This window comes from Psychrobacter sp. PL15 (genome assembly GCF_035984995.1).
GTDB lineage: Bacteria > Pseudomonadota > Gammaproteobacteria > Pseudomonadales > Moraxellaceae > Psychrobacter.
Genome location: NZ_JAXCIB010000014.1, coordinates 1 through 52,305, shown reverse-complemented (window position 1 = coordinate 52,305; position 52,305 = coordinate 1). Strand labels below are relative to the sequence as shown.

Sequence of the window (52,305 nt, the reverse complement as noted above, 5' to 3'; positions counted from 1 at the left end):
AAATAGCAGACCAAGAAAACGATTGGGATTCAAAACACCAAATCAGGTATTCTATAACATCATTTAGCGTTGCACTTGGTGTGTTAATCTAGGATAGGAAATACAGCAAACGTTACTAATTTAAAATAAACAATCGAAATGATCAGAATTTTTTAGTTCTGATATTATCTACACCGTACATTCTTCAACTATCTCATTATGTACTTCAAGTGCTTTATAAAGAATTTTCAGGTCTGTTGTGACAGGCACATCAACATCTGATATCAGCCATAGCGACAATAATTTTTATAACAGAGTTGTATTTTTCTGCCATCAACATAAAGGCAGCGATCATAACTGAACCGCTGCAACAATCAATGATACAACCACTATCACAGTGACATACTGTCTGACTTTAAAATAATCATAGCTAATAATTTGTGCCTGATGAAGACCATAGTCAATCACTACCATAGCGATGAAACCAGCGACCAATAGCCAGATAAAACTAACGGTTGATAAGCTCAAAAACCCTAACCATAAGCTAAGCGCAATAATATTACTAAATATAGGCAATTTGACCGCCCAGCTATTGTCATCAGCCAAGCCAAGATGATTACCCCAATGCGCGCCTGCCATAAATGAGGCTATTACTAGGCCATAAACGGAAAGAACGCCCTCAGTCCTCCCCAAAATTCGTATGGCCTCAACACCTATAGTGATAAAAATGGCGCAAATAACGAACGGAATAGCACCCGCAAAGGTTAAATAAGGGCTTGGCTTTTTCATAGCGTCACATTTATCTCGTGTTTATAAGTTTGATTTAAGGTTCACTGGCCGTATTAACTCGTTTTATGACCCTGCCATTTCTTGATAAAATCACCATTGGGATCATGTTGCTGGGTTTGTTTTTTGAGATTAAACTGTCGACAGCCTCTTGGATCTGCACCCACTCCCGCAAGATACTGCCAGTTACCCCAATTACTACCAACATCATAATCGATAAGGTGTTGCTCAAAATAGCTAGCACCATAACGCCAGTCCAAACCCAGCTCATGAATAAAACAGCTGGCAACTATTTGCCTACCCCGATTCGACATGTAACCAGTACTTTTTAGCTGATGCATACAGGCATTGACGATAGGATACAGTGTTGTGCCGTTTTGCCATTGCTGTAGACGTGTTTGATCCAAACGTGTCGTTGGTGCATGTTGGGCAATCCCTTCGAACCAAAATAACTTTTGTTGATGGACAAGTGCGTACCAATAAAAATACTCGCGCCAGAGCAGCTCAAACCATATCCAATAAGTTGAGTCGTTAGCGATAACATCACGTTCATGATGGCGTAAACGATTCAGCAGCACCTTAACCGATAATGAGCCGTTAGCCAACCAAGCTGAGAATTTAGTGGAATGCGTCCAGTTATCCAGTGCATTACGGGTGGTTTTGTAAGTGCTGGGAGCATCGGAATTGAAGTAGTCATTTAAATGACTGATGGCGTTTGTTTCGCCGCCTTTAAAATTAGGCTCTGGCTGTATTTGCTCACTAAAATCTTGGTGGGTAAAAAAGTAGTTACTATTATTCGCTGTGCTATTTGTCATGCTGTCAGGCATAGGTGGCAGCGTTTTTGGCGTTTGGCAAGTAAACAGGTCGTTTTCGGCAGTTAGTAAATCGTGGTTGGCTTCTACTTTTTTGCGAAATTGAGTAAAGCTTTTGGGCAAATCATGCGTTGGTAAAGTAATAAATAAAGTGTTGACCGACTGACTATGCCAGTCTATAAACGGGTATGTCGCTTGTAAAGCATCATAAGCTTGGTTTTGGTTATAGTCTGCCGTTTGACTGACACAAATATCAGTGATGTGCTCTTGTTCGATCAGCTGGCATAGCTGCGCGAAGGCGTCTAATTCTAATGCTGATTCTGAACGTCCTTGTGATAAAGACTTTGGTGGTAAAGTTGCAGCTTGTAAGTCTTCTTCTGACTGACTTTCTGGTGCTACTTTTAAATTTGGTAGGCACAGCAATCTATTGCCAAGACGCTGTAATGATTCATCTAAATCAGCTAAGCTCTCAGATAAAAACTGCTGACGGGCAGCGCCCATTTCATCAAAAGCATAATACTTACTGTCCTGACTGCCCTTTTTGTCAGCAAGTCTGGCCGCGAAAGTTGATGCATAGACGAGTAGCAACCGTCCATCATCACTGGCTAGTGCTGCCGATTTGAGTAAAGTGGCATTGTCATCTACCCGCAAATCGTTGTGAAATAAAACCAACACGACTTTTTTATCCAACGCGGTATCCACTGGGTTAGGTTGTGAACTATCTAGTGCCTGATTTGACATAGGAGCAATTCCAAAATAATTAAACGCAATCGATGAATACTTAAGGTCAAACTATAGTATTTTAAAATATCATATACCGTATAGCAGGTGTTAAACATTCAACCACAGTATTCGTCATAGTTGTTATTATAGTCATGAGCATTTTTATTGTGGCCATGAATGTTGACTCTCGTTAAGCTGACTGGTTAAATGGTTTAAACCTAGGAGAATACTATGACTGAAGAAAATGATCCAAATAAAAAATATGATATCGTCAATAGATTTTTGACAAAGCTCACTAAAGAACAGCCACAAATGTATTATGCTACTACCTCTGAAGTCGCTCGCAGTATTCATACTATGATCAAAGAGCATACTAACCGCTTATCGGTAGAAGAACAGGCACTAGTCAGACGCATGACTATAGAGGAAATTCAGGGTATGTTAGGCTTTCACCTTAAGTAACAAGCTTAAGTGACGAGCTTAAGTAACAAGCTTCTGGATAGACAGCAAAATATAAGTACTTTTTCCATAAAAAAAGACCGCCCTATGGCAGTCTTTTTTTATGGAAAAAGTTTGAGTTAAGCCTATTTGAGTTGAGCCCACCGGAACAGCTGAAATATACGCTTAAAAAGGATAGTCACGCGGGGTATGCTGTACTGAAACCCAATGCAATGTCGTAAATTCTTCGAGTACCCATTCGCCATTAAAACGGCCAATACCTGAGTTTTTCTCGCCACCAAATGGGGCGTTACTTTCATCATTCACGGTAATGTCATTAATATGAGTCATGCCCGCTTTAATACCGCGAGCAAAACGCAAACCTTTTGCCATATCTGTCGTGAATACTGAGCTTGAGAGACCATACATAGTATCATTGGCGATTGTTAGGGCTTCATCTTCATCTTTAGCACGGATAATACCAACTAAAGGACCGAACACTTCATTACGTGCTAAGTCCATATCGCTGGTGACATCGATAAAAATATGCGGCGGTACCATTTGACCTTTAATCTCACCACTTAAAATCATTTTTGCGCCTTCATCCTCGGCTTTAGCGATTTTGTCTTTAAGTGATTTAAGCTGCTTGTCATTAATGATGGGACCGATAGCTGTGTCTTGGTGGTTAGGGTCGCCGACTTTTAAAGTTTTTACGTGGGCAAGGAAACCCTCTACAAAGTCATCGTAAATCTCATCTTCGACAATAATACGGTTAATCGCAATGCAGATTTGCCCTTGATGTAAGAATTTACCAAAAGCGGCAGCTTTTACTGCATTTTCGATATTGGCATCTTTTAGTACTACGAACGGATTGTTACCGCCCAATTCGAGTGCCAGCTTTTTAATGTAGTCGCTGCTATTGGCAAGCTCGCCGATATGTTTGCCAACAGCGGTTGAACCGGTGAAAGACACCAGTCTTGGTGCATCATGGGTAACCATGGCATCGCCTATCTCACTACCAGCGCCCACCACCACATTTAGCAGGCCTTTTGGCAAACCAGCTTCTTCAAATATTTTAGCCAGTAGCAAACCACCAGTAATCGGTGTGTCACTGGCAGGTTTTAGCACGACCGCATTACCGAGTGCTAAGGCGGGAGCGATAGAGCGCTGAGTTAAATGAAAAGGGAAGTTCCAGGGGCTAATAACGGCAATCACACCGATAGGTTCCCGATAGACAAAGTTCTCTTTACCTGGAATTTTGGAAGAACGAATCTCGCCGTGTACACGGTTTGGAAAGCCTGCTGACTCAAGGGTAATTGCTCGTGCACTACTAAATTCTACCATGGCTTTGATACGGGTACTGCCCGACTCTTTTACTAGCCAATCGATAATCTCATCTTGACGCTGATCTAAAACCTCAACCATTTTATACATAAGGCCGGCGCGTTCTGCTGGGGTTTTTTGTGCCCATTCAGCCTGCGCCGTTACTGCTGCTTTATAAGCCTCGTCCAGCTGGTCTTTAGTGGCTTGTTTGATCTCTACTATGGGATCACCGTTATAGGGATTAGTATTAGTATTGATGCTATCATCTTTACCGCTTTGCCACTCGCCGGCAATATATTGTAGGTGAAAATCGCTGTAGGCATCAGAGGTGCTGGCTTTGGCGTTAGTATTATCAGTAGTCATGATTGTCCTTATTTATGGTTATAGCAATTATATTATTGCTTATAGAATGTGATTTTATTACTGCTCCGCTGGGAAGCAAAAGACCCCTATTTAAAGTTATATTTTAGAGACGCTATTTATTAAACAATTAGCGTCTTAAAGATGATGAAATAAAAGAAGATATAAAAACGTAACTTGATAGACGACTGGTCTAATGCTACCATAGTGGCATAAGGAATAAGATTACTTTGTCATTATATATTGTTGAAAAAACGTAACACTCGTGAATTAGTGACGTTCTAAAAAATACTTAAAGACTAACATTTAAAAGACTGATAACCCTCTATTAACAACCCTAATTTAATAAAAAGCTAAGGAGGACATGACCTTTATGTCTGCTACCACCACATCCATTTCATCAGATACACTGCCTTTAGAAACGCCACCTTTAGATAATACGTCTTTAGATACAACCCCTTCAAATACTAAGAACCACCTGTTGGCAACCGGTTATTGCTTGATCGCAAAAAAAGGCTTTACCGCGGTCGGTATCAAGCAAATATTGGATCAAGCTGGTGTTCCTAAAGGCTCGTTCTATCATTACTTTGCCTCAAAAGAAGCCTTTGGCGAAGCCATTATCAATGACTACTTCGCCGAATATAAACAGCGGCTGGCGCTTATTGACACCCTAGACGTTACTGCCCAGCAAAAACTCTATAACTACTTTCAAAACTGGTACGACACCCAGCAAAATGGCAGTGGTCATGAAAAATGCTTGGTGGTCAAATTGAGTGCAGAAGTCGCAGACATGTCAGAGCCCATGCGTAAAGCAATTCATACCGGTTACCAACAAACCATTACTTGGCTCGCTGAGCAAATTAAAGCGGGCTGGAAAGATCACTCAATCCCTCATCCCGATAATATAGCGGCAGAAAGCATGGCGAAACGTTGGTATTTTGCCTGGCTTGGCGCCAGTTTAGTCTCTAAAATCAGTCAGACCAATACGCCGCTAGCAGAGGTCTGGCAGATGACTACAACCCAAATGGGCCGCTAAATGGGCCAATAACTAATAGTAGTTAATAATAAGGTCTGATTTTTCACCCTGCATCACTTTTTTTAGCAGCACTTCTTCAACCAAACCGCACTTTATATCGATGTTATTAACATCACACCTTGTTGTCTGCTGTATAAATATTTTGTAAGTACTACTAGACGACCGGTCTAATTAATGTACAATGCTGACAAATACAAAGAACAAGCGCAATTCATATTCAAGATTTAAAATTGATATTGTTTAATTTTAAACCCCCATTAGACTCCCAGGAGCACTATGAAAAACTTCCAGTATTACAACCCCGTACGTATCGTTTTTGGTGAAGATCAAATCAAACAACTGTCAAACCTAGTCCCTACTGAGGCTCGCGTACTAATTACCTACGGTGGTGGCTCTGCTCAGCGCACAGGTACTTTAGACGAAGTCAAAGCCGCATTAGCAGACAATGGCAGCCGTCAAGTATTTGAGTTTGGTGGTATTGAAGCCAATCCAGAATTCACCACCTTGCTAAAAGCCGCTGATAAGGTCAACGAACATGATATCGACTTCATATTAGCTGTCGGTGGTGGTTCAGTGATTGACGGCAGTAAGTTTGTAGCATTGGTCTCTTCACTTACCGAAGAAGACGGCACCACGGTATCACGTGAACAAGCATGGGATGCCCTAACCAGCGGTTGCAAAAAAATTGACTCGGCTATCGACTTCGGTACTGTGTTGACTATTCCAGCGACAGGTTCTGAGATGAACTCAGGCGGCGTTATCAATCATAGTGAACGTAAAGCAAAACTACCTTTTGGTAGTGCGCTGGTTTATCCTAAATTTTCAATTCTAGATCCTACTAAGACTTTGACCTTGCCAGAACGTCAAGTGACCAATGGTGTTGCTGATGCCTTCGTCCATGTGATGGAACAGTATCTGACTTATCCAGTCAATGCCAAGGTTCAAGACGGCTTCGCTGAGAGTTTATTAAAAATTCTAATTGAAGACGGCCCAGTAGTCAGAAAAGAGCCAGAAAATTTAGACATTCGTAAAAACCTCATGTGGACAGCAACCATGGCACTTAATGGCCTGATTGGTAGCGGTGTACCACAAGATTGGACGACTCATATGGTCGGCCATGAGCTGACGTCATTGCATAGCATTGACCATGCACGTACGCTCACTATCTTATTGCCTTCGGTCATGCGTGAGCTAAAAGAAAGCAAAAGAGACAAGCTACTTCAATATGCCCGTAATGTCTGGAACATCACTGATACCGATCAGAGCGATGACGCTATTATTGATATGGCAATTGACAATACTGAGAACTTCTTCCGCGAGCTTGGCCTACCGGTCAGTCTAGAAGATGCAGATTTAGATGAGTCAGCCATTGAGCCCATCATTAAGCAGCTTGAAGCACACAAGATGGTCAAATTAGGCGAGTATGGTACGAATGACCTAGACGTGTCACGCCGTATATTGCACCGGGCAATAAGCAACAAAGCCTCGTAACGGTGGTCAATACTAATAGTAGTGATAAATAACATCTAAAATTTCTAGCAAGTAATAGCAGCTGTTCATTAATGAATGGCTGTTATCTTTAAAGTTAATAAGTGAAACGATAACATTAGACTGACATAAGTAAAGTAGAACAACATAAGTAAAATGGCATAATTAGAACGACATAAGTAAACCAATATAATTACAACGATATAATTACAACGATGTAATTAAAACGATATAATTAAAATAAGGAGCTTTAACATGAGCTTTGACATTCAACAACAAAACCAACAACAGAATCGCCAAATTAAACTTGCCAGCCGCCCCCATGGCGCGCCAACCAGCGATAACTTTGAGCTGACCTCCAGTGACCTACCCACTGCAAATAACAACGAAATGCTACTACGCACCGTTTACCTATCACTCGATCCCTACATGCGCGGACGTATGAGCGATGCTAAAAGCTACGCTGACCCTTTAGAAGTTGGCGATGTGATGCTAGGCGGTACCGTCGCTCAGGTAGTTGAATCCAATCTTGATAAATTTGCCATCGGTGACCTAGTAGTTTCCAATTCAGGCTGGCAGGATTATAGTGTCAGTGATGGTGAAGGCGTACTAAAGCTTGATAAGAACATGGCGAACCCGTCTTATGGCTTGGGTGTCCTTGGTATGCCAGGCTTCACCGGTTATATGGGCTTGACTGATATTGGTAAACCCAAAAAGGGCGAAACCTTAGTGGTTGCCGCTGCAACAGGCCCGGTCGGTGCGACAGTCGGACAGGTTGGTAAGCATCTTGGGGTACGTACTGTCGGAGTGGCAGGTGGTGCTGAAAAATGTGCCTACGCGGTCGACGAATTAGGTTTTGATACTTGTATTGATCACACAGCCGACGACTTTGCACAGCAGCTTGAAGACGCCTGTCCTGATGGCATCGATATCTATTATGAAAACGTCGGTGGTAAAGTGTTTGACGCGGTAATGCCACTATTAAATGCCCACGCGCGCATCCCAGTATGTGGCTTAGTATCCCAATACAACGCGACTGAACTACCTGACGGTAAAGACCGCTTGAGTGTCCTAATGGGAAATGTTCTAAGTCGACGTCTGACCATCAAGGGTTTTATCATCTTTGAAGAGTATGGCGATCATTTCCCAGAATTCTTAAAAACTATGAGCAAATGGGTTGAATCTGGCGAAGTCAAAACCAAAGAACATCAGATCGATGGGTTGGCACAAGCGCCACAAGCCTTTTTTGATATGCTAGAAGGCAACAATTTTGGCAAAACCGTCATAAAAGTTGCTGATGTTAAATAGTAGATAGCCTTGATAAAGGCTGGCTGCAATAAGTACTGATAACTACTTTATCTGATACTTTAGCAAGCACCACTTGATAGATACTATTTTCAAATAAATAAGGATAATTATGAATATTTTAATGGTTTTAACATCACACGATCGTTTAGGTGATACTGGTAAAAAAACTGGTTTTTGGCTAGAAGAATTTGCCGCTCCTTACTATGCGTTTTTGGATGCTGGCGCAAATGTTACACTTGCCTCTCCTGCTGGCGGTCAACCACCACTTGATCCTGGTAGCGACACCCCAGATGCACAAACAAAAGATACCACACGTTTTAAAGAAGACTCTGATGCGCAAAAGCATCTTGCCGACACTAAGAAACTCGCTGATATGAAAGCTGAAGACTTTGATTCAGTGTTTTATCCTGGTGGTCACGGCCCATTATGGGATTTGGCAGTGGATAAAAACTCTATCAATCTGATCGAGACTTTCGTTAAACAAGACAAACCTGTAGCCTTCGTTTGCCATTCTCCAGCAGCCCTTAAAAACGTTAAAGTCGATGGCGAATACCTAGTAAAAGGTAAAAAAGTCACTGGCTTTACCAACTCAGAAGAAGAGGCAGTTGGCCTTACAGATGTGGTGCCTTTCTTAGTAGAAGATGCGCTTAAAGCCAATGGCGGTAATTACCAAAAAGCGGCTGATTGGGAATCGTTTGTGGTAGAAGATGGCTTGTTAATCACAGGGCAAAACCCAGCATCATCAGAAGAAGCGGCCAAACGCTTACTGACTAAGCTCAAAGGCTAATAGCTTAGAGATCCATACTACAGGCTAACTACTATGATTCGCTTACACCACCTTAATCAATCACGTTCGCTACGCATTTTATGGCTCTTAGAAGAATTAGGTGAGCCGTACGAAATTACTAGTCATCAGCGAGATGCTAACACTTATCTGGCACCAGCCAGCTTAAAAGCCGTTCATCCTCTTGGGAAGTCGCCGGTCATCGAAATGGATGGTCAGTTATACTCAGAATCGGGTGCAATCACTGAATTATTGATTGAACGCTTTGCGCCAGATCGCTTGCGACCTGCTCCTGATAGCACAGATTATGGTCATTATCTACAGTGGATTGACTTTGCTGAAAGCTCGCTAATGTTGCCATTGATGCTTGAATTGTTCACCAAAAAAGCAGGCATTCATGATAATGAGTTTTTGAATGGTTATATCGATAAAGAAAAGACCAGATTGTTCAAGTATTTGGATGCAGCGGTCGAGGGTAAGTCTTTCATTGTAGGCAATCAACTTAGCGGTGCTGACTTTATGCTGTCGTTTGACTTGATGATGCTGGCTAAGCGTAAAGAGTTGGCCAATTATCCTCATATCGAGCACTATGCATTGCAGTTGGCTAGCCTTGATAGTTATCAACGCGCTATGCGTTTGGAAGCTGATTATGATGAGACTAACCGTACTTAAACGCTGTTAGCAACGAGCGATAACTAAAGTTATGATAAAATAGCCCAAGCAAGCCTTGGGCTATTTTTTGGTTTTATCATACTGCTAATAGCATTAGAGTGTGCCAGCAATCAGCTTGTGCAGGAGCTGTAATATGTTCCTATCCTCTCCATTGCTACAGACTATCGTTCGCTCATGACTACCGAATATCGATTTAAACCCCATGAACAGCCGTTTATGTTGGGTCCACCTGCCACTCCCGACCATCCCGTACCCCGTAAAAAGCCACTCTTGACGTCATTATAAATATGACCTCTGAAGTGGCTTTTTTGTACAAATCACTAACTAGATTTTTATGCTTATGCTCATACTTATATTAGTGCTTAAACAAGCATCAGTGTCTGTAATCGTTTATGGCAGTAGGCGTTTGGTGTTCCAACTTACGGCACTGTCATTACTGTCATCACTGCCACTATCGTCACGGCTATAGACGATACGGTCATGCATACGATTGGCCCGACCTTGCCAAAATTCAATTTCATTAACCGTAATCTCATAGCCGCCCCAAAACTCTGGGGTTGGCACTGAAGTATTTTCTGGGTAATCAGCTTGCAGCTGGTCGAAAGTCTGCTCCATTGCCTCACGACTGGCAACTTTGCCACTTTGTGGTTGACTGACCCACGCGCCGACTTGGCTGTCATGCGGACGTTTTTGGAAGTAGGCGGATGATTTGTCCGCATCTATTTTAGCAATGCTACCACTGATACGAATTTGGCGCTCCAGCTCGTGCCAAAAGAACAACACTTCCGCATTAGGGTTTTCAGCGATATCTTGCGCTTTAGCACTTTCATAATTGGTATAAAATACCACGCCAGTTTCAGTAACTTCACGCATCAGTACAATACGCACACTGGGTTTATTATCAGCGCCGCAAGTGGCAAGACTCATCGCATAGGGCTCTTGTACTTGCTGCTCAGTCGCCTCCCCAATCCAGCCTTTCAATAGCTCAAACGGTGATGCGGGTACTAATTGTTGATCAAGGCTGCCTTTATCATAAGATAGACGCTGATCAGTAAAATCCATGCTCATAACTGTTCCTTATTATTCATACTTTTGTTGGTGGCTATGGTTAATTTTGATGGCAATCAGCCCAATACCGCTTTAATATGATTGGCCAAGCCGTTGGCAATCATATCACATTCTATCTCATCATCTGACTCAACCATAACACGAATCATGGGCTCGGTACCCGACTGTCGAATCAGCAAGCGGCCACGTCCTTCTAGGGTGATACTCGCTTTTTCAAAGGCGACAATCAACTCTTCATACGCATAAGGATCCTGCATCTGAGATAAGCGTATATTAACCAATTTTTGTGGCAACACGTCAAAGCCTTCAGTAAGGTAGCTGAGCGCTTTATTTTGCTCTTGCATGATTGCCAGCACTTGTAGGCCTGCAATAATAGCGTCCCCAGTTCGGCTCTTGTCTAAACACAGAATATGCCCGGACGGTTCACCACCTAGTATCCAACCCTTGGCTTCTAGCTCTTGCATCACGTAGCGATCACCGACTTTTGCACGAACGAAACCAATGCCTTTTGCCTGTAGTGCCAGCTCTAGACCCATGTTGCTCATTAACGTACCCGCCACGCCAGCGACTCGCGTTTGACCTTGCGTGGCGAGCACATATAAAATACCGTCACCATCGACTAGCTTACCAGCTTCATCCACTAGCACGATGCGATCACCATCACCATCAAGACCAATGCCAATATCAGCATCATGGTCTAAAACGGCCTGTTGCAGCCCTTCAGGATGAGTGGAGCCACAATCAGCATTAATGTTTAAACCATCCGGCGTATTATTAATAGCAATTACGGTAGCGCCAAGTTCACGCATTACCCTAGGTGCCACACTGTAGCCGGCACCATTAGCACAATCTACCACTATTTTTAGTTGGCTTAAATCATGTTGATAAGGGAAACTGCCTTTACAGAACTCAATATAGCGACCTTTAGCATCGCCAATCCGATAATTTTTACCCAACTCTGCCGGATCGAGGATCGGCATCGATAAATGATTGCCTTCACCGTCAGTTGCACTCATGACAACTTTTAATTTATCGTTAATTGCATTTTGCATCTCATCAGTAAGCTTTTTACCATCTGCTGCAAAGAATTTGATGCCATTATCATAATAGGGGTTGTGCGACGCTGAGATTACCACGCCAGCATCTGCATGAAAGCTACGAGTTAAATGAGCAATGGCAGGTGTTGGCAAAGGTCCTAACAAATGGACATCTACCCCTGCCGCATTAAAGCCTGCTTGCAACGCGCCTTCAATCACGTAGCCTGAAAGCCGAGTATCTTTACCGATGACCACACTGGGTTTACGCTCAGGATTATCGTTATTTGCTATTAGCACCTGTCCAGTCGCATAGCCTAATTTTAAAATGAAATCAGGCGTAATAGGCATTTTGCCAAACTTGCCGCGAATACCATCGGTGCCGAAGTAACTCATTATTAATAATCCCTATGTTAAAAGTGAAAGGCCAAACGTGCTCGCAGGCTAGAGTGTCTACTACTGTCTTATTTTACAAAAAAAACAGCCAACAATGAACGAGCATTGTGGGCTGTTTGTATCTTAAAATCTCTGACGTATAAATATTCACGCTTTTACCGCTGTCATTTAGTCGACTCGGTAGTTTGGTGCTTCTTTGGTAATCTGCACATCATGAACATGCGACTCTTTCATACCAGCAGATGTGACTTTGATAAACTGGGGTTTGCTACGCATCTCTTCAATAGTCGCACAGCCAGTATAGCCCATCGATGAGCGCAAGCCACCAACCAATTGGTTAACGATACCCGCTACTGGACCTTTATAAGGAACGCGACCTTCAATGCCTTCTGGAACCAGCTTTTCGACCCCATCTTTGGCATCTTGGAAGTAGCGATCTGATGAACCGTTCTGACCTGACATGGCACCTAGGCTACCCATACCGCGATAGGCTTTGTAATAGCGGCCTTGGAACAGCTCAACTTCACCTGGCGCTTCTTCGGTACCTGCCATTAGTGAACCGACCATGATGCACGAAGCGCCAGCAGCGATAGCTTTTGCCATATCTCCTGAATAGCGAATGCCGCCATCAGCAATCAGCGGAATGCTATCTTGTAATGCACTAGCTACGCTATCGATAGCTGATATTTGTGGCACACCAATACCAGCGATAATACGGGTAGTACAAATAGATCCTGGACCGATACCCACTTTAACGGCATCAGCACCAGCGTCACGTAGGGCTTTTGCCGCATCACCCGTTGCGATATTGCCACCGATAACTTGAACATGTGGAAAGTTCTTTTTGATCCAAGATACTTTATCAATCACGCCTTTTGAATGTCCGTGCGCTGTATCAACAACAATAACATCTACGTCAGCAGCGATTAAAGCTTCAACGCGCGCTTGAGTGTCTGCGCCAGTACCGACGGCCGCGCCAACACGCAAGCGACCATGATCATCTTTACAAGCATTTGGGTTGTTTTCAGCTTTAGCAAAGTCATTAACGGTAATCAGACCGCGCAGACGAAAGTCATCATCAATAACAATGACTTTTTCGATACGGTGTTCATGCAGTAGTTTCTTAATATTCTCGTTGCTTTCACCTTCATGAACGGTGACCAGCTGTTCTTTTGGGGTCATGATATGACTGACCGGTAATGATAAATTGGTTTCAAAGCGCCAGTCACGATGGGTAACGATACCGACAACTTTATCAGTACCCTTCTCTACTACAGGCACACCTGAAATATTATTATCTTGGGTCAATCTTAATAGTTCACCAATAGTCATCTCTGGATGGACAGTAATAGGATCAACTACTGTACCCGCTTCGAATTTTTTGACGCGGCGCACTTGAGTGGCCTGCTTATCAATATCCATACTTTTATGCAAGATACCTAACCCACCTAACTGTGCCATAGTAATGGCCATTTCAGACTCAGTAACCGTATCCATAGCAGCAGAAATTAACGGTAAATTTAAGGTAATACTTTTGGTCAGGCGAGTAGACAGATCGGCAGTTTTTGGCAGGACTTCAGAATAGGCTGGTAACAATAAAACGTCATCAAAGGTGAAGGCTTCATGGACAATACGTAACATACATACCCCTAGCGGTGGTTATTTTGATGGGTGGGAGCTCAGTATTAAGGATCTCAATTAACAGTATGGCAGCCAGCAAACGCTAAATACAGATTCTAGGTTACAGATTCTAGATATAGGCGCTTACTAGAGTCAAAGGCTGTTTCAATGAGTGATCAATAATGCGGTAATACAAATGTAGCATCGACCGCTGCTTAATGACTCAGTTATCCCTTAAAAATAACGCCACATTATAACAAATAAGCCCGCCTCTCGCATAATAGTTTTGTCATCTCACTTTACAGCGGCGTATCTGTATTCCAATATTGTATACTCAACTGACACTCAAATAAGTAAAGTTTATAATTTATGCCACTAAAGCAGCTTTTGGGGTAATGACCATCAAAAATATGTCTATTGATGGCTGTCTTTAAAGGTAAAACGCTCTGTTGGTAGATACTCTTTTTGTTCCTGATTAATATAGCTGAGCATTTCCTCACGCACACTGCTTGCTAATATCCAAGCATTGTAAGGACTATTTGCGGCCTGACTGCCCCTTATTTTGATACTATTTTCACTGACTGATACTACAAATAGCTCAGGCTCCGACTTCCCATCCCATAACTCATTCGCCTTGACCACTTCAATATATTTTTGGCGTATAGTGTCGATATCAGCACCATAATCAAGATGTAAATACACCACACCAGTTTGGTGCGATTCGGTATGCGACCAGTTTTCTATGATTTCAGTAATAAGATAGCGCATCGGGACAATTAAGCGCCGCTCATCCCAGGTTTTTAGCACCGCATAGGTATAGCGTAAATCTTCGATAGTACTCCAATGACCTTCCATCATCACTGTATCGCCAATGCGTACTGGCTGAGTGATTGCCACCTGTATACCCGCAATAATATTGCCCAAGCTAGGCTGCGCGGCAACACCAATAACCACACCAGCAATACCTGCTGAGGTCAATAAGGCCCTACCAAGCCCATTAATATTGGTAAATTCACTAAGGCCAATCCAAATACTGCCTAGGATCATCACAAAGATAAACATGCGCCGAAATACTGATGCATAAGTACGGCGGCGGCGTCCTTTATCGAAGTTCTCTTCACTTAAATTTTCAATTTGTAAATCTTGGTAGCGATTGGCAAAAAAGTTGATGACTCGTATGCCGAGCCGCAGCGCGCTGAATACCAGGCCAAGCCAAATAATCGGACGGGTGGAGGACGCCACGGCATCTAAATAAGGAAAGCCACCGGAGACTAGAGTGAATACTAAAGAAAAGCTGATGGTAAACGTCAACGGCACGGTCAACTTACTGACCAAGTCCGCCACACTATTACTACTGCCAACATCGATAGTGTATCTTTTGTCGGCTGCAAACCGGTTGATAATTTTTTCGGTTCCTGTGCTCAGTAACCAACCCACACCCATAGTAAATGAGAAAAATAAAACGAGCGCTAAAAATTCCCATACGGCAATACTAAAAAACCGTAACCCCATCCAAGTAGGTAAATAACGCTCAAACTGCGTGGGTTGATATTGATCATAAAGACTGTCGATATTACCGACCGTTTGCTCAGAAAACACCCAAATCGGCGCATTATCCTCAACTCGCACACGTTGTAAATACATAGGTACACGGCGCTCACGGTATTCCATGTATCCGAGCTGAATAGAACGTCTGGGAATACCTGTCACGCTGTTATTACTACCAAGCGGTGGTTCAATCAGACCATCAGGGCGATCGGGCAACTTATCAAAGACATATAGTTTTTTTTTGGTTAATAAAAAATCTAAACGCTTGGACAATTCAAGTGAGCGACTAAGCTGCACATCGCTATCAATCAAATTCATATTTAGCGCATAAGCGGCCAAATCAAACTGTTGCTTCATAATGGCCGACTGAAAAAACTCCAAAGTGGCCAGTGGCGTTGATAAATTAGGCGGCGTTGCTAATGGCGGTAACCCACTGTTGAGAGCGTCTAGCGGATAGTAGTTTTCATTGTACTCTCCTGTTAGGCTCGTCTCCCCTTGCAAATGCCCTGCTTGCTGCACAGCCGTTTGTTCAGTAGGGTTAATCGTTTCACGAGCTATTTCAGAGAGATCAATATTTTTATTTTTGATAGTTTCAATCTTCTGGGCGGCGTAATCAGCCAAGTTATCTGGCTCATTTTTGGTTTGTGCTGACGGATTGCGCTCTTCATTATCATTGGTAGCAGCCTGGGCAGGAATGTAAAGCAAACTAAGCAACATGACTAAAAAGCCAATCAATAATTTGACACTATTGCTATTAGCCTTATTAATAAAATTATTAATGTAGCAGGCATAAAGGTTGTTATCCGCCGCTTTTAATTCAGCATGATGAGTACAGAGATGACCAGTTTTAGTATTGATAAGCTTACAGTGGGTTTTCATAGCATTGAATTTATTGACCTAAATATTAATCCAATTTAAAACAGTCCGTAAAAAAAAGCCAGTGTAAGCTGACTTAATTTATTAGGGTTCGTATTTAATATGAAGTATTCGTATTTAATAGCGAAAAATAGCTTTTACAATCACGATAACAACCTTTAGGCGCGACGCCAGGTAGTGCCAGTGCGACTGTCTTCAAGCTCAATACCGGCCTCTTTCAACAGCACCCGAATCTCGTCGGCACGAGCAAAGTTTTTATTGGTTTTGGCATCGGCGCGTTCAATGATCAAATTATCAATATCAGAATCACTAAAGCTATCATCGCTCTCTTCACCGATAACGGCTTGTAAGAACTGCTGCACTGGCTGCTGTAATATATTGAGTACCTGTGCTAATGCTTTTAGCCGCTGCGCCAATTGCCATGCACTTTCCACGTCTTCAGCTTTAATAGCCTTATTAATGTCACGTGCCAGCCCAAATAAAATACTGATAGCAGCAGAGCTGTTAAAGTCATCATTCATGCCAGCGATAAACTCTTGTCCTGCCGTACTGGCATAAGCATTATTTATCAAGGTTTCGTTAACCTCTAATGTCTGTCCTTTTTGTCGCTCCGCGATCTTTAGCGCATGATATAGTCTGCTTAGGCTATTATGTGCTTCATCTAGGGCCACATCTGAGAAATTGACTTGGCTGCGATAATGGCTGGATAGTAGAAAGTAACGCACGGTTTCAGGATGGTATTTTGCCATCACATCGCGAATGGTAAAAAAGTTATGCAAAGACTTGGACATCTTTTCGCCATCGACGTTAATAAAGCCCACGTGCATCCAATTACAGGCGTATTCACAACCAGTAGCCGCTTCTGACTGCGCAATCTCATTTTCATGATGCGGAAACTGTAAATCATGACCACCACCATGAATATCGAAGGTATTGCCCAAGCATTTAGTCGACATCGCCGAGCATTCAATGTGCCAGCCTGGACGACCTTGACCCCAAGGTGAGGCCCATTGTGGCTCATTTGCTTTAGCTGCTTTCCATAACACAAAGTCAAATGGATTGCGCTTAACGTTTTCAACCTCGACCCGTGATCCAGCTTGCATCTCATCTAAGTTGCGCTTGGACAATTTGCCATAGTCAGCAAAGCTATCGACGGCATAATAGACATCACCATTATCAGCAGGATAGGCGTAATCGCCGGTGACTAGGGTCTCAATCATCTGCTGCATCTCATCGATATGATCAGTCGCGCGCGGTTCCGCATTAGGCGTTAAGCAACCAAGCGCGACGGCATCTTCGTGCATCGCTGCGATAAAACGCTGCGTTAATACGCCAATATCTTCGCTATTTTCTGCAGCACGGGCAATAATCTTGTCATCAATATCGGTGATATTGCGGATATAATTGACCTCATAACCCAACTGCTTGAGCCAACGTACCGCCAAATCAAAAGCCACTAGCACTCGCGCATGACCAATATGACAATAATCATAGACCGTCATGCCACACACATACATGCCCACTTGACCAGCATTAAGCGGCGTGAATGTCTGCTTACGTCCAGTCATCGAATTATAGATGGACAACTGCGACATGGCATCGGCAAGTGGTGTGGTAGTCATAAAATAGCCTTTAGGTAAAAAATTAAATTAGGTGTTAACAACAGGAATAAAAATAAAAAAACGGGCAATAATGCAAAAAATAGCATGCAGATAGTCTAATATTAAAGTCTAAACGTAGCGCAGCATAATGTAACCAATCTAACGATCTCAACGACAATGGGTCTTAGCAAAATGTATCTTAGCGAAAATGCTTGTAAAATACTACAATGAGCTAGATTATGGGAGATGTTCACTTATAAACACTGAGTGTTAGAAACTTACCCCTCCCTATAAACTGCACGATAAATGAGTACACCTAAGGAAAAACAATGGGCAATCGCTTAAGTAAAATTTACACTCGTACTGGAGATGATGGCACCACCGGTATGGCCGATGGTAGCCGCGTCAGCAAGGCCGATGACTTGTTCAGCGTAATGGGCGATGTCGACGAGCTTAACTCGCATATTGGCCTAGTACGGGCACACTTTGCCCAAGCGGTAGCCGCAGCGGATGCCAATACGCAGCCGTTACCTGACCGTCTACAACAACAGGAAGGGCAGCCAGCAGGCGCTGATTTTACCCAGGCCTTGGTTATTATCCAGCATCTATTATTCAATGTTGGTGGTGAGCTGGCGATGCCAGAGTATCAAGCGGTGTACGCCAGCCATATCGAGTGGTTAGAGCAGCAAATTGATGCCATGAATACCACTTTACCGCCGCTCAAAGACTTTATTTTGCCGACCGGTTCAGTATTGGTCAGCCAACTGCATGTCGCACGTTGTGTCTGCCGCCGTGCCGAACGCCAAGCAGTGATACTACAACAACAACGCCCACAAGCCATTCGTAGCACTGCAGTAAGCTTAATCAATCGACTGTCTGATTGGTTATTTGTAGCTGCTCGCTTCTGCACTGACCCTGAGCAAGTTTCTGAAGTCTTATGGGACAGCCAAGTTTTACAAAAACTTGAGGGTAATGAATAGCTGCATTGTTACTGGCTAAAAACCTTACGGTTGTAACTGAAAATGTTTTTTGCCAAAACGCCCGCAACTTTAGTCAGTTGCGGGCGTTTTATTTTTATACTATTTTTACACTATTTTTTTACATCAAGTTTTGCATCAATATCAAATTATAAACCAATAACAGATTCTTGAATTAAGCACAAAGTGAACCTTTAATAAGTGGCGCTATCATCTTCGATAATGACCATATCAATACTATCATCTTTTGGCACCGACGCTGGAGCAGTAGGTGTGGCTGGCGCTTTAGCATCAGTACTCGGCGTTACAGCCTCTTGAGGGGTATTTGAAGTACTGCCTGGTGTGCTGTCTTGATTAATGGTGGGCGGAGTCGCAGGCTGTGCAGGCGTAGATGGTGTTACCGGCTTAGGCTGACGAGTAGTCTGAGTTTGGTTGCTACTGGCATTATTATTTTGCGTAGCGTCGCGGCGACGGGGCGCTTCTTGAGCAGGGCTCGGCGTACGCTGACTGTCCATAGCTGACTTTAAAACCGAACTTGCCATGACATCTGCCACTACTGTAATCAGTGCGGGCTGTCCGGCAATACGGGTGCGTACTTGGCCACCTTGAGTGCTCACGACATAAGAAAAGGCATCATCAACCAGCATATTGTTATTGATACGAATATTATCCTGAGCGAGACGAGTTTGTAAGCTGGCCTGATTGTTCGCCGCTTGTACTTGACTGGCTTGATACAGATCTTCACTAGGCAAGGTCATGCTGACACTAGCCTGACAAGTGGTCATGCCATTGGCGTTGGCTTCTTGCAGGATTGCCGCATTTTGCACATCAATGAGAATACCGTTTACTTTCCCATTAACTGTGGCACCGCTTAAACTAATTTCTGCACTGTTGGCATAACTGGCGGCTAACGTTTGCGCCTGCTGATTGAGCGTAATTTTTAGCGCAGTTTTGAGACGGTCTTGTACCATCGGGTCATCACAATTAATGGCAGGAGCGACCGCACTATCATTAGTGACGGGTTGCTCGATAGCAGCATCTGCATCTTTACTGTCCTCAACCTCATCTGAGCGGCTACACCCAGCAACTGCCAATCCGCATATCATACCGATACCGGCGACTTGCTGCCATTTGATCCATTTATTACTCGCTGCGCTCATACTTAATTTACTCCCGATTTACTGATACGTGCCACTGTCTATGGACAGTGTTTGATATCTATACCGCAACAACCGCTACGATAGATTTAAAAACCAAACCATTATACGAGGTTTGAATAAGGTGGTCATCAGTGTAGCTCATTGATATGCAAATAAAATCCATCAACGGCCTTAAAACCTACCTTTGGTTGCAAAAACATAACAAACCCTCATATTAATCCTTAGCCCCTACTACCAATTTGGCAAATCATTGAATATTAAGAGCAACATAGCCATTACCAATAGATAGATAAACCACTGTTTGCTTATCTGAAATCCATGCAGCATGGTTTAAAAGATCGCTATGTTTAGTAGCTAACAATATTTTCGTTTAACAGCTCATTAGATTTTCGCCAGATCTTGTTATATCCTGTTAGGACGTGTTGGACATTTTTTCGCCATTAATTTACCCCCAATGTTCAGCAGACCCTGTTAGGCGTTACAAGTTATTAACTTGTATGGACTCACTTAAAAAAAGGGAGTGGTTAATCATCATGATAAACCTTGAAAACACGCAACTGATTGGTCATCGTGGCGCTCGCGGCGAAGTGCTAGAGAATACCTTGTCTGGATTTCAGCATGCTTCTCGCTTGAGGCCGCGTGGCTTGGCAGGAATTGAGTTTGACGTACAGCTGACAGCTGACGAGCATTTAGTGATCTTTCATGATGAAACCCTACAGCGCTTATGCGGTTTGCAATCCCGTATTGATCAATTGAGCCTGATTGAAATTCAGCGTCAACTGCAATCAGGACATCAGATCATCAGTCTAGACATGCTGGCGCAAGCACTGCCTTCCTCCACGCCACAGAAACACACGCTAAATAACTTATTTGGTGGGTCTAGATTTGATGGGTCTAGGTTTGCTGGGGCTAGGATTTCTGACAATACTAATGATGATTCCCTAACAACAGCCGTGCATAAACTCGCACAATTTACCCATATTGAACTAGAAATTAAAACGCACCCCCGCACTAATTATTCAAAATTAGTTGGCGCGTTAGCGCGCTACTTGGTGGATACCCCACTTGCTGGGCTACCTATTGTGCTCACCAGCTTTGATCTACAACTACTCGCTCAGCTGCAGCGCAATAAATTATTGACCCATATGCCCAGAGGCTTACTGGCACACACACCAGAATTATTGGCGACTGCGCCCAATAAGGCATTGCAACTGGGCTGCACTCGACTTGGGGTCTATTATCCCCTACTGACTCAGTCAGTCATCCAACATTGCCACCGTCACAATTTACCAGTGAGCGCTTGGACAGTAAATGATATTGACAGTATTAAACAACTTGTGAAATGGCAAGTCGATGTGATTATTACCGATATCCCAACTCAACTATTATAAATACCTAACAAATATTCATATTATAAATATCCAATTGTCATAATTATAAATACCTAGTTATTATAGATGAGTCGTTTTTACTAATAGAGGGCTGCCATGAATATTTAATATTTATGACTGGTCTGTATTACTTAAATCATGATCAATCGTTGGCGTTAATAAGACGTTGATTACTGTTCAGTTATTATGAATAAATCGTTAGTTTTACTACGATAAAAGCTATTAATATTTACGGCTCTAAAACCTTACAACAGACCTTAGATACGGTGTTAAAAATTTAACATATCTTGGGTGCTACTTACACTTTTACTCAATACCTGGTAGGTGACGCGATATTCACAGCAATAACTTGTATATATCTATACAAGTTATTGTTATCTAGCAATATTTTTATAGTGCATAGGTGTTCACTTTCTTCTCTTTTTGATGTAATATAGGGTATTGAAGTTAATACCGTTAGGGATATTATATGATTGCAAAAAAAGCACTTGGCTTACCGCTTAAAGGCTTACGTTTCGCTATCAAATCTGGCAGCACACTAGTGCAGAATGCCACTATTCAAGCGACGCGCTTTAAAACGCGGTTCGACGATAACAAGGCGAATAACGCACTCAATGAGCAGCGCGCAGCCACTAGTGACTATACCAATAATTCGTCTGCCTCTACTAAGAGCGGCGATGTCTCTATGAGCGAGACCATCGACGTGCGTGAACTTGAGTTCACAAAAGCACCGATTAATTGGATACCCGCAGCGATCTTGGTAGCCACGCCGCTTGCTGCTGCAGTCATTACTCCTTGGTATCTAATGACCCATCAAGTCAGCGCACCCGTTTGGGGCGTATTCGGCGTCTTGATGGTCTATACAGGTATGAGTATTACTGCAGGCTATCACCGTCTATTGTCGCATCGTTCTTATAAAGCGCATCCGATAGTCAAAAACTTCCTATTACTGGGCTCTACACTAGCGGTACAGGGCTCTGCGTTTGACTGGGTTTCTGGGCACCGTAGCCATCACCGTCATGTTGATCACAAGTTAAATGACCCGTACTCAGCACGGCGCGGCTTTTGGTTCAGTCACGTGGGTTGGATGCTACGCAACTATCCTAGTGGTAAGTTTGATTATAAAAACATCCCTGATTTGACCAAGGATAGAACCTTACAAATTCAGCATAAGTATTATGGTCTGTGGGTGGTAGCGGCTAACGTCGGCTTAGTAGCCGCTATTGGTTGGTTGATTGGTGACGTTTGGGGTACCTTAGTACTGGCCGGTTTGCTACGTTTGGTACTGACCCATCACTTCACCTTCTTCATTAACTCATTGTGTCATATGTTTGGAACGCGTCCTTATACCGATACCAACAGTGCCCGTGATAACTCTATATTAGCGATCTTTACCTGGGGTGAGGGTTATCATAACTATCATCACTTCTTCCAGTATGACTATCGTAATGGTGTGAAATGGTGGCAGTATGATCCAACTAAATGGTTAATCGCTGGTTTGTCAAAAGTGGGCTTAACGACTGAGTTACGTACTATTGATGACACCACTATCAAGCATGCTGAAGTACAAATGCAGTTCAAACAAGCGCATCAACACATCGATACGGCAAATGCGGATGGCATTGATATTCCTCATGCTATGCAAAGCTTCCAAGATCGTATTAAATTTGAATACGATGCCTTCACCCAAACGGTTGAAGAATGGCAAGCGCTGAAAGCCAAAGCTATCGAAATGAAAAAGACTGAGTTCGCTGACCGTTTGCATGAAGTCGATGACAACCTCAAGTTTGAATATGCCAAGATCGAGCAAAAGATTCATGAGCATAATGACAACTTGAAAACAGCGTTCCGCTCTATCGGCCAGAGCAGTAAAGCCGCTTAAAGCTGACTGAACCTAGACGTCACTGTTTAGTTAAGCGTTACTGTTCTCAGTCGGATTAGTGTACTTATTACAACGTTTCTCCTTCCCCCTCATCTACTATGGATGAAGGGGGTTTTTTTGTTTAGAGCTTGGTAAAAAAGTTAAAGAACAGTATAAAATAGGCTAACAAAAAATAGATTACAAGACCGTGACAGTGTAGCTCGATGCCGTATTAAGCCTATGTTATAGTGGTTTTATCTACCTTATGTTTTAATGGAAATACCTGATATGCGCTATCAAAACACCTACGCCAAATTAGATCCACGTCTTCATCATAAGCAACCGCCAACACCACTTGATAACCCACGTGTCGGTCATTTTAATACTCAAGTTGCAGAGCAATTAGGCTGGGCAGAAAACAGCGATTTAATGGCCCGCTGGGTTGATATTATCGGTGGTCATTACCTACCTGCCGAATTTGAACCTTTGGCGATGGCCTATGCCGGTCATCAATTCGGTCAATGGGCGGGGCCATTGGGTGATGGTCGCGGCTTATTAATGGCCCAAGTACTAGATAGTAATGATAATTTACAAGATTTGCATCTTAAAGGCTGCGGTCTGACACCCTACTCTCGCATGGGTGACGGACGGGCGGTCTTACGCAGTACTATAAGGGAGTATTTGGGTGGTCATGCCCTAACTCAACTTGGGGTTCCCTCCTCTAATGCGCTCGGCTTTGTGGTATCTGATACACCTATCCGCCGTGAGCGTATGGAAGCCGGTGCCGCATTGATGCGGGTCGCTGACAGCCATATTCGTCTCGGTCATATCGAATGGATTGCTAGCTTTGCTCCTGACTTACTCAGCGAGTTCACTGATTATATGATCGATACTTATTATCCAGAGTGCCGCGATAGTGAGACGCCAGTACTGGCTTTCTTACAAGCGGTAGTCCAACGTACAGCACGAATGATTGCTGACTGGCAACTGACTGGCTTTGCTCATGGGGTAATGAATACCGATAATCTGTCTATCACTGGCAGCACGTTAGACTTTGGCCCGTTTGGCTTTATGGAGCGCTTTGATCCGGCGTGGATTAATAACCATTCTGACCATGGTGGGCGTTATGCTTATCAGAACCAGCCGGCTATCGGCCATTGGAACCTTAATGTGTGGCTACCACACTTTATGCGCTTAACCCAAGCGGGCGTGACTCGTGATAGTTTGGCTGAATGCCTGGCCCCTTATGAGCCCACCTTTATGCAGCACTATCAGCAAGGGCTGTGCCGTAAGTTAGGATTACCGCACCAGTCAGCCAGTTTGACCTTGGCCTTTGAGTGGCTAACCTTGTTAGAAGACAACTTACTCGACTACACCAACAGCTTTCGGGCGCTACTGGGTTTGGTCGCGCCAGATGACCACCCCCATGAGCAACAGCTACTAGCAACCATGGTCTCTGAGCTTGACGGTGAGGCGCTACAAGTATGGCAAGAGTGGCGTACGCGCTATCTGACACAGATTGAGCAACAAAGCGAGCTATCAAGTACCAATATATCAAATGCTAATATGTCAACTTCCGAGGTCATTAAAGGGTTACAGAACAACAATCCCGTTTATGTCTTGCGCAATAGCATGGCGCAACACGCTATTGACGCTGCTGAACAAGGACAGTTTGAAGAAGTGGCACGTTTATACACGTTGCTCGCCAGCCCTTATCACGTACAAGATATTGCCACTGAACGTGATAGTAGCCCGCCGGCTCCTCATGCACCGCAACTGCCGATCAGCTGCTCATCATAAGGTTTATGATGAGTATTGATTGATATTTGTTTACTAGTTTGGTAAAAAATTAGTATTATCAACTGGCTAAATGTTCAATATCAATTTATTATATTATCTGCGTGTTTCATCTCGGTTGGCTAGCCAGCGAATTGCTAATAATGCTAGAATAACTGTCTCACAAGATTGCTGTTTTTTACGCTGATTTCCAACCGCCAAGCGCTACCCTCTCAATTTAACGGCCCCCTCCAATCATCACATGCAATAATGATTGTGAGGGCTAAACGTTAGTTTTTTTATCACTGTTTGTTTTATTCCAATTTCTTCTAACCATGGCAATTACTATGAATGACGATACCAACCTGAATACGGATAACCCTAATACGGAAAGAGAGCAGTTTGAACAGGCTGCCTTACATTACCATTCACACCCAAGACCGGGTAAAATTTCGGTCACGCCTATCAAGCAGTTGGCCAATCAACGTGACCTGGCCTTGGCTTATTCACCTGGTGTGGCAGTACCTTGTCTTGAAATCCAAAGAGATCCAACGCTAGCCGCCAAATATACCGCACGTAGCAATCTAGTGGGTGTTATCACTAACGGTACCGCGGTATTAGGTTTGGGTAATATCGGTCCATTGGCCTCAAAGCCGGTGATGGAAGGTAAAGGGGTTTTATTCAAAAAATTCGCTGGTATCGATGTTTTTGACATTGAAATTGCCCAGAATGATCCAGACAAGTTCATCGAAGCCGTTGCTGCTCTTGAGCCCACATTTGGTGGTATTAACCTAGAAGATATCAAAGCCCCAGAATGTTTCAAAATTGAGCGCGAATTGCGCAAACGTATGAACATTCCAGTGTTTCATGATGATCAGCACGGTACCTCAATTATTGTTGCGGCCGCCATGCTTAACAGTTTATTACTCACTGGCAAAAAAATTGAAGATCTCAAAATTATCTGTTCAGGCGCAGGCGCAGCAGCAATTTCATGCTTGAATCTTATTTGCGCCCTTGGTGTGCAAAAAGATAATATCTACGTTTCTGACTCACGCGGTATCATTACTACTAGCCGTGACAATCTAGATGAATCAAAACAGCTTTATGCCCGTGACACCGAAGCCACTACCATTGACGAATTGATTGATGATGTGGATATGTTCCTAGGGCTATCTATGCCAGGGATCTTGACCGCCGATATGGTTCGCCGTATGGCAAAAGATCCAGTTATCTTTGCCCTTGCCAACCCAACGCCTGAAATTATGCCTGAAGAGGCACATGCAGTACGTTCAGACATCATCATGGCAACCGGTCGCTCAGACTATCCAAACCAAGTTAATAACGCGTTGTGTTTCCCTTATATCTTCCGTGGCGCATTAGATGTTGGTGCAACGACTGTTAACGAAGAGATGAAAATTGCCTGCGTGCGCGCAATTGCTGCTATGGCACATGTTGAGTCAACGCCAACTAACAATGTTAAAGACATCGAGAGCATGCAAAGCTTTGGTAGAGACTACTTGATCCCAGGTCCACTGGAGCCAAACCTGATCATCGAAATCGCTCCTGCCGTCGCTAAAGCCGCGATGGATTCAGGCGTTGCTACCTTACCAATTGAAGATCTTGATGCCTATCGTCAGCGTCTGTCTGAGTTTGTCTATAACTCAGCCTTTGTTATGAAACCAATCTTTGCCCGCGCTAAATCAGACCCAAAACGTATCGTCTACTGCGAAGGTGAAGACAGTAATATATTACTAGCCGTACAAGTAGTGGTCGATGAACAGCTCGCCCAACCAATCTTAGTCGGTCGCCCTTCAGTTATCGAAAACAATATTGCCAAGCTAGCGCTACGTTTAAAAGATGGCGTCAACATCACTATCGTTAACATTGATGATGATCCACGCTATAAAGACTATTGGCAGGGCTATTATGACAAGAACAAACGTAACGGAGTCAGTATCGAGCTTGCACGCCGTGATGTGCGACGCAAAACGTCATTAATCGGTGCGCTACTAGTCGAAAACGGCGATGCGGATGGCATGATTTGCGGTACATTTGGTCACTATCAACTGCATTTAAAATACGTTCAAAACGTCATTGGCAAAAAACAAGGCGTTAGCGACTTTTATGCGATGAATGCGGTCTTGATGCAAGATCGTAATATCTTTATTGCCGATACTTATATCCATGAAGATCCTACTGCTGAGCAATTGGCTGAAATGACAGTATTGGCTGCGGATCAATTACGCCGCTTTAGTATTACCCCACGAGTCGCACTAGTATCGCACTCTAACTTTGGTACTTCTGATCGCGCCAGCGCCGTGAAAATGCGCAAGGTATATGAACTGTTGACAAAAATGAATGTTGATTTTGATTTTGACGGCGAAATGCAAGGCGATGCAGCTCTTGACGAACGTATTCGCATAGAGGACTTGCCATCAAGTCAATTTAAAGGGGCAGCGAACTTGCTGATCTTACCGACGCTAGATGCGGCGAATATCTCCTTTAACCTGCTCAAAACAGCAACCGGTAGCGCGTCTATTGGTCCTATTTTATTAGGTTCCAATAAACCAGTACATATCCTAACACCATCAGCGACCGCGCGCCGTGTGGTCAACATGACTGCCCTTGCGGTCACTGAAGCCCAAGATTTAGAAAGCGAGGCCGCCGCCGCTAAGGCATAATGAGCACTAAATAAAATGGATACGCATATATACCACTCTGCTACTATTATTAATTGATGGTAGCAGTCTGTTATACTAAAACCAGTCAGTGCCATTGCAATAACGGCGCTGACTGGTTTTTTTTGGCCAAAATAGCGATAGCAAGATAACTATAACCAAGCAGCTATAACAAAATAGCGCAAGAGGGTGCAATGCAAGTCTATCTGGTTGGTGGTGCGGTACGTGATCAGCTATTAGGACGTCCGATCAAAGATAAGGACTTCGTAGTGGTGGGTAGCACCGTGGCCGAAATGCTGGCAGCTGGCTTTCAGCAAGTAGGTGCAGACTTTCCGGTGTTTTTACATCCCACGACTCGAGAAGAGTATGCCCTCGCACGTACTGAACGTAAGCTTGGCCATGGCTATCAAGGCTTCAGTGTTCATGCCAGCTCGGACGTCACTTTGGAACAGGATCTGCAACGTCGTGATTTGACCGTCAATGCGATGGCTATTGAGGTAGTAAGCCTCATTGATGACAGTCCTGTTGACGGTGAAGTGATTGATTATTATGGTGGACTAAAAGATATTAATGGCAAAACATTGCGCCATATATCAAGTGCCTTTAGCGAGGATCCATTAAGGGTACTTAGAACCGCCCGCTTTTATGGTCGCTATTATGATTTAGGGTTTACCATCGCTGATGAGACGCTCACTTTGATGCGAGAATTGGTAAGCTCGGGTGAGCTGGCACATTTGAGTGCTGAACGTATTTGGCAAGAATCGAGCCGGGCAATGATGCAGACCTCCCCTCATGTCTATTGGCAGCAGCTCTATGAGAGCGGTGTATTGAACGTCTATTTTGTCCCTCTAAATCATGCTTGGGATATTGTTCAAGTACGAGAGACGGTACAGACAGCGCTGTACTTCGCCGGTCAAATGCAATTGAATTTATCACAGCGCTGGTCGCTATTAATGGCCAGTGTGGATCAATCGTTATTTGAGTCGAAATCAGACGATTTAAAATTGTCTGCTGCTGCAAATTCGGACAGCACTGTTGACAAAGTGATTAATAAGACTGCTGACAAAGCCATTAGTAAAACCACTAATGAAACCCTTGAAAAAATAGGCGCTGCTGAGCAAACTGTTAATGCAGCTAGCAATCATACGAACGACGCTGCAAAAAATATCACTAAAATAGGCAATCAGATTAAAGTACCCAAAGCACAGACTCAGTTTGCCACTTTATTCATTCAGCAAGCCAAAAATTTAAGCATCATAAACCAACTTACGGCAGCAGAAAAAATCGACCTTATCCAAGCCTGTAGCGCACACAAAGAGCCCGATAAACTCTCGCAACTACTGGTTACTAGCCAAGTATTACAATTGGCACAACAGCAGCGTCAGATGATGCTAGCGCTTAATAGCTTCCATGCTATTAGTATGGACGACATCGCACTAGATTTGAAAGGTGTTGCTATTGGAAAGGCTCTACGTCGAGTGCGGATTGAGCACTTACAAACGCAGAGTACGCTCGAAAAGTAATCTAAGAAACAACCTAAGAAACAACCTATAAATAACCACTCATAAATAAACAGCATCGCTATGAATCAGTTAGCCAATCGTGCCAAGACCATAAACCCTGTGGCGCCAGTCATGCTAGTCACTGGTGGCGCTAAGCGTATTGGCGCCGCTATTGTTCGTGCAGCTCACCATCAAGGCTATCGAGTCATTATTCATTGCCATCATAGTCGACGAGAGGCAGATACATTAGCAGAAGCGCTAAATAACACCCGTAACAATAGTACCTCGGTGATAGTTGCAGATTTAGACGTGGTTAATACCCCTGCTGCCTTACAACAGTTCACCCAAACTATCATCGCTGCTTTTGGCCAGTTAGATGTGTTAGTACACAATGCATCGCGATTTTACCCCAGTCCTATTGGTAGCATTGAGCATGAGCAATGGGATGAATTGCTTTTGACTAACGCTAAAGCACCCTTGTTCCTGAGCCAAGCATTACACCCCTATTTAAAGATCCAGGGCGGCAACATTATCAGCTTACTTGACATTCACGCTCATGATAAGCCGTTTGGCAATTATGCCGTGTACAATATGGCAAAAGCGGCGCACCGAATGATGGTCAAATCTTTGGCGCTAGATATGGCACCTCATGTGCGCGTTAATGGTGTCGCTCCAGGGGTTAATGTATTACCAGAATCAAATAGTGATCAAGCACTTGATGCAAGCCAGCAGCAAAACATCATCGCCTCCATCCCTATGCAGCGGATAGGAATACCTGATGATATTGCCCATAGTGTGCTCTATTTAGCACAAGCTGGTTACGTCACTGGCGAGATTATTACTGTAGATGGTGGTCGCAGTTTGACCTTGGCTGGTAGTGGTTTTTAGAGAAAATGTTACTAATTAGGTAATATATTGACCACTTAATATCTTTTACTTGAAAAATTAAAAAAATCAGGTATGATTGTGCGTCTACCGTTAGGGCCCATAGCTCAGTTGGTTAGAGCAGAGGACTCATAATCCTTTGGTCGTTGGTTCGAGTCCAACTGGGCCCACCATATATTGAATCAGGCTTGTTCGCAGCGATGCGGCAAGCCTTTTTTTATGGGATTTTTGGAATATATAGGATTGTGGCGAACCACATAGAAAGTTGGGATATTTGTTGGGATAGATTATACCAACGCGGAGATATACCAACATGCCATTAACTCATACTATTATTAACAAGCTAACCCCAAGTGAAAAATGCACCCCTAGCCGCCCTGATAAGCACAGTGACGATGACGGTTTACAGCTATAAGTAAGACATACCGAAGATAAAGTTTGGATAAACGCCTACCAATGGCAAGGCAAGCAGCAATCATTAACTCTTGGCAAGTACCCAGTAATAACACTACAGCGATCACGCCAGCGCAACCTAGAAATAAAGCAGATAATTAACGAAGGTATTAACCCAAAAGAGAAGAGGAAAGAAAAAATCGCAGAACAAGATGGCTCAAGACTTTTTGATACCATTGCTCAAGCATGGTATGCGGATCGTAAAACCTTTTTAGCCTCAAGTACGTTTAGTCGTAACTATTCAGCCTATATGCGCGACGTTAAATCTGAACCGCCCCGGTATTGTCGGAGACTTAACATTCTGAGAGAATACGACAATGAAAACACGAAACTATACCCCTGAGATTAAAGAAAGAGCCGTTCGCATGCTTATTGAAGCGGCAGGCGACTACCCCTCCACATGGTCAGCTATCCAAGCTATTGCCCCTAAAATAGGCTGCACGCCTGAAACCCTGCGTTCATGGCATAAAAAGCACATAGACCAAACCATACCTGCCTCAGTGCAAGCCCAAAGCCAAGAGCAGCGTATCAAAGATCTTGAACGCGAATGCAGAGAGCTCAGACAAGCCAACGAGATTATACGTAAGGCTGCCGCTTTTTTCGCCCAGGCGGAGCTCGACCGTCCACCCAAGTAATGGTCAAATTTATTGATGATTACAAACATCTTTATGGGATCGAGCCAATTTGTAGAGTATTACCGATTGCCCCATCAACTTATCATCGTGCTAAAGACCTAGAGTGCTGCCCTGAAAAGCGTTCACTGCGCAGTCAGCATGACGAATTCTACATAAATGAAATCAGACGCATCTGGCAGGACAGCAAATGTCGCTATGGTGCGCGTAAAGTCTGGCAACAGCTTAAAAAGGACGGGTCAAAGGTTGCTCGCTGTACCGTAGAGCGGTTAATGAGGCAGCATGGCCTACAAGGCGTTTGGCGCGGCAAGGGTAAAATAACAACCAACAGCCGTGATGACCAAAAGCGTGCTGATGACTTGGTCAATCGTAACTTTAGCGCTCATCGTCCCCTTGCGAAGCAGTGCTTCTCAGGGTTGCTGACTTCACCTATATCAAGACGACTAGCGGCTGGGTACATACCGCTTTTATTATTGATGTGTTTGCCCGCGCTATTGTCGGCTGGAAGGTGTCTAATCGTATGAATACTGATATGGTGATGGCGGCTTTAAATCAAGCGATAGCAGATAGAAACGAACCTAAAGACGTGATTCATCATAGCGATAGAGGGGTTCAGTACTTATCTATTCGCTATACGGATAAAATGAGTGACTCTGGCGTTATCGCCTCTGTTGGTACAACTGGCGACTCTTATGACAACGCATTGGCTGAAACGGTCAACGGGCTTTATAAGTCTGAGGTGATTGAATATCTAAAGGAGAGCTGGACTGGTGTTAATGATGTTGAACTGGCAACCCTCGAATGGGTGGACTGGTTTAATAAGACTCGTCTGCATAGTGCGATTGGATATGCGTCACCTTTTGAGTTTGAAAAGCGGTATTATGATAATTTAACCCTGTCAGGCATTGCTGCCTGACTCAAGTAAATCAGCCTCCGATATAGTCGGGGCGGTTCAAACATTGCTTATTACTTTCCTAGTTGTTAACATCATTAACAAATTATAATACTTTAAAGACTATATCTATGAACTTCAAAAACGTATCAGCTTTAGTGTTCGCATTACTTCTAAGTAGCCCTGCATTATCTGCTATTTGTCCAGATGGTAGCTATGTATCAGGAAATAGTTGCACTCTGACACCTAATGGTCAATACGTAGGAGGAGGAAATGCCACCTTAGCGCCAAACGGCTCTTATGTTGGAGGCAGTCGCGCTATCTTAGCACCAAACGGTTCTTACGTTGGAAGTGGTAATTCGAACTCTAATAGAACTACCATATGTCCAGATGGTAGTTATGTAGGCGGTAGTTCTTGTCAACTACAACCTGACGGCAGCTATACAGGCAAATAAGTATTATTAAGCTCTAAAAGACTCATAATTTATTTGTGAGTCTTTTTTCTATATACCTCTATAAAAAGTATATTCCCGTCTTTAGTAGTGAGGATTCTCACTAGGCATAGCGCCTGCCAGCCATAAAGAACGCCCCATTCCATGAGCATCTTCACAAATAACTACTGTTAGTTATATATTTTTGATGCTATTTCTAATGGGAAGCTTGGTGATTTAATGATAGCGCTAATCAAAGAACTATCTTTATCACCGTATATTTTGACGTTGTCATCTGAATCTTTAGTAACCACTAGCATGTGATTGTTATAGCTTTCATAGGCTACATATACAGTTAACTGAGTGTCTTTATAATATTTATTTTTTTGCCAAAAATAGGTTGCTAAGGTGCCATTAATAATATTAGTTGCATCTAAAGCCTCAGTCATATCAAAATCATCTATCTTTAATTTTAATTTATTAAGGAAAACTTCGTTAAACCTAGTTCTAAATAGTGAATCATTCTCATATAAGTTGTAACCTGAATAAGAAATATATTCTGCTGCTATACGATTTTGAACTTTATTGGTTGAAAGCTGCTTTGCTGTAAAACGATGCTTTTCTTTTATATTCGAAGTATCAGGATTATACATCTCTGACAGATTGCTTTTTAACAACAAAGCCAACTCACCCCTGCTATCATCTTTCCGCACAATTACTTCATAATCATCACATAGGTAAGTATATTGCTCTTGACTACTATCTGCTACCCAAAGCTTGCTAGGAATTCCTGTCTTGCTTATTAATATATCCTTTTCTTTATTTATATTATCTGTGATAGAGGCGCCCATTATTGCGAATGACGTTATTTCTTTCTTATCAACATTAAATGATATATGACTGACAGTAAAATCATCCAATCCCTTAATAGGTTTATAGATGATTTCGAACTTACCTTGTTTGTCTATAGCTTCTAAGCTCCCTTCCCTGCTGTCACTCTCTTCATCAAAACTACTCAATATCTTCATTCCTTTATGAGCAGATGAAAATTCAGTAAGTGTCTGAGTGGGCCATATACCAAGGAACCCCAGGCTTTCAGGCGGTACAACACATGCAGCACCCCAGCTAAGAGATGGCATCATAAGTAGTACCAGTAGTTTTTTCAGCATGTTTTTACCTATTGTGATTATTTTATTGCACACCCAATGCTTTATAAACGGCATCGACTGGGTCCGCATAAAAGCTGATCTGAAACTTCGAAAAAAGCTCTGATGGTACAGTTGGTATATCTGAAGCAGATGCCATTGGTAGGAGTACTTTTTTAGCCCCACTGTCCATTGCTAGTTGTAAACTTTCAGCTAAATTCTGCACTGGGTTAATCACACCACCAAGTGTCATTTCACCTAGAACTACCATCTGCTCTTGTATTGACCTTCCCATTAGAATAGAACAAAAAGCAATTAAGGAAGCCAGTGATGACTTAGTATTTGGCCCAGTATTATGGAGTTCAACAACATGCAAATGAAACTCATACTCAGAGAATTTTGATGATGCACTAATACGCTTTAAATTTCCTTTGAAGTAATCAAAACCAATACGTATAGCTTCTTTTGCAGCTGTGTTAGAGCCCAAGCCAGATACGGAATGTTTACCTGAACCTGGCATCATTTGGGTTTCATAGCGGTAAAGCCCTAGCTTGTCAGCACTTCCTTGAGTGACTAAGTGGACGACGCCCGGTCTAGGTATTCCCTCAGCAATTAATTTACTGCCACCTTGTTCTGGCACGTTTACAAAGAACTCTTCTAAAGACTCATTATCGATATAGCTAAAGTGAACGTCAAAAAACTCCATACCACCTAATTTCTTTAGCTGCTCTTTGATACGACGTCTCGACTCTAAAGCATAAACCAAACAATCACGCACATCATCTTTTGTGTACTTACTATCAGGATGCAAAAGCTTTAATAATCCTGAAACTGTACGTTTTACAGCAATAACATCGCGTTGATTGAGGTTGTTACCTAGCTTAAAAAACTTATCAATAGCATCGGAAAACCCATACTTACGCATTTCACGCATGTATTCAGCTAGATAGTCAGTGATTAGGCCATAGCTATTGGTGAAAAACTCTGGTCGCATTTTTGGTACTTCCCACCCAGGTATGTAGCAGTGGAATCGATCAAAAAATGCTGTATCAATCATCGCTTCAGGAAAGGGGGCTAAAAGGTGGCTTGTCTTCACAAGAGTTTCAACACTTTGGTTGATATTGCCAACGAATACCATAGAAGCCTTAGCCTCGACAGAGTCTCGACCTCGAGCAAAAGAACCAGAGGCCATATAATCCTTCATGATCTGAATACCGTCTTTATCTTTAAACCTTATACCAGCAACTTCATCAAAAGCGACTAAATCCCACATGCCCACAAGGCCTACCTGTCGTGAACTCATGTTATAAAATAAATTAGCTACTGTGGTTTGACCACCTGACACTAATAGTGAGTTTGGAGAGCACTCTTTATATACATGGCTTTTACCTGTACCACGGGGGCCTAGTTCACATACGTTATAGTTATTTTCAACAAAAGGAATCATACGAGCGATAAGATGCCACTTAACCCGCTCCTCTAGATTGGTTGGTTCCATTCCTACTGAACGCAGAATGACATCCATCCATTGCTCATTTGTGAAATGCTCTCTGGCAGAGAATATCTCATCCATATTCATTGAAGGCATTTGAATGGGTTTCAGATTCATTATCGAAAAAGGTGACGTCTTTTGCCCCTCTTCAAAGAAGTATTGGACGGTAATAATGGACCAAATACCGCCAGTAAGTAGCTTTTCGTTTTCCTTAACTATGTTGCTAGGTACCAGCGCATCATTGATGCCTAGATTAGAAAGAAACGCTTCATAGACGTCTTTTCTTTGATTTAATCTAACGCTTACTTTATCAATAATTTTAAATGTGCCACGCTCACGAATTAATGATTTAATTTTTTCAGCTTCATCAGGCCTTACATAGTTTTCAGCAAGAATCTTTTTAACACTTTCAAGACCTTTTAGTACTATCTCATCATCGTTAGAGGCACAGTACATACCTAATAAATACTCAAGCACATAAACCGGTACGTTGGCACCCTCTTTAAGCTTTTTGGTTAAGTCTTTACGAACTACTCTGCCTTTAAAATGCTGGTTTAATAAGTCATCTAAATCCGTAATTTGAACAGCATTATTATCTATATTGCCACTCAGTTCATTATTCATTGTCATATTCTTATCCAAATATATTTAGAAAAACTCATCATGAAAGGCTAAATCAATAGTCACGCTATAACGTTGATATTCAGTATTTGTTTCAGAGTCTTGAAGTATCAGTGTATATTTTGAATTGCGATCGAAACTTGAGCCAATGAGCTTAAAGGTGGCGTCTCGCTTTCGTTCATTCATATTCTCACTAGAACTATCGAAAACAATTGTCTCCTTGCTAGAAACAAGCATTCCTTCGCTATCAACAATAAATATTTCCAACTTCCTTGGTATGAACTCACTATCTATAATATCTGTTTGGATAAAGGTTATTTTATCAATGTTATTTACCAGCTTAATGGACTGCTTCTCTGAAATAATACCTACAGCTCTCTTTTCATACTTAGCAACTTGCTCTTTTTGTAACTCACGAACTTGAATCACAGGCACACATATCTCTTGAAGCATGGCGCCGCCATGAACAAACTGAGCGCCACCTGAAAAATGAAATCTTTGAGAAGATTTGGGAAGGATAAATTCGACCTCAGGCTCTAAGTCTGTTTCTCCATTAGCCGTGTTGCTTAATAAGCCTTTCCACCGAGTGCTATCAGAAGGCAGTCCATAACCGATAACATACCTTTTTTTCGCCTCAATGGTGTTCAACTCTTTAACATCAAAAGCTGTTTTATCACTTCCTGTTAATTTATTATTTTGAAATAGAAATCCATGATCTGCTGTTATAATAACGCGGCTTCCATTGAGGCGATTAATAATACGGGAAACAAGATCCTTGAGCTCATTAATTGCATCACGACATGCTTTAAAAGTTTTATGCTCATTACTTGGATTATCGCCTGTCGCATCGATAGTATCGTGATAAATATAAACCACTTTAGCATCTCGAACTTTATCGCGCCCTTCTTCATTGTTCCAGTTCATTAGCTCTGTAGACTTCACCGCAATACCACCTACTTTTTGCAGTATCTTGTTTCTATTGTCTAATCCTTGAGATGAGAATCCATCCACATAAACTGCGGAATTGCCTTTGTCGTTATAGCCTAATGTTTTATGAGGAAGTAAGGACGCCATGCCTAGCTGAGTATAACTAGGTAACACTCCTAGCTGTGTAGAAATCTCAGATTTGAATCGCTTTTCACTATTAATGATAGAGTCTAGCTCGTTAGCTACCTCGTAACGTAAGGCATCAGATATAACCACAAATACTCGTTTGATCTGTGTCCCTGATAATAATGATTGAACTTGCTTATTATAAAAATCATACTGATTTGGGATATCTTTTATTTTCCAACTATCTAAAAGCTTCTCATCTTCTAAATGTTTATCCCATGACAAACCTAATTGACGAAGATACCAGTTGACGTATAAGTTCTCTATTGCACCGTTTAATTTCCTTAAAATCTCAGAACCTTTACTAAAGGTGTAATTCACATTTTCACTAAATAAACGATACGCCTGATCAAACTTAAATAGACGCTCTGTGTAGGCAGCATACATCTCTTTTGCACTACCAAAGTGGAAACCATCAATATAGTCATTACGTAGCTGCATCAGAACTTTTGCGTTGCCAATAGCATTGTAAATAAACTTATAATCCTCCTTTGACTTAGTCCAATGACTCAGTAAGCGACGTGAGATAATCGAATCAAAATGCGCTGAATCAATCGTACGGCTTTCATCAATCAAATCATCAACTAAGCCAACAATGATGTTTTGCTCAACTTCTTCAAATGTTTGACACTCAAGCAACTGCATTGGTGAACAGCTTACGCTTTTATCTTTAATTTCTAATTTAGAAGCCAACAATCCAGAAATATTTTCATAGCTGACAGCATATGTTCGACTGTCGCGCCAACTACTCATAAAAGCCATGGCATTTGATTGCCCAGAAGCTGTTTTCAAGACATTGTTACTGAGCCAATTTCTATCTATTGACTCAATATGACGCCAAAAATCAGTACAAAATAGCTTGAGAGTAAAATCGGTTAATGAAGGCTCTTGAGTGATATATCCAAAAGCCGTCTCCAGATAAGACCAGAACGACGAGTCTAGACCGAATTTAACCAAACTGTCCCAAAGTGGAGTCTCACCTATATCACTATCAATATTATTGGCATATTCATTGAGCAAACTTAAAATGATACTGTCTAATTCAGCAGAATCCGCATTAACAACCACTGCCATCATCTTACGATCCAGACTTAGCTCATCCTCGTTTTCACTTACCCATTTCTTCAAACTTGCAGTGCGTTTTTTACTGCCAAAAAAAGCATTGCGCTGTCTAATATGCTCGCGAAGTGACATTTTTGGAATACTCAGCTCATTAAGTAACATAGAACTACGATCGGCAAAAAATGGCTCACTATATAAACGGATATCTAGCAACCAATCACTCTCTGGCGTTGGTTCAGCTTCAGAGAAATAAAGTAGAAAACTCTGCTGAGGCTCATCAATCTCTATGCGTTTTTTGACTGCTAATACAGATTCATCAGCCATGTTTAACACAGTAATACTATCAGGCAATATATTTGTATCTTTTAGCTTATCGCTATCACTCCCACTCAAAGAAGCAGTAATTTGATCAATATCTTCCTGAAAGCTGTGTTCTGGGTCATGCCAAAACACAATTCTACTTTGCTCAAGCTTAGATTTAATGCCTTCAATCAACTCATTAATTTGCATTAATAATCTCCGGTTTTTCACCTGTTATCTTCTTCACTTCAGCAAGTAGATCGCCGAATTTTCCGTAGTTTTCTTTAACACCATCGTCTAGGTCTATCGAGATACGCATGTCTGCATAGTGCTTCAGCTTGTCATCAAACTCACGTAATTCACTTTGCTTCTTATCCATACTTTTTAGCTCTCTTTCAAGTCGCTTTTTATCTGGTGTCGACTCAGCCATGTCGATCTGTTTATCTAGCTGTTCAGCATAAGCTTGGTACTTACCCAATAGTGGCGTGACGTACTCTGTACGCATACGAGATAGCGTGCTTTCATTATAGCGATGCAAGTATACCAAGCACTCAAAGGCTTTTTCTTTACCTGAGCTAAATAGCCAGTAGATAGGTCTATTTTTATAGGTCTGCATGTGGTGTTTGTAGAACTGCATTGATAGATAACGACGTATGGTGGCTGCGGCAGATTCTGAATTCTTAGATCTAATGGCATCTAGACATAGTGAATCTGCGATAAACTGTAGGTTTTCCGTTAGATTCCCTTCACTCCATACTGTTTTAACGAATTCAACCACTCGATTGCTGATATCGTCTTTAAACCACTCCTCATCACTCAAAGGGATAATGCCGTCGCTGTCTGCTGGAAACGTCTTGTATAAACTGGCGTCAAAGTCTTCGTTACCCGCATGAGCGTATATCAGACCTTCTTGGTCTAGTGAGTAACGTCCCATCATGCAGCCGACTGTGTAGGAAATTAGCTCTGCAATTGAGTTACTAGTAAGCTTATTTGCAACATCAGCTTCCTTTGTACTTACTCCATACTTATACTCAGGATTACAAGTAAGAGTAATATTACTAAGTTTAACTTCAGGATCTAGAAAACCATTCAAATTATAAGCATTAATAAACGTTTTATTATTAACCTCTTCAAGGTTTTGCAAGCTCGAGATAATCTTATTGCAGCTAGTACGCCAAGATGCATAGTTTTTGCTAACTAAGCTACTACTTTTCAGATCTTTCTCTTTCATAATTGGGTTAAGAGTAAAGTCCCAAGAATATTCATAGAAATCCCAATCTTGCTTAGCGATTCTAATCATTGGACTTGAATCTGTAGCGACGTTGCTTTTGAAAGGCAAGGTTCTGAAGTTCCCTACCTTAAAATGCTGTGTAGGGTTTAAGATAGGTGTTAGATAGCCAACCACACATGAATTTAAAAAACAAAGTAGGTCTGTTTTCACCTCTATATTGGTTACTCCTGCTGGACTAGCGCTATCAAACGTATGTAATCTATCTTTCAACCTGGCTGAGTAACCTTTAGTAGTTACATCAGACCAAACAGCTGCATCTTGATAAAAGGTTTTTTCTCCTTGAATCCCAGAATTAGGCATACCTTTAATGACTTTGCCATTGCCTTCCCAAAGTATTACAAACTCTCTATTACCAAACCACTTTCTTAACTCTCCACCCTTATGATGATAAACCCACTTTACATTAGCTTTATTAAGATCACCAACTTGCCTAAAATCAACTTCGTACCAATACCTTAGAAACTTATTATTATTTCCTGTTTTTATTCCTTCAGATACATATGAAAAAGCTCCTAAAGAAGGATTATTAACAAAAACTTCAAACCACTTTTTGCTAATCCAATATGCAACTGGACTCCCTGGGATTTGATCAAACTCAGACTGGAGGACTGAATTAAACTTGCCTTCTCTTGTTAGTATTTTTGTCTTTTTCTCATACTCATTACCGTCAGTAAGCTTAAAAAATGTAGGTTTATAGTTTTCCATATCAATACATTTTATAACCCAAGCAGTAGTTTGAACTACCTCTCCACTTATTTGAGTAAATGCACGTGTACCTAAATGCATCATAGTCTCTATTGTTCTATTAGATAAAATATTTTTCCTAAGATCCTCAAATGTAGGTAAAAACATCCAATTATGCATATTAATCTGAGCATTTAATCCGTTTTTATTTAGTAAACTAAAAGCTCTCTCCATAAACATAGCGAACAGATCAGACTTACTATCAGGGAAGTTCTTCTTAGCGAACTCTGTAATCTCACTATTCATCCCCTTACTCCCCATATAGGGGGGATTAGCAACCACCGCATCGTATCGAATAGATAATAGTAAGGCCTGATGAACCACATCAATGACTTGACTGGCTGCTGCACGCTGTATCGAGTCGCCTGACTCTGATAGCTCAAGCACGGTGTCGTGTAACTCTTTAAGTGCTTCGTATTCTGCTGCAGGCACTTCAATCAATGAGCCAAAGGTCTTAGCCTGCTTAAACCTTTCGATGTTACGCTGCAATAGCTGATATCGGTTGTCTGCTCCAAAGGAGCTTAGGTCTAAGTCACCACCAAACATGTCTTGAGTCGCACCGCTTGTCCAATCACCCGATAGGTTTAGATCTTGCCATAGCTTTGGCAGATCTAGGTGCACTGTCTCTTGTAGTGATAGCACGTTTAAACGTACGTCACGACTAAAGATGCGCCTGTCGTCTTGACGCGCCATCATCATCAGTGAGAAGCCTGATAACTGTGCTGCCCTGTCATCAATGTCTAAGCCGTATATGTTCTTCTCTAGTATGAGCTTGGGGATGTCACGTGAGCGATAGCCTCGCTCTTCATAGATGGCTTTGAGCACATTGTAGGCTTCAATGAGGATATGGCCAGAACCACTTGCCGGGTCTAGTACTTTAATAGTCTCTGGGTCTATAGACTCTGGGGTGATGTCTTTAAGCTGCTGATTCACTTCCTCTGTTTGTTCGGCAGGCTCAATGTAGTATTCCATCTCCGCTTTAATTGGCGAGTCAGGATAGGTCTGAAGCCAGTGACGTCCTACTGAATTTTGCACAAGGTACTTTACAATCCAGTTGGGGGTAAATAACTGGGTTGCAGCAGGTATGTCTTCACTTTTGACTACTTTGCCACTAACCTCATATTTTTTATCTGAGATGTAGAACTGATATAGCCAACCAATGATTTCAACCTGTTGCCAATCTTCTTCTGGAATGCTATCAACCAGACCACGTAGTATCGAGTCGGTGCGGGTTAGATTGTCAGGTAGTAAGAGCTCGATCTCATCATTTAGGGCTTCAAATAAGAACGGCATGGCTTCATGAAGCTTATGGCACTGACCAAGTAGAAGCTCTCGATATAACTCTTCGTTTTTATTGCCTGCAAGTTTAAGGTCAATGATGTGGTTTCGATCTAAGCCTAATTCTTCAGCCGCATCTTGGGCATGGTCTATGATCTCAAACTGCTTTTCACCGCTTGGGTGAGAGAGTACTCGAAAACCATGACCCAAATAGCCATGTATTTCCATGTAGCGAATGGCACTTAAGCGGTTGAACCAGGTATAGGCTACTTGTTCTACGAGCTGCTCATAGCCCAGTTGCTGGCTTCTTTCAACCAGACGTTGCCTACGTTGGGCCAAGCTGCTATCAAAGTTATTATCGCCAATTTGTAAGACTGATCCTTGTATTATGGCTTCAGTAACTTGGAGCTCCCCTTTTTTATTAACACTGATACCAAAGGTGTTGAGTCGTTTGGCGACTGCGTCTATAAACTCCATACGGGCTTTAGGGGCATAACTCTTTATATTACTGGTTTCCATAAATCATCCTCTTGTCTTTGTTATTTATTTGGGGATTGGATGTGGGAAAAAATTATAAGCTACAGGATATGTCTATAGTATTAGCCAGCATTAATAATTTTCGGTTTTTCACCTGTTATGTTTTTAACATCAGCAAGTAGATCACCAAACCTACCATAGTTTTCTTTAACACCGTCATCTAGGTCTATTGAGATACGCATGTCTGCATAGTGCTTCAGCTTATCGTCAAACTCACGTAGTTCACTTTGCTTCTTATTTATGCTCTTGAGATCTCTTTCAAGGCGCTTTTTGTCTTGTGTAGACTCAGCCATTTCGAGCTGTTTGTCTAACTGTTCTGCATAAGCTTGGTACTTACCTAGTAGTGGCGTGACGTACTCTGTACGCATACGAGAGAGTGTGCTTTCGTTATAGCGATGCAAGTAAACGAGACATTCAAAGGCTTTTTCTTTGCCCGAGCTAAATAGCCAGTAGATAGGTCTTTTTTTATAGGTCTGCATGTGATCTTTGTAGAACTTAGTCGATAGATAACGACGTATGGTTTCGACGGCAGTTTCTGATTTTCTAGGTGTGATCGCATCCAAACATAATGATTCAGCAATAAACTGTAGGTTCTCAGTTAGATTATCTTCACCCCACACGGTCTTAACGAATTCAACCACTCGGTTGCAGGCATCATCCTTGTACCACTCATCGTCCATTATAGTAACGATACCATCGCTGTCTGCTGGGAAGGTCTTATATAGACTGGCATCAAACCCTTCGTTGCCTGCATGGGCATATACTAGGCCTTCTTGGTCTAGTGAATAACGTCCCATCATGCAGCCTATCGTATAAGAAACTAACTCGGTCATAGTGTCTGCTCTAAAGCGGGCGTTGCGCTCTTCTTCGGTGCCTTTTATGCCGTAGCGATATGCAGGGTTTACGGTGAGAGTAATTTGTTCAATCGGTACTTCTGCGGTGAGTTCATCTTGTAGGCCATAAGCGTCAATGAAGAGGCGGTTGTTTTCTTCTTCTAAGCGCTTCATCTCAGCGACGGTGCTTTGGTTTTGGGTAACCCAAGTGGAGTAGCTGGATTCAAGAGAAGGTGTAGGTTCGGTGGAGGACGCTAGGATAGGGAGGGATCGGAAGTCCCAAGAATACTCATACTCATTCCAATCTTTACGCGCTTTTTCTATTAATAGATTAACAGGTAAAGTTAACAAGCTTGCATCAACCACAGGCAAAGGGATATTAACGATATGCCCTACTTGAAAATCTAAGTTAGGGCTCATGTAATTTAGTAACGTTGAGCAAGCATTAGAACAAAGTAGACCTGTGATGAAGTCCATATCCTCTTTATCTGGATATACAGAAGGTCCTGTGGCATCAAACAAAAAACCGTGGTCTGATTGCCTTACACCGAAATATGAAGAGCTGACTCTGGTCCACGTTACACTGGGCTTAAAGAAATAGTCAGGATTTCTGATAACTGCTCGATCAAATGCTTTAATTTCTTGACCATTAGAAGCCCAATTTACTATAGCCTCATTATTACCAAACCATCTCCGGTACGAACCTCCTTTATTATATGGGAACCATTTCATCCCTGATTGTTCTGCACTCAGTGCACTCTCATTATTTAAGCCAAACGTTGTATTATCGACTTCCCACCATAATCGAAGAAAACGGTCATTATCTGAAGTAGCAATACCCTGCCTAGCAGAATACTTCTTACCTAAGGAAATAGAATTGAAAGCTGAATAAATATTACTTGAGGCCCAGTACGAAAGCGGAAAGCCTGGAATATTTTTATAATCATCTTGGGCTGCCTCAAAAAACCAACCGCAACTTCGATTGCTTAAAGCTTCAAGTGTCTTCGGAGCTTGATTTGCCGCGCCCTTGAATTTAGACAAACGAACATAACAACCCTTTTGAGCAGCTAAATATCCTTTTTGCAAAGTAAAAGTACAAATAGGTACCGTAGCACCATCAAAGCCCGAATATTCTAGTTGTATCAAAGTACTGATACTTTCTTCTTGTATAAGTCTTGTTCGTAATTTTTCATAACTAGAAATAAACATCCACACAAAGGGTGACATAAACCCTAACCGGCCATGAGGTTTACTAAATGTTAAGTTTCGATCAACAAAAGCAGAAAAGAAATCTTTGTCATATCCTTGGTAATTACATTTTAAATAGCTCTTCAATTTAGAAGTTTGATATTTGCTTCCCATATAAGGAGGATTCGCCACCACCGCATCATACTGCGCTGCCAGTATTTCAGCCTGCCTTACAAGTGGCGTTAAATACTCCAAACCTTCCTTCACAAACATATCTTGGCTGTTGGTTTCGCTTAGCTGTTTTAGTGCGGGTAGTTTTTCTGTCAGTGTTTGCGGCACTTGAATAAGGGAACCAAAGGTTGTGGCGTGTTCGAACAAGTCTTTGAGTGCGGTTAGGTTTTCTGCGGCTAAGTCGTATTGTGATAATTCAATGCCATGCACTAAAGTCTCGACGTCTAAGCTTGTGCTATCGACCATGGCCATCACATTCAGCTTTATGCCGCGCTCAAAAAAACGGCGGTCGTCTTCACGGCCTTTCATCATCAGGGCAAAGCCTGTTAGCTGGGCGGCACGTTGGTCGATGTCTAAACCAAATAGGTTCTTCTCTAAAATCAGTTGGGCAATATCGCGCTGGCGGTAACCGCGCTCTAGGTAAATCGCTTTAAACAAATCATATGCTTCAACCAAAATGTGGCCCGAGCCACTGGCGGGGTCGATTAGAGTGAGTTCTTCTGGGTTGAGCTCGCTTGGGGTAATGGCTTGTAGCTGGGCGTTTACTTCGTCGCTTTGCTCGGCTGGCTCTATGTAGTATTCCATCTGCTCTTTTAACGGCGATTCTGGATAGGTGGCTAACCATTGTGCGCCTAAGGAGTTTTGCACCATGTACTTTACGATCCAGTTGGGGGTAAACAACTGTGTCGCCGCAGGAATGTCTTCGCTTTTTACCACTTTGCCGATGACTTGGTCTTTTTTCTCGGAAATGTAGAACTGATATAACCAGCCAATGACCTCTACTTGTTGCCAGTCTTCTTCTGGAATACTATCAACCAAACCACGTAGTATCGAGTCGGTACGGGTTAGGTTGTCTGGTAACAGCAGCTCTGTTTCATCATTTAGGGCTTCAAATAAAAATGGCATGGCTTCATGTAGCTTATGGCACTGACCAAGTAGAAGCTCACGATATAACTCTTCGTTTTTATTACCTGCAAGTTTAAGATCAATGATGTGGTTTCGATCTAAGCCCAATTCTTCAGCCGCATCTTGGGCATGGTCTATGATCTCAAACTGCTTTTCACCGCTTGGGTGAGAGAGGACTCTAAAGCCATGACCTAGATAGTCATGAATCTCCATGTAGCGAATGGCACATAGACGATTAAACCAGGTATAGGCCACTTGCTCTACTAGCTGTGCATAGCCTAGCTGTTCACTCCTCTCGACCAGACGCTGCCTAGCTGGAGCAAGCTTGCTGTCAAAGTTATTATCACCAATTTGTAAGACTGAACCTTGAACCAACGCATCAATAACTTGCAGCTCGTTTTGCTTGTTTGCGCTGATACCAAAAGTGTTCAATCGTTTGGCAGCAGCATCCATAAATGCCACACGTGCTTTAGGGGCATATTTCTTGATGTTACTGGTTTCCATAAATTATCTTCTTGTCTTTTTTATTTATTTGGGGATTGGATGTGGGAAAAAATTATAAGCTAGTAGATATTTATACCTTACTAGCTTACTTAACAGTCTTTCTACTTAAATATCCTGATGCATAGGCACTTACAATCGTACTCTCTAAACTTATTTAATTCTTATCCTGTCACCAGCTTCTACCGACTTTATTAGCTGCTCTCTTAACAAAGATAAACAATCATCAACCTCTTGCACCGTTTCGATTATCCCATTTGAGACTGACTTTCTAATTAAGTCGCTAGGACTAATAGGAACTGTTTTTCTAGGAGTTATATTACTTTGTTTGTTGGTATTGCTGTTGGTATTGGTAGTAGCATTATCAGTAACATAACTTACAGCTTCAGACTCAATAGCACTGCTTTTTTTCTCTAATGCTGTCTGCTTATGTTGCTCTTCGACATATGCGTTTATCAACTCATAAGCCTTATCTTCAAAGCTCATAGACTCAGCTTGCTCACTAAGTATTTGGTGAATAGAATCTGTACTTTCTATACGCTCACGACACTTCCGTAATGGATACAAGGCTTGGTTGCTTATATTAGGGGAAGCAGATGCTACATCCAGAGCTTTTTGCACTCTTTCAACTTTCGAATCCACTTTGCGAAGAGCATCTTCTTTTTTCTCTTTAACAATGCTGTCATTAACAGCTTTTATCTTTTCAATAAGCGGATTTATCAGGCGAACCTTACTATAAGGATCTTCCATGCTGTGTATAGACTCAAGCTCTTCAAGCGCTTTTGCAGCTTCCGGGTTCTCCGTCAACTTTGACTTGTTCGCTTTGAACCTTTGGGTCAATGCCACATCAAGCTGCAACCAAGTATCCACTTGATTTTCATAAAAATCTTCTAAATCTTCGAAGTCTTCATAAAAATCTTTCAAGCTTTTTTGTTCCTTCACAAAGCGTTCAATTAGTAAGTAGCTAGTACTCTCCTCTAATACACCACAGACTAAAACCAAACCTGCTTCAATTTTCTGCTTACCAGGAAACTTTCCACTTTGTGATCTATTCTGGAACGCCTTTAAATCATCTCGCCAGCTTTTTAGCTCAGAAACGATTAATGCATACAATTCTTTTTCTTCAGACCCTGTAAAGGTTTTGCCAAATAAAGCCTTAACTAGTGCAGATGCCTTTTTAATGTCTGATTCACCATGGCGGCGAACGGTACTTATTCGAATATCAGTACGCTTACGCCCATTCGCAAATGAATCATAAGCGTCATTGAGCGGTAGGTTGTTACCGCCGATATCAAATGAAACCTTGCCTGCCAGCCCAAGCCTAGCAACCACAAGCAATACTTCATTATCGGGCCAACCATAAGGACGCTTACTAAAATGTTCTACTACGTCACGCAAGCTGACTGGTATATTGCGTTCAAAATTAAGTGAAATATAATTATCCACTTCTTGTAGCGCTGCGGGATTATTTTCTTCAGTTTGAAGGTCTAAACCAGCTTGAGCCATATCATCTGCTGTCAGAACAGCCTTAAGCTCTCTTAAAACATCACTCTGCGAAGCTTTAAGCATATTCAACTTTTCAAAAGTATTTTCAATAACATACTTATAAGACTCTTCTAGAACTGCAATTGGCGTTGAAGGTTTCTTTGGCATTTTTGTACCAATTGCATATACATCAGCTTCCAAAAACAAGTTCTCAAAATCAGTTTTCAAACGCTTTTCACGCTCAATATTTTCCATTTGCTTTTCTCTTAGCAAATGTTCTTGTTCACGTCGCTGTCCTGAATTTTGTTTTAAAAATCTATCCGTTTTAATATAAGTAGTTAATTCCGCCCACAAGCGCTGATTTTCTCCAAGCTTAACTAAGATACTACCGTCATCTTTAAGAGTGTACTCAGTACAGTCATAGTCTGTCGAAAAACTATTATAATCTGTGTCTAAAGGTGAGATAACTTTTAAAACCAAGTCTTCAAGATTAACGCCATCTTTTGGATGTCCATTGCAAAACCGACTAACAGAAAAATCTTGTTTGTTAACCGGATAACGATAAACTCGGTTACCTTTTAGAATGTTGTCAAACACTATGGAAGAGAGCTTACTAGATACCTCAGATATATCATAATCTGTATTACGGATTTCGTTTTCTACTTCTTTTTCTTCATTGGTTAGAAATATAAACTCTTCTCCATTTCTAGCAATGAGGAGTTGGCGCTCAAGACGTTCAAGGCTGTCTTCTATTTTCTTTCGTAATACTATTTTATCTTCATCTATCTTACTAATAGATAAAGTTACCAGATTATCTAAAGTGCTTTTGACCGTATCGACATAGCGTATTAGAAATAAGGTTTTTAGAATTTGACCATCAAAATCTGAAAGTGAATCCAACTCTAAAGCTTGATCAATGGTTCTTTTGACCGCTGGTTCTAAGAAACTCTCTATAGGGGCATAAAAGCTATGAAAAGGAACCAGAACATTCAACTTTTCATGTTTAATTTGCTTTGCTGCATTTTGGAACGCGTCTAGCAGTGAGCGCTCTCCCATCGCTAAGTGCTTCCCTGTCGCACCTTTAGTTCTTATAGATTCAAATACTTTTTGGACGAGCAAGTAGTGATAAGGTATAAATGGATAGTTAGCTACAAAGCTTTTGCCATCTGTATAACCTTTCAACTCAGCTGTCGTCGTTTTATCAAAGGAGAGTTGATGTCTAAGAATATCTCCTTCTGCAGAAAACACCTTGAGCAAAGCCTCTTCAGCTTTGTCTGTTTTTGCTAACAGCCTTTTTTGAATAACTTCTGAGGTATTACTACTCGAGAGAGCCAACCGTGTTTTAAAACGACCTTGAATTTTAGAAAAATCCTGACTCTCTCCTCGATTCATACTACCAATAGCAGCATCAATATCTGCCTGTGATGTAACAATTACCCACGCTCTACCATTACAGTAAGTGCCTAAGTTCTCTGTAATAGTTTGCAGTTTTAGCATCATTTGCGTATTTTTGCCTATAAACTGCCCTACCTCATCAACTAAGAAAAGTATGTTCTTATCACCTGATGAGTCTAGATAGTCTTTTACCCAAGTACAAAAATTATGAATATCTAGCGGAAAATTATCTTCCACATTTTCTATCATCTGTTTGGCAGACTCTGCGGACTGTTTAGTGGCATAGCTTAATGCCTCAGCTATCTCGTCTCTATAAAAATCATACGCATCTCTCTCATCTTCCCATGTAGAGTCTGCAAGCTCGGCAAATTTACTCTTAAAAGCCTCGTACTGCTTGCGCTCATCCAACTCTCTCTCTAAATGCGCGATATGAGGAAAATCAGCACAATAGCCCAAGCGCTCATTAAACACTTTTAAAAAAACCTTTAGAATCGCATTCTCACGATCTTCAGTGTTAGCCCTTGAATCAATATTAAATAAAATTACATCTGTATTTTTTGTTCCAGCATTTTGAATATTGGCCCAAAGCTCGTTATCGTCAATTTTATCTTCGAAAAAGTCCACGGCTCTACGACTAGTTCCCTCAAGCTCAACCACGTTATTTTCTAATAAGTACGATAGGATTTTTAAAAAATGTGACTTACCTGAACCAAAAAAACCCGATATCCAAACACCATTATTCCCTGAGGTTACAACTCCTTGATAATTCACTGTTGGAGAATATACTTCAAAAAAATCATTAAAATGCTTGTGCAACTCTCGTGTTACTACATATTCATCTAGCTCAACGAATACGTGTTCGTTATCTTTTTCTTCTGCTTTCACAACACCATTAATATTACGTGTTAATTTTTTTGAAAAAATACTTTCAATATCCATCTCAATCTCTCTATTTTTTATTAATTATTAATATTTGTTTCGTGACCACTTTCAGGCACTAACTTGAAAGCACGATAATAATTTTGTGAATCGATTAGCCCGAAGGGATGTAGATCCCTACCGCTGTAACCTCCAGGGTAGAATAAAATTAGCGGCGTACTACCCATAACATCCTGTAATGCACTAAGTAGCTCATGACCTCTTATAAGAGGCCACGCATTGCCTAAACCAGATAGTATTAAAAAATCCATATCATCAAGTTTGTATTTACTGGCAATAAATTTTGCAACTTTCTCTTGGCTAAGCGGTCCAGATAGCGTCTTCTTGATAGCATCTACGCCTACTTTTTTTTCACGCTGGCATGCACGATCAAAAATTCCACGCTCCTCTAATATAGATATAAGAACTTCAAATATATTTAAGTGCTCAAATTTGTACTTACGACTTTCTAGCTTTCTCGTTATTGACTCTAAATTTTCACGAACCAGTAGTTCATGCTTTGCTGGGTAGTCAAAAACCCAAAACCCGATTTCATTACCTAAGCCATCATTCTTTAAAAATTTAGGACTTTCAATCCTATCAAATATCAAATCTAATCGACGTTGTAATGCCTTCATACAGTACACTCCATAACCTCTATCAAATCACCTCTATTGAGACGTAGAAGCCATTCTTTTACTTCTGGAAGCAGATATACAGGATATATCTCGCGTTTACGACTATCGCTTAGATAATCACTATCAACTAATATTTTTATTACATTACTACCCAATTTTTTTATAGTTGATTCTGAGTATCTACGCAAATCTGGATACTTTAAAACCTGCGTATCAATAAACTCACTCCAGGCATCGCGGGGTAAATTCGGTTTATAGGTTCTTTTTGCCTCTGCTAGACTTAATCTCATAAAGTCTTCAACTATTGGAGAGTTGATCATTACAGCAACCAATAACAGTTGAATATAAGCTCTATCTGTCGCAGTCAACAACGACTGCATGAACTCATCACCCAAGCCCTCAATTCGCTTTCGGATTGCACTCGCATAGCGGCTAGATGTTTTATCAGACTTCTTCTGTAGAATATTTTGCTCTACTATCAAGTATCTCAATTCATCTTCAGGTAGTTTTTTAAGGAGAGACTCTGCGATAACTCTCGTTTCTGTAATTAGTAGACTACCTCCAATCAGATCGCCTAGATAGTATTGCATATCTACTCCACGCCTAGCATTATCAGTCATTCTATTAACTGCCTCCGATAAGATAAGTAAATTTGCAATCATATCAAAATAAGGTGCTGCTCTGTCATATGTTTTAAATATGTGGCAAGCATTTGATAGCACATATTAAGACAAAGCATAATCACGGTTAACATACTCCCCTTTTTTATTTTAATAATCGCTATTATGACAATTTTAAACCATAAGTTTTATCAGCCTAACTCACGCAAATTTTTGTGCATGGTTGTGATAAATCCACATTGGTTTTCAATAAGCGATTAGTCATAAAATCGATATATTTAAAGTATCAGCCTCTCAATCTGGGTAAGCGATCAGACTCCTCATTAATCATCTCGTAGATAGTAGAACGACTAAGGCTAGTATAATTAATGACATCCTTAATGCTAAGAAGTTGGGGGATATTATTACATCGTTCGAGTATTGGTTTTTGTGGATATAAATTTCTTATGATTAAATCCTTAGTCTAGTTTTCATATATATAGTTTCACTGATTGGCGATTACTTAATCAAGAAACCTGATAAATTATAGCTATTACCAATTTATATGTTAATTTGTTACTTACTACTAGCCCTCTAAGCCGATGCTAATCACATCAAATATTTCACTATTTTAAATCTCATCCTCAAATCAGAACTACAAATAAAATTATGACTACTTACATACTCGACACAGAAACGACGGGACTTATTGAACCGCACATGACTGAAGCGGCCTATTCTATTGTTGAAATAAACGATGGTAAGGTATTTGCATTACAAGCTCCGCGAGCTAAGCGCTTTAACCCTCTCAAAGAAATCAGTTTAGGGTCAATGGCGATATCGCATATCTGTGATGAGGATGTTGCGGATGAGCCACCTCATACCGATTTCAGATTGCCTAACAGTGTTGAGTACTTGATTGGACACAATATTGATTTTGACATGGCTGTTCTTAAAAATGCTGGCGTGACCCATACACCTCAATTGATATGTACCAATGCCATGGCTAACTTCCTGCTTCCTACGCTAGAGAGCCATAAGCTAGTATCCCTGCTTTATCATTTTCATCGTAATATAGCCCGTGCTCAAGCAAAGAACGCACACGCTGCCATTGCTGATATTTACTTCACTGAGCTGGTGCCTGGCAGTCTGATTGACCTGGCTAACATTCAAGGTCATGTTATTACTGATGTGGATAGCTTATATGAATTTAGCCAAATGGCGCGTGTACCCACGCACTTAAGTTTTGGTAAACATAAAGGTGAGGCTATTGCAGATTTAGCTGCTAATTCTGATGGTGCAGGCTATCTTAAGTGGCTTCTTAAACAGGATAATGTTGATCCTTATTTAGCTCAAGCATGCCAGCAAGTATTAGAATCGGTATAAATAGATGATGTAGTCAGTTTTTATAGTAAGAAAATACATTTTTGCTAAGTAGCTAGATATAGTCAATTCAAAATAAAAGTGTTATGACAAGGATTAATATCATAAAACAATTTAGATAAGTCGTTTTCCATCCATCCTTGGCGTAGAAACTT

Annotated in this window: 33 protein-coding genes, 1 tRNA gene, 2 pseudogenes and 1 other annotated feature; of the genes and pseudogenes, 18 read left to right on the top strand and 18 right to left on the bottom strand. The window is 41.7% G+C overall.

What is annotated here, in order from left to right; genetic code table 11:
* Nucleotides 1-330 precede the first annotated feature (330 nt).
* Nucleotides 331-768, bottom strand: a complete 438-nt coding sequence (locus tag RCH20_RS10990) for a DUF3429 domain-containing protein (RefSeq protein ID WP_209957044.1) — start codon at nt 766-768, stop codon at nt 331-333.
* Nucleotides 769-821: 53 nt separating this feature from the next.
* A complete protein-coding gene (locus RCH20_RS10985) occupies nt 822-2,318 on the bottom strand; it encodes a DASH family cryptochrome (RefSeq protein ID WP_327193606.1) in 1,497 nt (498 codons plus the stop codon).
* Between the two features lie 213 nt (nt 2,319-2,531).
* Between RCH20_RS10985 and RCH20_RS10980 the strand changes: the two genes are divergently transcribed.
* Nucleotides 2,532-2,762, top strand: coding sequence for a hypothetical protein (locus tag RCH20_RS10980; RefSeq protein WP_209957041.1), 231 nt, complete (start codon nt 2,532-2,534; stop codon nt 2,760-2,762).
* Nucleotides 2,763-2,924: 162 nt separating this feature from the next.
* Here the strand turns inward: RCH20_RS10980 and RCH20_RS10975 are convergent, their stop codons facing one another.
* Entirely contained in the window at nt 2,925-4,424 is a 1,500-nt protein-coding gene (locus RCH20_RS10975; protein ID WP_327193605.1) for an aldehyde dehydrogenase family protein, read from the bottom strand.
* Between the two features lie 370 nt (nt 4,425-4,794).
* Here RCH20_RS10975 and RCH20_RS10970 point away from each other — a divergent pair, with 370 nt between their 5' ends.
* From RCH20_RS10970 to RCH20_RS10950, 5 genes are all read left to right on the top strand, one after another.
* Nucleotides 4,795-5,457, top strand: a complete 663-nt coding sequence (locus RCH20_RS10970) for a TetR/AcrR family transcriptional regulator (RefSeq protein WP_327193604.1) — start codon at nt 4,795-4,797, stop codon at nt 5,455-5,457.
* A gap of 276 nt (nt 5,458-5,733) precedes the next feature.
* Nucleotides 5,734-6,948: an iron-containing alcohol dehydrogenase gene (locus tag RCH20_RS10965; RefSeq protein WP_327193603.1), complete on the top strand. Its 1,215-nt coding sequence runs from the start codon at nt 5,734-5,736 to the stop codon at nt 6,946-6,948.
* A gap of 252 nt (nt 6,949-7,200) precedes the next feature.
* The gene (locus RCH20_RS10960) at nt 7,201-8,253 is read left to right on the top strand and encodes an NADP-dependent oxidoreductase (RefSeq protein WP_327193602.1); all 1,053 of its coding nucleotides are present in this window, start codon (nt 7,201-7,203) and stop codon (nt 8,251-8,253) included.
* A 109-nt stretch (nt 8,254-8,362) separates the two neighbouring features.
* Nucleotides 8,363-9,040, top strand: a complete 678-nt coding sequence (locus RCH20_RS10955; RefSeq protein WP_327193601.1) for a type 1 glutamine amidotransferase domain-containing protein — start codon at nt 8,363-8,365, stop codon at nt 9,038-9,040.
* Between the two features lie 33 nt (nt 9,041-9,073).
* Nucleotides 9,074-9,709, top strand: a complete 636-nt coding sequence (locus tag RCH20_RS10950; RefSeq protein ID WP_327193600.1) for a glutathione S-transferase family protein — start codon at nt 9,074-9,076, stop codon at nt 9,707-9,709.
* A 390-nt stretch (nt 9,710-10,099) separates the two neighbouring features.
* On the opposite strand, the gene pdxH is transcribed toward RCH20_RS10950, so the two are convergent.
* The 5 genes from pdxH to cysS all read right to left on the bottom strand — a co-directional run bounded on the left by pdxH (nt 10,100) and on the right by cysS (nt 17,873).
* Nucleotides 10,100-10,771 (bottom strand): pyridoxamine 5'-phosphate oxidase, encoded by a 672-nt coding sequence (pdxH, locus tag RCH20_RS10945; RefSeq protein WP_209959072.1) that lies wholly within the window; start codon nt 10,769-10,771, stop codon nt 10,100-10,102.
* 62 nt (nt 10,772-10,833) lie between these two features.
* Nucleotides 10,834-12,207 (bottom strand): phosphoglucosamine mutase, encoded by a 1,374-nt coding sequence (glmM, locus tag RCH20_RS10940; protein ID WP_209957029.1) that lies wholly within the window; start codon nt 12,205-12,207, stop codon nt 10,834-10,836.
* Between the two features lie 168 nt (nt 12,208-12,375).
* Complete coding sequence (gene guaB / locus RCH20_RS10935) at nt 12,376-13,848, bottom strand: IMP dehydrogenase (protein ID WP_201558144.1); 1,473 nt, start codon at nt 13,846-13,848, stop codon at nt 12,376-12,378.
* Nucleotides 13,849-14,241: 393 nt separating this feature from the next.
* Nucleotides 14,242-16,254 carry a mechanosensitive ion channel family protein gene (locus tag RCH20_RS10930; protein WP_327193599.1) on the bottom strand — a complete coding sequence of 671 codons (2,013 nt, stop codon included), beginning with the start codon at nt 16,252-16,254 and terminating at the stop codon, nt 14,242-14,244.
* A 155-nt stretch (nt 16,255-16,409) separates the two neighbouring features.
* Nucleotides 16,410-17,873 carry a cysteine--tRNA ligase gene (cysS, locus tag RCH20_RS10925; RefSeq protein WP_327193598.1) on the bottom strand — a complete coding sequence of 488 codons (1,464 nt, stop codon included), beginning with the start codon at nt 17,871-17,873 and terminating at the stop codon, nt 16,410-16,412.
* Nucleotides 17,874-18,181: 308 nt separating this feature from the next.
* Here cysS and RCH20_RS10920 point away from each other — a divergent pair, with 308 nt between their 5' ends.
* Nucleotides 18,182-18,832: a cob(I)yrinic acid a,c-diamide adenosyltransferase gene (locus RCH20_RS10920; protein ID WP_209957024.1), complete on the top strand. Its 651-nt coding sequence runs from the start codon at nt 18,182-18,184 to the stop codon at nt 18,830-18,832.
* A gap of 191 nt (nt 18,833-19,023) precedes the next feature.
* Here RCH20_RS10920 and RCH20_RS10915 read toward each other — a convergent pair whose 3' ends face one another.
* Nucleotides 19,024-19,989: a hypothetical protein gene (locus RCH20_RS10915; protein WP_327193597.1), complete on the bottom strand. Its 966-nt coding sequence runs from the start codon at nt 19,987-19,989 to the stop codon at nt 19,024-19,026.
* A 533-nt stretch (nt 19,990-20,522) separates the two neighbouring features.
* Between RCH20_RS10915 and RCH20_RS10910 the strand changes: the two genes are divergently transcribed.
* From RCH20_RS10910 to RCH20_RS10870, 10 genes and pseudogenes are all read left to right on the top strand, one after another.
* On the top strand, nt 20,523-21,380 hold the full coding sequence (locus RCH20_RS10910; protein ID WP_327193596.1) for a glycerophosphodiester phosphodiesterase: 858 nt from the start codon (nt 20,523-20,525) through the stop codon (nt 21,378-21,380).
* Nucleotides 21,381-22,065: 685 nt separating this feature from the next.
* Nucleotides 22,066-23,262, top strand: coding sequence for an acyl-CoA desaturase (locus RCH20_RS10905; protein WP_209959067.1), 1,197 nt, complete (start codon nt 22,066-22,068; stop codon nt 23,260-23,262).
* 267 nt (nt 23,263-23,529) lie between these two features.
* A complete protein-coding gene (locus tag RCH20_RS10900; protein WP_209957017.1) occupies nt 23,530-25,041 on the top strand; it encodes a protein adenylyltransferase SelO in 1,512 nt (503 codons plus the stop codon).
* A gap of 323 nt (nt 25,042-25,364) precedes the next feature.
* On the top strand, nt 25,365-27,698 hold the full coding sequence (locus RCH20_RS10895) for an NADP-dependent malic enzyme (RefSeq protein ID WP_209957015.1): 2,334 nt from the start codon (nt 25,365-25,367) through the stop codon (nt 27,696-27,698).
* 191 nt (nt 27,699-27,889) lie between these two features.
* The gene (locus RCH20_RS10890; protein ID WP_327193595.1) at nt 27,890-29,218 is read left to right on the top strand and encodes a tRNA nucleotidyltransferase; all 1,329 of its coding nucleotides are present in this window, start codon (nt 27,890-27,892) and stop codon (nt 29,216-29,218) included.
* Nucleotides 29,219-29,278: 60 nt separating this feature from the next.
* Nucleotides 29,279-30,085, top strand: a complete 807-nt coding sequence (locus RCH20_RS10885) for a pteridine reductase (protein ID WP_327193594.1) — start codon at nt 29,279-29,281, stop codon at nt 30,083-30,085.
* A 93-nt stretch (nt 30,086-30,178) separates the two neighbouring features.
* Nucleotides 30,179-30,255, top strand: a tRNA-Ile gene (locus RCH20_RS10880).
* Nucleotides 30,256-30,521: 266 nt separating this feature from the next.
* Nucleotides 30,522-30,878: pseudogene (locus RCH20_RS12525) on the top strand (Arm DNA-binding domain-containing protein); the annotation flags it as partial.
* A pseudogene (locus tag RCH20_RS10875) lies at nt 30,853-32,083 on the top strand (IS3 family transposase). The pseudogenes RCH20_RS12525 and RCH20_RS10875, both read left to right, overlap by 26 nt.
* Nucleotides 31,128-31,244, top strand: a sequence feature (AL1L pseudoknot). Its footprint overlaps the pseudogene before it by 117 nt.
* Nucleotides 32,084-32,190: 107 nt before the next feature.
* Nucleotides 32,191-32,514, top strand: a complete 324-nt coding sequence (locus RCH20_RS10870; RefSeq protein ID WP_327193593.1) for a hypothetical protein — start codon at nt 32,191-32,193, stop codon at nt 32,512-32,514.
* Between the two features lie 167 nt (nt 32,515-32,681).
* On the opposite strand, the gene RCH20_RS10865 is transcribed toward RCH20_RS10870, so the two are convergent.
* From RCH20_RS10865 to RCH20_RS10825, 9 genes are all read right to left on the bottom strand, one after another.
* Nucleotides 32,682-33,659, bottom strand: a complete 978-nt coding sequence (locus tag RCH20_RS10865; RefSeq protein WP_327193592.1) for a hypothetical protein — start codon at nt 33,657-33,659, stop codon at nt 32,682-32,684.
* Nucleotides 33,660-33,681: 22 nt separating this feature from the next.
* A complete protein-coding gene (gene brxL, locus RCH20_RS10860) occupies nt 33,682-35,751 on the bottom strand; it encodes a protease Lon-related BREX system protein BrxL (protein ID WP_327193608.1) in 2,070 nt (689 codons plus the stop codon).
* Between the two features lie 24 nt (nt 35,752-35,775).
* Entirely contained in the window at nt 35,776-38,433 is a 2,658-nt protein-coding gene (gene pglZ, locus RCH20_RS10855; protein ID WP_327193591.1) for a BREX-1 system phosphatase PglZ type A, read from the bottom strand.
* On the bottom strand, nt 38,423-42,055 hold the full coding sequence (gene pglX / locus RCH20_RS10850; protein ID WP_327193590.1) for a BREX-1 system adenine-specific DNA-methyltransferase PglX: 3,633 nt from the start codon (nt 42,053-42,055) through the stop codon (nt 38,423-38,425). Before pglX (RCH20_RS10850) ends, pglZ begins: the two co-directional genes overlap by 11 nt.
* A gap of 80 nt (nt 42,056-42,135) precedes the next feature.
* On the bottom strand, nt 42,136-45,735 hold the full coding sequence (pglX, locus tag RCH20_RS10845) for a BREX-1 system adenine-specific DNA-methyltransferase PglX (protein ID WP_327193589.1): 3,600 nt from the start codon (nt 45,733-45,735) through the stop codon (nt 42,136-42,138).
* A gap of 150 nt (nt 45,736-45,885) precedes the next feature.
* Nucleotides 45,886-49,551 carry a BREX system P-loop protein BrxC gene (gene brxC / locus RCH20_RS10840; RefSeq protein ID WP_327193588.1) on the bottom strand — a complete coding sequence of 1,222 codons (3,666 nt, stop codon included), beginning with the start codon at nt 49,549-49,551 and terminating at the stop codon, nt 45,886-45,888.
* A 20-nt stretch (nt 49,552-49,571) separates the two neighbouring features.
* Nucleotides 49,572-50,168 carry a DUF1788 domain-containing protein gene (locus RCH20_RS10835; RefSeq protein WP_327193587.1) on the bottom strand — a complete coding sequence of 199 codons (597 nt, stop codon included), beginning with the start codon at nt 50,166-50,168 and terminating at the stop codon, nt 49,572-49,574.
* The gene (locus RCH20_RS10830) at nt 50,165-50,788 is read right to left on the bottom strand and encodes a DUF1819 family protein (protein ID WP_327193586.1); all 624 of its coding nucleotides are present in this window, start codon (nt 50,786-50,788) and stop codon (nt 50,165-50,167) included. The genes RCH20_RS10835 and RCH20_RS10830 overlap by 4 nt, the downstream gene beginning before the upstream one ends.
* 286 nt (nt 50,789-51,074) lie before the next feature.
* Nucleotides 51,075-51,170: an AlpA family phage regulatory protein gene (locus RCH20_RS10825; RefSeq protein ID WP_327193607.1), complete on the bottom strand. Its 96-nt coding sequence runs from the start codon at nt 51,168-51,170 to the stop codon at nt 51,075-51,077.
* Nucleotides 51,171-51,436: 266 nt separating this feature from the next.
* Between RCH20_RS10825 and RCH20_RS10820 the strand changes: the two genes are divergently transcribed.
* Nucleotides 51,437-52,153 (top strand): 3'-5' exonuclease, encoded by a 717-nt coding sequence (locus RCH20_RS10820; protein WP_327193585.1) that lies wholly within the window; start codon nt 51,437-51,439, stop codon nt 52,151-52,153.
* Nucleotides 52,154-52,305: the final 152 nt, after the last annotated feature.

Coding starts and splice junctions, on each gene's coding strand:
- RCH20_RS10835 (WP_327193587.1), bottom strand. CDS start 50,168: ATGAAGGCATTACAACGTCGATTAGATTTGATATTTGATAGGATTGAA.
- RCH20_RS10905 (WP_209959067.1), top strand. CDS start 22,066: ATGAGCGAGACCATCGACGTGCGTGAACTTGAGTTCACAAAAGCACCG.
- RCH20_RS10915 (WP_327193597.1), bottom strand. CDS start 19,989: ATGAGCGCAGCGAGTAATAAATGGATCAAATGGCAGCAAGTCGCCGGT.
- RCH20_RS10990 (WP_209957044.1), bottom strand. CDS start 768: ATGAAAAAGCCAAGCCCTTATTTAACCTTTGCGGGTGCTATTCCGTTC.
- RCH20_RS10895 (WP_209957015.1), top strand. CDS start 25,365: ATGAATGACGATACCAACCTGAATACGGATAACCCTAATACGGAAAGA.
- pglX (WP_327193589.1), bottom strand. CDS start 45,735: ATGGAAACCAGTAACATCAAGAAATATGCCCCTAAAGCACGTGTGGCA.
- RCH20_RS10910 (WP_327193596.1), top strand. CDS start 20,523: ATGATAAACCTTGAAAACACGCAACTGATTGGTCATCGTGGCGCTCGC.
- brxC (WP_327193588.1), bottom strand. CDS start 49,551: ATGGATATTGAAAGTATTTTTTCAAAAAAATTAACACGTAATATTAAT.
- RCH20_RS10980 (WP_209957041.1), top strand. CDS start 2,532: ATGACTGAAGAAAATGATCCAAATAAAAAATATGATATCGTCAATAGA.
- RCH20_RS10870 (WP_327193593.1), top strand. CDS start 32,191: ATGAACTTCAAAAACGTATCAGCTTTAGTGTTCGCATTACTTCTAAGT.
- pglZ (WP_327193591.1), bottom strand. CDS start 38,433: ATGCAAATTAATGAGTTGATTGAAGGCATTAAATCTAAGCTTGAGCAA.
- RCH20_RS10960 (WP_327193602.1), top strand. CDS start 7,201: ATGAGCTTTGACATTCAACAACAAAACCAACAACAGAATCGCCAAATT.
- RCH20_RS10970 (WP_327193604.1), top strand. CDS start 4,795: ATGTCTGCTACCACCACATCCATTTCATCAGATACACTGCCTTTAGAA.
- RCH20_RS10820 (WP_327193585.1), top strand. CDS start 51,437: ATGACTACTTACATACTCGACACAGAAACGACGGGACTTATTGAACCG.
- pglX (WP_327193590.1), bottom strand. CDS start 42,055: ATGGAAACCAGTAATATAAAGAGTTATGCCCCTAAAGCCCGTATGGAG.
- RCH20_RS10955 (WP_327193601.1), top strand. CDS start 8,363: ATGAATATTTTAATGGTTTTAACATCACACGATCGTTTAGGTGATACT.
- RCH20_RS10965 (WP_327193603.1), top strand. CDS start 5,734: ATGAAAAACTTCCAGTATTACAACCCCGTACGTATCGTTTTTGGTGAA.
- cysS (WP_327193598.1), bottom strand. CDS start 17,873: ATGACTACCACACCACTTGCCGATGCCATGTCGCAGTTGTCCATCTAT.
- RCH20_RS10890 (WP_327193595.1), top strand. CDS start 27,890: ATGCAAGTCTATCTGGTTGGTGGTGCGGTACGTGATCAGCTATTAGGA.
- RCH20_RS10975 (WP_327193605.1), bottom strand. CDS start 4,424: ATGACTACTGATAATACTAACGCCAAAGCCAGCACCTCTGATGCCTAC.
- RCH20_RS10885 (WP_327193594.1), top strand. CDS start 29,279: ATGAATCAGTTAGCCAATCGTGCCAAGACCATAAACCCTGTGGCGCCA.
- pdxH (WP_209959072.1), bottom strand. CDS start 10,771: ATGGATTTTACTGATCAGCGTCTATCTTATGATAAAGGCAGCCTTGAT.
- RCH20_RS10930 (WP_327193599.1), bottom strand. CDS start 16,254: ATGAAAACCCACTGTAAGCTTATCAATACTAAAACTGGTCATCTCTGT.
- brxL (WP_327193608.1), bottom strand. CDS start 35,751: ATGAATAATGAACTGAGTGGCAATATAGATAATAATGCTGTTCAAATT.
- RCH20_RS10865 (WP_327193592.1), bottom strand. CDS start 33,659: ATGCTGAAAAAACTACTGGTACTACTTATGATGCCATCTCTTAGCTGG.
- RCH20_RS10950 (WP_327193600.1), top strand. CDS start 9,074: ATGATTCGCTTACACCACCTTAATCAATCACGTTCGCTACGCATTTTA.
- RCH20_RS10900 (WP_209957017.1), top strand. CDS start 23,530: ATGCGCTATCAAAACACCTACGCCAAATTAGATCCACGTCTTCATCAT.
- RCH20_RS10920 (WP_209957024.1), top strand. CDS start 18,182: ATGGGCAATCGCTTAAGTAAAATTTACACTCGTACTGGAGATGATGGC.
- glmM (WP_209957029.1), bottom strand. CDS start 12,207: ATGAGTTACTTCGGCACCGATGGTATTCGCGGCAAGTTTGGCAAAATG.
- RCH20_RS10830 (WP_327193586.1), bottom strand. CDS start 50,788: ATGACTGATAATGCTAGGCGTGGAGTAGATATGCAATACTATCTAGGC.
- guaB (WP_201558144.1), bottom strand. CDS start 13,848: ATGTTACGTATTGTCCATGAAGCCTTCACCTTTGATGACGTTTTATTG.
- RCH20_RS10985 (WP_327193606.1), bottom strand. CDS start 2,318: ATGTCAAATCAGGCACTAGATAGTTCACAACCTAACCCAGTGGATACC.